The organism is Lapillicoccus sp. (assembly GCF_039935575.1).
Classification (GTDB): domain Bacteria; phylum Actinomycetota; class Actinomycetes; order Actinomycetales; family Dermatophilaceae; genus Lapillicoccus.
On record NZ_JBDTKA010000084.1, the window covers coordinates 1 to 55,922 of the forward strand.

The 55,922-nt window shown below is 69.1% G+C and carries 56 protein-coding genes; 33 read left to right on the plus strand and 23 right to left on the minus strand.

The window, feature by feature from the left end; all coding sequences use genetic code 11:
* From ABI385_RS10625 to ABI385_RS10640, 4 genes are all read right to left on the minus strand, one after another.
* On the minus strand, positions 1-226 hold a 226-nt coding region (locus tag ABI385_RS10625), incomplete at its 3' end, for a sigma factor (protein ID WP_407068260.1).
* A gap of 73 nt (positions 227-299) precedes the next feature.
* A complete protein-coding gene (locus ABI385_RS10630) occupies positions 300-2,393 on the minus strand; it encodes a protein kinase family protein (protein WP_348103726.1) in 2,094 nt (697 codons plus the stop codon).
* Between the two features lie 37 nt (positions 2,394-2,430).
* The gene (locus tag ABI385_RS10635; protein ID WP_348103727.1) at positions 2,431-4,590 is read right to left on the minus strand and encodes a DUF6049 family protein; all 2,160 of its coding nucleotides are present in this window, start codon (positions 4,588-4,590) and stop codon (positions 2,431-2,433) included.
* Between the two features lie 77 nt (positions 4,591-4,667).
* Entirely contained in the window at positions 4,668-5,183 is a 516-nt protein-coding gene (locus ABI385_RS10640) for an NUDIX hydrolase (RefSeq protein WP_348103728.1), read from the minus strand.
* An 82-nt stretch (positions 5,184-5,265) separates the two neighbouring features.
* On the opposite strand from ABI385_RS10640, the gene ABI385_RS10645 reads away from it, so the two are divergent.
* The 3 genes from ABI385_RS10645 to ABI385_RS10655 all read left to right on the plus strand — a co-directional run bounded on the left by ABI385_RS10645 (position 5,266) and on the right by ABI385_RS10655 (position 8,735).
* Positions 5,266-6,762, plus strand: coding sequence for a CCA tRNA nucleotidyltransferase (locus tag ABI385_RS10645; protein WP_348103729.1), 1,497 nt, complete (start codon positions 5,266-5,268; stop codon positions 6,760-6,762).
* Positions 6,763-6,878: 116 nt separating this feature from the next.
* Positions 6,879-7,655 (plus strand): protein phosphatase 2C domain-containing protein, encoded by a 777-nt coding sequence (locus ABI385_RS10650; protein WP_348103730.1) that lies wholly within the window; start codon positions 6,879-6,881, stop codon positions 7,653-7,655.
* A 159-nt stretch (positions 7,656-7,814) separates the two neighbouring features.
* Positions 7,815-8,735 carry a type IV toxin-antitoxin system AbiEi family antitoxin domain-containing protein gene (locus ABI385_RS10655; RefSeq protein WP_348103731.1) on the plus strand — a complete coding sequence of 307 codons (921 nt, stop codon included), beginning with the start codon at positions 7,815-7,817 and terminating at the stop codon, positions 8,733-8,735.
* A gap of 90 nt (positions 8,736-8,825) precedes the next feature.
* On the opposite strand, the gene ABI385_RS10660 is transcribed toward ABI385_RS10655, so the two are convergent.
* Entirely contained in the window at positions 8,826-9,236 is a 411-nt protein-coding gene (locus ABI385_RS10660) for a PPOX class F420-dependent oxidoreductase (protein WP_348103732.1), read from the minus strand.
* 182 nt (positions 9,237-9,418) lie between these two features.
* On the opposite strand from ABI385_RS10660, the gene ABI385_RS10665 reads away from it, so the two are divergent.
* Both ABI385_RS10665 and ABI385_RS10670 read left to right on the plus strand, forming a co-directional pair.
* Positions 9,419-10,033 carry a sigma-70 family RNA polymerase sigma factor gene (locus tag ABI385_RS10665; protein ID WP_348103733.1) on the plus strand — a complete coding sequence of 205 codons (615 nt, stop codon included), beginning with the start codon at positions 9,419-9,421 and terminating at the stop codon, positions 10,031-10,033.
* Entirely contained in the window at positions 10,033-10,530 is a 498-nt protein-coding gene (locus tag ABI385_RS10670) for a carboxypeptidase regulatory-like domain-containing protein (protein ID WP_348103734.1), read from the plus strand. Before ABI385_RS10665 ends, ABI385_RS10670 begins: the two co-directional genes overlap by 1 nt.
* Here ABI385_RS10670 and ABI385_RS10675 read toward each other — a convergent pair.
* On the minus strand, positions 10,527-13,202 hold the full coding sequence (locus ABI385_RS10675) for a CHAT domain-containing protein (RefSeq protein ID WP_348103735.1): 2,676 nt from the start codon (positions 13,200-13,202) through the stop codon (positions 10,527-10,529). The two genes, ABI385_RS10670 and ABI385_RS10675, sit on opposite strands and share 4 nt — an antisense overlap.
* Positions 13,203-13,294: 92 nt before the next feature.
* On the opposite strand from ABI385_RS10675, the gene ABI385_RS10680 reads away from it, so the two are divergent.
* Positions 13,295-14,629, plus strand: a complete 1,335-nt coding sequence (locus ABI385_RS10680) for a S8/S53 family peptidase (protein WP_348103736.1) — start codon at positions 13,295-13,297, stop codon at positions 14,627-14,629.
* Between the two features lie 92 nt (positions 14,630-14,721).
* Here the strand turns inward: ABI385_RS10680 and ABI385_RS10685 are convergent, their stop codons facing one another.
* On the minus strand, positions 14,722-15,813 hold the full coding sequence (locus ABI385_RS10685; RefSeq protein ID WP_348103737.1) for an inositol-3-phosphate synthase: 1,092 nt from the start codon (positions 15,811-15,813) through the stop codon (positions 14,722-14,724).
* A gap of 63 nt (positions 15,814-15,876) precedes the next feature.
* The gene (locus tag ABI385_RS10690) at positions 15,877-16,452 is read right to left on the minus strand and encodes a PadR family transcriptional regulator (RefSeq protein WP_348103738.1); all 576 of its coding nucleotides are present in this window, start codon (positions 16,450-16,452) and stop codon (positions 15,877-15,879) included.
* Positions 16,453-16,628: 176 nt separating this feature from the next.
* Between ABI385_RS10690 and ABI385_RS10695 the strand changes: the two genes are divergently transcribed.
* From ABI385_RS10695 to trpS, 8 genes are all read left to right on the plus strand, one after another.
* Positions 16,629-18,809 carry a transglycosylase domain-containing protein gene (locus tag ABI385_RS10695; protein WP_348103739.1) on the plus strand — a complete coding sequence of 727 codons (2,181 nt, stop codon included), beginning with the start codon at positions 16,629-16,631 and terminating at the stop codon, positions 18,807-18,809.
* A gap of 10 nt (positions 18,810-18,819) precedes the next feature.
* Entirely contained in the window at positions 18,820-20,226 is a 1,407-nt protein-coding gene (locus ABI385_RS10700; RefSeq protein WP_348103740.1) for a hypothetical protein, read from the plus strand.
* A gap of 233 nt (positions 20,227-20,459) precedes the next feature.
* Positions 20,460-20,747 (plus strand): 30S ribosomal protein S6, encoded by a 288-nt coding sequence (gene rpsF, locus ABI385_RS10705; RefSeq protein ID WP_348103741.1) that lies wholly within the window; start codon positions 20,460-20,462, stop codon positions 20,745-20,747.
* 69 nt (positions 20,748-20,816) lie between these two features.
* Positions 20,817-21,461, plus strand: coding sequence for a single-stranded DNA-binding protein (locus tag ABI385_RS10710; RefSeq protein ID WP_348103742.1), 645 nt, complete (start codon positions 20,817-20,819; stop codon positions 21,459-21,461).
* Between the two features lie 167 nt (positions 21,462-21,628).
* A complete protein-coding gene (gene rpsR / locus ABI385_RS10715) occupies positions 21,629-21,865 on the plus strand; it encodes a 30S ribosomal protein S18 (protein WP_295699100.1) in 237 nt (78 codons plus the stop codon).
* 32 nt (positions 21,866-21,897) lie between these two features.
* Positions 21,898-22,344, plus strand: a complete 447-nt coding sequence (gene rplI, locus ABI385_RS10720) for a 50S ribosomal protein L9 (RefSeq protein ID WP_348103743.1) — start codon at positions 21,898-21,900, stop codon at positions 22,342-22,344.
* Positions 22,345-22,597: 253 nt separating this feature from the next.
* Positions 22,598-23,686, plus strand: a complete 1,089-nt coding sequence (locus ABI385_RS10725) for a sulfite oxidase (protein ID WP_348103744.1) — start codon at positions 22,598-22,600, stop codon at positions 23,684-23,686.
* Positions 23,687-23,909: 223 nt separating this feature from the next.
* Positions 23,910-25,037 carry a tryptophan--tRNA ligase gene (trpS, locus tag ABI385_RS10730; protein ID WP_348103745.1) on the plus strand — a complete coding sequence of 376 codons (1,128 nt, stop codon included), beginning with the start codon at positions 23,910-23,912 and terminating at the stop codon, positions 25,035-25,037.
* A 37-nt stretch (positions 25,038-25,074) separates the two neighbouring features.
* Here the strand turns inward: trpS and ABI385_RS10735 are convergent, their stop codons facing one another.
* Both ABI385_RS10735 and ABI385_RS10740 read right to left on the minus strand, forming a co-directional pair.
* Positions 25,075-25,749, minus strand: a complete 675-nt coding sequence (locus tag ABI385_RS10735) for a DedA family protein (RefSeq protein ID WP_348103746.1) — start codon at positions 25,747-25,749, stop codon at positions 25,075-25,077.
* Positions 25,746-26,075, minus strand: coding sequence for a hypothetical protein (locus tag ABI385_RS10740; protein ID WP_348103747.1), 330 nt, complete (start codon positions 26,073-26,075; stop codon positions 25,746-25,748). Before ABI385_RS10740 ends, ABI385_RS10735 begins: the two co-directional genes overlap by 4 nt.
* 107 nt (positions 26,076-26,182) lie before the next feature.
* On the opposite strand from ABI385_RS10740, the gene ABI385_RS10745 reads away from it, so the two are divergent.
* A complete protein-coding gene (locus ABI385_RS10745; RefSeq protein WP_348103748.1) occupies positions 26,183-26,698 on the plus strand; it encodes a hypothetical protein in 516 nt (171 codons plus the stop codon).
* Positions 26,695-27,840 (plus strand): acyltransferase, encoded by a 1,146-nt coding sequence (locus ABI385_RS10750; protein WP_348103749.1) that lies wholly within the window; start codon positions 26,695-26,697, stop codon positions 27,838-27,840. Before ABI385_RS10745 ends, ABI385_RS10750 begins: the two co-directional genes overlap by 4 nt.
* On the opposite strand, the gene ABI385_RS10755 is transcribed toward ABI385_RS10750, so the two are convergent.
* The 3 genes from ABI385_RS10755 to ABI385_RS10765 form a co-directional block, all read right to left on the minus strand.
* Positions 27,742-28,635, minus strand: a complete 894-nt coding sequence (locus ABI385_RS10755; RefSeq protein WP_348103750.1) for a glycosyltransferase — start codon at positions 28,633-28,635, stop codon at positions 27,742-27,744. The two genes, ABI385_RS10750 and ABI385_RS10755, sit on opposite strands and share 99 nt — an antisense overlap.
* A 28-nt stretch (positions 28,636-28,663) precedes the next feature.
* Positions 28,664-29,998, minus strand: coding sequence for an MATE family efflux transporter (locus ABI385_RS10760; protein ID WP_348103751.1), 1,335 nt, complete (start codon positions 29,996-29,998; stop codon positions 28,664-28,666).
* 86 nt (positions 29,999-30,084) lie between these two features.
* A complete protein-coding gene (locus ABI385_RS10765; RefSeq protein WP_348103752.1) occupies positions 30,085-32,457 on the minus strand; it encodes a CHAT domain-containing protein in 2,373 nt (790 codons plus the stop codon).
* Between the two features lie 250 nt (positions 32,458-32,707).
* Between ABI385_RS10765 and ABI385_RS10770 the strand changes: the two genes are divergently transcribed.
* Entirely contained in the window at positions 32,708-35,317 is a 2,610-nt protein-coding gene (locus ABI385_RS10770; protein WP_348103753.1) for a CHAT domain-containing protein, read from the plus strand.
* Between the two features lie 62 nt (positions 35,318-35,379).
* A complete protein-coding gene (locus ABI385_RS10775) occupies positions 35,380-36,879 on the plus strand; it encodes an alpha/beta hydrolase (RefSeq protein ID WP_348103754.1) in 1,500 nt (499 codons plus the stop codon).
* Between the two features lie 12 nt (positions 36,880-36,891).
* Here ABI385_RS10775 and ABI385_RS10780 read toward each other — a convergent pair whose 3' ends face one another.
* Positions 36,892-37,605, minus strand: a complete 714-nt coding sequence (locus ABI385_RS10780) for a DNA alkylation repair protein (protein ID WP_348103755.1) — start codon at positions 37,603-37,605, stop codon at positions 36,892-36,894.
* A 29-nt stretch (positions 37,606-37,634) separates the two neighbouring features.
* Complete coding sequence (locus ABI385_RS10785) at positions 37,635-37,901, minus strand: DUF2277 domain-containing protein (RefSeq protein WP_348103756.1); 267 nt, start codon at positions 37,899-37,901, stop codon at positions 37,635-37,637.
* A 446-nt stretch (positions 37,902-38,347) separates the two neighbouring features.
* Between ABI385_RS10785 and dnaB the strand changes: the two genes are divergently transcribed.
* A complete protein-coding gene (gene dnaB, locus ABI385_RS10790) occupies positions 38,348-39,715 on the plus strand; it encodes a replicative DNA helicase (RefSeq protein WP_348103757.1) in 1,368 nt (455 codons plus the stop codon).
* A 470-nt stretch (positions 39,716-40,185) separates the two neighbouring features.
* Here the strand turns inward: dnaB and ABI385_RS10795 are convergent, their stop codons facing one another.
* The gene (locus ABI385_RS10795) at positions 40,186-40,653 is read right to left on the minus strand and encodes a cupin domain-containing protein (RefSeq protein WP_348103758.1); all 468 of its coding nucleotides are present in this window, start codon (positions 40,651-40,653) and stop codon (positions 40,186-40,188) included.
* 382 nt (positions 40,654-41,035) lie between these two features.
* Between ABI385_RS10795 and ABI385_RS18525 the strand changes: the two genes are divergently transcribed.
* A complete protein-coding gene (locus ABI385_RS18525; protein WP_407068261.1) occupies positions 41,036-41,812 on the plus strand; it encodes a DUF4097 family beta strand repeat-containing protein in 777 nt (258 codons plus the stop codon).
* 216 nt (positions 41,813-42,028) lie between these two features.
* Here the strand turns inward: ABI385_RS18525 and ABI385_RS10800 are convergent, their stop codons facing one another.
* Together ABI385_RS10800 and ABI385_RS10805 are read right to left on the minus strand one after the other, a co-directional pair.
* Positions 42,029-42,820: a phosphatase PAP2 family protein gene (locus ABI385_RS10800; RefSeq protein ID WP_348103759.1), complete on the minus strand. Its 792-nt coding sequence runs from the start codon at positions 42,818-42,820 to the stop codon at positions 42,029-42,031.
* Positions 42,821-43,000: 180 nt separating this feature from the next.
* Positions 43,001-43,666: a nitroreductase/quinone reductase family protein gene (locus tag ABI385_RS10805; protein WP_348103760.1), complete on the minus strand. Its 666-nt coding sequence runs from the start codon at positions 43,664-43,666 to the stop codon at positions 43,001-43,003.
* Between the two features lie 65 nt (positions 43,667-43,731).
* On the opposite strand from ABI385_RS10805, the gene ABI385_RS10810 reads away from it, so the two are divergent.
* Together ABI385_RS10810 and ABI385_RS10815 are read left to right on the plus strand one after the other, a co-directional pair.
* Positions 43,732-44,355, plus strand: coding sequence for a TetR family transcriptional regulator C-terminal domain-containing protein (locus tag ABI385_RS10810; protein WP_348103761.1), 624 nt, complete (start codon positions 43,732-43,734; stop codon positions 44,353-44,355).
* 265 nt (positions 44,356-44,620) lie between these two features.
* A complete protein-coding gene (locus ABI385_RS10815; protein ID WP_348103762.1) occupies positions 44,621-44,977 on the plus strand; it encodes a hypothetical protein in 357 nt (118 codons plus the stop codon).
* A gap of 326 nt (positions 44,978-45,303) precedes the next feature.
* On the opposite strand, the gene ABI385_RS10820 is transcribed toward ABI385_RS10815, so the two are convergent.
* The 4 genes from ABI385_RS10820 to ABI385_RS10835 all read right to left on the minus strand — a co-directional run bounded on the left by ABI385_RS10820 (position 45,304) and on the right by ABI385_RS10835 (position 47,308).
* On the minus strand, positions 45,304-45,873 hold the full coding sequence (locus ABI385_RS10820) for a TIGR03086 family metal-binding protein (RefSeq protein ID WP_348103763.1): 570 nt from the start codon (positions 45,871-45,873) through the stop codon (positions 45,304-45,306).
* Positions 45,870-46,091 carry a hypothetical protein gene (locus ABI385_RS10825; RefSeq protein WP_348103764.1) on the minus strand — a complete coding sequence of 74 codons (222 nt, stop codon included), beginning with the start codon at positions 46,089-46,091 and terminating at the stop codon, positions 45,870-45,872. The genes ABI385_RS10820 and ABI385_RS10825 overlap by 4 nt, the downstream gene beginning before the upstream one ends.
* A gap of 22 nt (positions 46,092-46,113) precedes the next feature.
* On the minus strand, positions 46,114-46,473 hold the full coding sequence (locus ABI385_RS10830; protein ID WP_348103765.1) for a VOC family protein: 360 nt from the start codon (positions 46,471-46,473) through the stop codon (positions 46,114-46,116).
* Between the two features lie 103 nt (positions 46,474-46,576).
* Positions 46,577-47,308: a DUF899 family protein gene (locus ABI385_RS10835; RefSeq protein ID WP_348103766.1), complete on the minus strand. Its 732-nt coding sequence runs from the start codon at positions 47,306-47,308 to the stop codon at positions 46,577-46,579.
* A gap of 234 nt (positions 47,309-47,542) precedes the next feature.
* On the opposite strand from ABI385_RS10835, the gene ABI385_RS10840 reads away from it, so the two are divergent.
* A complete protein-coding gene (locus tag ABI385_RS10840) occupies positions 47,543-47,896 on the plus strand; it encodes a YciI family protein (protein WP_348103767.1) in 354 nt (117 codons plus the stop codon).
* Positions 47,893-49,197, plus strand: a complete 1,305-nt coding sequence (locus tag ABI385_RS10845) for a DUF6596 domain-containing protein (RefSeq protein WP_348103768.1) — start codon at positions 47,893-47,895, stop codon at positions 49,195-49,197. The genes ABI385_RS10840 and ABI385_RS10845 overlap by 4 nt, the downstream gene beginning before the upstream one ends.
* Positions 49,198-49,410: 213 nt before the next feature.
* On the opposite strand, the gene ABI385_RS10850 is transcribed toward ABI385_RS10845, so the two are convergent.
* Positions 49,411-50,079, minus strand: coding sequence for a GNAT family protein (locus tag ABI385_RS10850; protein WP_348103769.1), 669 nt, complete (start codon positions 50,077-50,079; stop codon positions 49,411-49,413).
* 244 nt (positions 50,080-50,323) lie between these two features.
* On the opposite strand from ABI385_RS10850, the gene ABI385_RS10855 reads away from it, so the two are divergent.
* The 9 genes from ABI385_RS10855 to ABI385_RS10895 form a co-directional block, all read left to right on the plus strand.
* Complete coding sequence (locus tag ABI385_RS10855) at positions 50,324-51,037, plus strand: class I SAM-dependent methyltransferase (RefSeq protein ID WP_348103770.1); 714 nt, start codon at positions 50,324-50,326, stop codon at positions 51,035-51,037.
* A gap of 741 nt (positions 51,038-51,778) precedes the next feature.
* Positions 51,779-52,015, plus strand: coding sequence for a hypothetical protein (locus ABI385_RS10860; protein WP_348103771.1), 237 nt, complete (start codon positions 51,779-51,781; stop codon positions 52,013-52,015).
* Between the two features lie 117 nt (positions 52,016-52,132).
* Entirely contained in the window at positions 52,133-52,360 is a 228-nt protein-coding gene (locus ABI385_RS10865) for a FitA-like ribbon-helix-helix domain-containing protein (RefSeq protein WP_348103772.1), read from the plus strand.
* Positions 52,357-52,749, plus strand: a complete 393-nt coding sequence (locus tag ABI385_RS10870; protein WP_348103773.1) for a type II toxin-antitoxin system VapC family toxin — start codon at positions 52,357-52,359, stop codon at positions 52,747-52,749. The genes ABI385_RS10865 and ABI385_RS10870 overlap by 4 nt, the downstream gene beginning before the upstream one ends.
* Before the next feature lie 487 nt (positions 52,750-53,236).
* Positions 53,237-53,662, plus strand: coding sequence for a hypothetical protein (locus ABI385_RS10875; protein WP_348103774.1), 426 nt, complete (start codon positions 53,237-53,239; stop codon positions 53,660-53,662).
* Positions 53,659-54,495 carry an aquaporin gene (locus ABI385_RS10880; protein WP_348103775.1) on the plus strand — a complete coding sequence of 279 codons (837 nt, stop codon included), beginning with the start codon at positions 53,659-53,661 and terminating at the stop codon, positions 54,493-54,495. The genes ABI385_RS10875 and ABI385_RS10880 overlap by 4 nt, the downstream gene beginning before the upstream one ends.
* 179 nt (positions 54,496-54,674) lie before the next feature.
* Positions 54,675-55,187: a hypothetical protein gene (locus ABI385_RS10885; RefSeq protein WP_348103776.1), complete on the plus strand. Its 513-nt coding sequence runs from the start codon at positions 54,675-54,677 to the stop codon at positions 55,185-55,187.
* A 150-nt stretch (positions 55,188-55,337) separates the two neighbouring features.
* Positions 55,338-55,571, plus strand: coding sequence for a hypothetical protein (locus ABI385_RS10890; RefSeq protein WP_348103777.1), 234 nt, complete (start codon positions 55,338-55,340; stop codon positions 55,569-55,571).
* 28 nt (positions 55,572-55,599) lie between these two features.
* Positions 55,600-55,922, plus strand: a 323-nt coding sequence (locus ABI385_RS10895) for a hypothetical protein (RefSeq protein ID WP_348103778.1), incomplete at its 3' end; no start/stop codon positions are given.

The window sequence follows — 55,922 nt, forward strand, 5'->3', positions numbered from 1 at the left end:
GTGCTGTGAGGGTGTCGCTGGGGGTGGCCTCGGGCAGCGGTCCGCTGGGCTCGCGGCGACGCAGACGGTCCAGGCAGGCGTTGACGATGATCCGGTGCAGCCAGGTGGTCACCGCTGCGTCACCGCGGTACTGGCCGGCCCGCCGGAAGGCCGCCAGCAACCCGTCCTGGATTGCGTCGGACGCCATCTCCCGGTCCCCGCAGGTACGCATGGCGACGGCCCACATCCGGTCCTTGTGACGCCGGAAGATCTCCCCGAACGCCTGGGAGTCACGGGACGCTGGGCCAAGGGACTCAGCATCACGAGACGCTTACCTCGGACACCTGGGCTCGGAAGCGCCCCTGCTCAGCCGGCCCGAGGGTGGTGAACCAGACGATGACGAGGTTGCCTTTCGCCGACCCACCACCCGGGACGGTGACCGTGCCGGGTCCGTTCTGCGCGGGCAGCGACCCGATCTGGGTGGCCCCGTCCAGCGCCGGCCGGGTGGCGACGTAGATGGAGACGTCGGCCGGTCCCGGGACGGTCACGCTGACCCGGTGCACGTCCGTCGGCTGACCGAGGTCGAGGACCAGTCCCAGGCCGGCCTTCTTGTAGCCGCCGAAGTTCGCCGTGGCATACCACTTCGACGAGCTCCAGGCGGTGGCCGGATTCCCGTCGTAGGCGGCCGCTGAGGTGGTGCTCTGTGGGACCCCCCCGGCGTCCAGGTCGAGCTGGCTCGAACCGACGATGACGATCGGCTGACCGCCAGGGGCCGGGGTGGTCGGTGCGGGGGCGGGGGCACCGGTCGCGGTGGCGCTCGCGCTGGGGGTGGCGGTCACCGTCCTGGTGACGAGGGGGGCGGCTGCGGTGCCGGCACCGATCCCGGAGAGCTTCGGCAGACCCCAGACGCCGAGGACGGCTGCGACCAGGACGAACACGGCCACCGCGGCGATCACCCACCGCGACGAGTCGCGGTCGAGGGGTTCCGTCGCGGTGCCCGGCAGGAGCGCCAGGGGCAGGCCGAGACCGAGGGGTTCGTCGGTGGTCTCGAGGGTGTCCGAGAGGCGCACGTCCTCGCCGTAGGAGAGCGGGTCCTCGAGATCCTCCGCCTCGCGGCGCTCGGCTCGGGCCGCCGACCGCTCGGCGGTGCGGTCGGCGGCGGTCCGCGCCAGATCCCCCATCCGGTCCCCGACCACCCCGAACGCCGTGCCGACACGACGGGCTGCCGCTGCGGTGCCGGCGGCCACGCCCGCGGCCCCGGCGGCGATCGCGGTACCGACGGCGGCTGCGCGCGCGGAACCCGCCGGCCCGCCATTTTCGAGACCGTCGAGCTCGTCAGCCCCCTGACCGTCGGCTCCAGAAGCCAGCTCGGCCGTCGACCCGACGAGCGGGTCGACCGCCGGGTCGGCGTTCGATGCGGAGGGCCGACGGCCGCCGAGGCCCATCCCCAGCACACTCGGCCGGGCCGCCCTGGACGTGGTGCGCCCCGCGGCGCCGGCGGTGGCGCCGGCCCCGACGCCGGCCGCAGCGGCAGCCGCCGCTCCACGAACGGAGGTGGTGGGAGCCGGGTGCGCCAGACCGCCCGTGACGGGGTCGCGCGGGAAGGCGTCGGTGCGCGTACCCGGCCCCTGCTTCGGGGTCATCACCCCGAGCACCGGAACCGGCGACCACGGGCCGATCTGCTCCGCCAGCTCACCCGGCGTAGCGGGACCGTGATCCTCGTTGAGCGTGGTGCGGGCGAGCAGGTCGAGGTCGGCGGGTACGCCGGCGGCGATCTCGGATGGTGCGGCCACCCCGCCTGACACCCGAGGGGCCGCCTCGAGCCCTGAGTCACCCTCGGCGAGCGGCCATCGGCCGGTCATCACGGCGTACGCGAGGCCGACCAGGGCGACCGTGTCACCCCGTGAGGCCGCCTCGGAGCTGGTGTCGTCGGCTTGGAGCAGGGCTGCCTCGGTGGCCAGCCCGCGGACCTTGATCGTGCCGTCCGCGAGCCGCAGTACCGACCGGGGGGTGAGAGCGCCGTGGTGGAGTCCGCGGGCGCGGGCGCTCTCGAGCGCACCGGCCGCCTCGCCGACGACGCGACGCGCCTCCTCGCTGGGCAGGCCACCGTCGCCGAGCACGGCCGTCATCGACCGAGCCCCTGGCATCGGCTCCTCGACGACGAAGGTCAGGTTGCCGTCGCGACCCACGTCGAGGACCCGTACGAGCCGGTGGTCCTCGACCCCGGCTGCGCGCCGGGCCGCATCGAGGGTGGCCGACCCGACCGGTCCTTCGGCCTGGAAGCAGACGAGCACGACGTCGCGCTCGAGGGTCTGGTCGGCGGCGCTCCAGCGCTCGTAGCGGGCATGCTGGGAGACCCGGCGTTGCACCAGGTAGCGCCCGCCGAGGACGGAGCCGGGACCGACGCCCTGCACTGACCCTCCCTGCTCACCGATGACACCTGCTGACCGGTCATCTTACGGGCCGGTCGCTCGAGACAGGTGGTGGCGCGGCGGCACTGGGCGCTCCTTCCGACCCCATCTGGGACAGAGGGCGTATCGCGGGCGGTGCGCGCCGCGGTCCCCGCAGGGTCCGCACGATCCCCAGCAGCAGGACCAGCCCGACGACGATCCCAGCGATCACGTAGAAGCCGGTCCCGGGCGGGTTCGCTCGTACCAGGATGGCTGAGCTCGTCCCGATAACGGTGCCGTCCCGCGTGGTCAGGGAGGTGTTCACCGGGACCAGGCCGGCCGACACCGCCCGGGCTCGCACCTGCACGACGGCGCGGCTGCCGGGGCCGATGGTCAGGGGCTCCGGCTGGGCCACAATCACCAGCCTGGGGTTCGTGGGACCGAGCAGCAGGCGTACCCCGTCGACGGCGACGGGAAGGTCGTTGACGACGGTGACCTGCAACGTGCCCTCGTCGGCCAGGAAGTTGATGGTCTGGTCGGCGACGTGGATGCCGCTCGTGGCGGCGGCAGTCGCCTGCGTGACCTGGGTCTCGAGCGCGGCGAGCTGGGCGGGTCCGGTACGCCATCGGGTGGAGGTCAGCTGGTCGAGCATGGCGGTCCACTGCTCGCCTAGCGCGGCCCCTCCCGTCCCGAGGATCGTGGCGATCTCGTTGGCCGTGTGGCGCTCCGTGTCGATCCGGGCCAGCTTCGCGGCGTCGACGCGGGGCTCGCCGGCGCTGGTCCAGGTCCCGGCGCTCGCGTTGGCGACGGGGGTCTGGGTCGCGGCAGTCTGCCGCAGCTGGTCGGTGCCGACGACCCGGACCCAGGGCGTGGCGGCCAGCGTCGTCAGCATGCCGCGCAGGGATGCGGGGTCGGGATCGACTCCACGGGGCAGCGCGAGCAGGAAGCTGCGCGCCACGCCGGGGCTCTCGCCGAGGATGGTGCCGGTCTCGGCGACGAGCTCTTGCGTCGCGAGCGCACCGTCCGCGGGGTTCGCCGTGCGGGCCGCGAGCCGGCTCAGCTCGTCGTCCCAGGCGAGCAGCGGCAGTCCGCCGGGGGAGCGGCGCGGCGCCTGCCCGGCGTACCCGTTCGAGACGGGGAGAGCGGAGGAGGAGACGACGTCACTGTCGAGCCCCACTCCCTGGTATGCCGCGCGCAGCCCGTCCTCCCGCCCGGCGGCGAGCGAGCCGTCGGTGGGCCAGGCGACACCCGTCGTCACCGGGACGCCGAGGGCAGAACCCAGCGCGGTGCTCGCGGCCACCTGGGCGTGCACCGTGGGGTCGTTCGGGCTGGACCTGATCGTCGCCGCGAGGTCGGTGTCGGCATACGGGAGAGCCCAGATGCTGTGCCGGGCGACGCCGGTGCTGAGCCGGGTCACCACGGGGGACACGACCGGGACCAGTGGGTCGTCGGCGGCCAGGCTCGTCGCGCCGCGTGAGGTGCCGAGCACGGCGGGGTCGACGGCCCAGGTGACGGGCACGGGGCCGGTGGGTCCGTCGGCGTCGGTGCCGTCGAGCAGGTTCTGGACCCGGCCACCCGGCGCGAGCTCGGACCGCCAGGCGGCGGTGCGCTTCGCGGCGTCCGTGTCATACAGCGCGGCGTTCGGCGAGAGGGTGACGGGGACGACGACAGCGACGGAGATCGGGACGTACTCCACACGACGTTGCCACCCCACGAAGGTCCGCAGCACCTCCGAGGTGTTCGAGGCGGTGTCGCGCACCTGGAGGGCGAGGGGAATCGAGCCCCACGCCCGGGTCAGGGAGAGCGTGCCGGCGGGAACGCTGACGGTGAACGGGACGCTCTGCCCGACCGCAACCGGCGCGCCCAGCTGCGTCCGGCCGACCTCGGTCCCGGCGAGGAAGGCGGTGCTCGTCGCCCAAGCCGTCACGTCAGGGCGCGACACGATCGGCGTGCCACTGACCACAAGCCGGACCAGGGGGGCGGTGAGCGCCGAGGTGCGGGCCGTGACGGTGCCGGTCACCGTGAGGGCGTCCCCGGGACGGATGACCGCCGGGCTCAGCGACGTCAGGGTGAGTACGGACGTCCCGGGGTCGGCGGAGGCCAGCTTCAGCGGCACTGCGTTGGCCGGTGCTGCGTTGGCCGGTGCGGTCGACGCGGCATACCCGGGCACTGCCGTGAGCGCCGTGAGCACCACGAGCGCCAACGCGGCGTAGAGCGCCAACGCGGCGTACAGGGCTCGTCGGTGACGCGGCCTGCGTCGGCGCGGCGCTGAAGACACTGAACCGGCGGGCGCAGGCCTCACGCGGTCCCTGCCAGCCGCTCCCAGGCAACCTGCGCGATCCGCCGCTCGTTGGGAAAGGTGAGGTGCTGGTGCACCTGGTCCAACGGGAACCAGGCCACGTCGATCGCCTCGTGGTCCGGGTCGTTCTCGATCGTCAGCCGCCCGCCGGTCGCCTCGAGCAGGTAGTGATGGACGAACTTGTGGACCCGCTTGTCGGCCGTGGCGAACCAGTAGTCGATGGTCCCCAGCTCGGCGAGGACCCGGCCGGTGATGCCGGTCTCCTCGGCGACCTCGCGTTCCGCGGTCTGGGTCAGCGTCTCGCCGGCCTCGATGTGGCCCTTGGGCAGGCACCACTCGACCCGGCCGGCCCGGTTGCGTCGGGCGATCACCGCGATCCGGGCGGCACCTTCGAAGACGTCGATGACGACGCCACCCGCCGAGCGCTCCTCGACCGAGGGCAGACGACGGCCACGGGAGGCGGGGTAGGCGTGCACCTGCCCCGTCCGTCCGTTCTGACCCGTCGCCGCGCTCATCCGACCACTGTAACCAGCGCTGTTGTCCCCTCCTGCCTCCTGCGTGACGCCTGCAGGTCCGCCGGACCTAGGCTGGTCTGCCGTGTCCACAGGTTCCCCGCCCTCGCCCTCCGAGGACGCGTCCCGGCTGCTGGCCCGGCAGCGCGGCGCCGTAGCTCGCCTGGCCCCGGTGATCCCCCTCGTCACTGCTCTGGGTGACCGGTTCGCAGCAGCGGGTCACGAGCTGGCGCTCGTGGGCGGACCGGTGCGCGATGCGTTCCTCGGACGGACCTCGCCAGACCTCGACTTCACGACCGACGCGACGCCTGACCAGACGCTGGAGCTCATCCGCGGGTGGGCGGACGCGCACTGGGAGATCGGGCGCGCCTTCGGGACGATCGGCATGCGCAAGGGAGACCACCTGCTCGAGGTGACGACCTACCGCAGCGACGTCTACGACCACGCGAGCCGCAAGCCGGAGGTGTCGTTCGGGACGTCCTTGTCCGAGGATCTCGTCCGGCGCGACTTCACCGTCAACGCGATGGCGCTGCGGCTGCCGTCGCTGGAGCTTGTCGACGAGCACGGTGGGCTGGCGGACCTCGGCGCCGGCGTGCTGCGGACTCCGGCTCGCCCGGAGGACTCCTTCGCCGACGACCCCCTTCGTATGCTTCGTGCCGCCCGGTTCGCCTCGCAGCTGGGGTTCGATGTTGCGCCGCCGGTGCGGACCGCGATGGCCGAGCGCGCTCATACCCTCTCGATCGTCTCGGCCGAACGGGTCCGCGACGAGCTGACCAAGCTGCTGATGTCGGGCTCCCCGAGGGCTGGACTGACGCTGCTGGTGGACGCCGGACTGGCCGAGGTGTTCCTTCCAGAGCTGCCCGCGCTGCAGCTGGAGATCGACGAGCACCACCACCACAAGGACGTCTACCAGCACTCGCTGACCGTGCTGGAACAGGCGATCACCCTCGAAGGGCCGCGCACCGTGCCGGGAGTCGCGCAACCCGAGACCGTGACCGGGCCCGACCTGGTGCTGCGTCTGGCGGCGCTGCTGCACGACATCGGCAAACCGGCGACGCGGCGGTTCGAGGCCGGTGGCGGGGTCAGCTTCCACCACCACGAGGTCGTCGGCGCCAAACTCGTGACCAAGCGGCTCAAGGCGCTGCGGTACGACAAGGCGGTCGTCACGGCGGTGGCCCGGCTGGTCGAGCTGCACCTGCGGTTCCACGGTTACGGCACAGGGGAGTGGACCGACTCGGCCGTGCGCCGGTACGTCACCGACGCCGGCCCACTCCTGCCGCGGCTGCACCTGCTCACCCGCTCGGACTCGACCACTCGCAACGCCCGAAAGGCGGCGCAGCTGGCCCGGACCTACGACGCGCTCGAGGTGCGGATCGAGCGGCTCAAAGCCCAGGAGGAGCTCGCCGCGGTGCGGCCCGAGCTCGACGGGCGACAGATCGGGAAGATCCTCGGCGTGCCGCCCGGACGGGTGATCGGCGAGGCATACCGGTTCCTGCTCGGCCTGCGTCTCGACGAGGGCGTTCTGGGTGAGGACGTCGCTCGCGAGCGCCTGGTTGCCTGGTGGGCCGAGCGCAACGACTGAGCGGCCGTGCCGGACCGCGGGCAGGTGGGCGGGCGGGTGGGCGCTGACGTTCCGGCCCGGAGGGCCCACGGCATACTGGCTCCTCGTCCAGGAGGCCCACGATGGGAAGGACTCCGATGAGCAGCAGGATCTCTGTCGTCGCCGCGTCCGCCACGGACGCGGGTCGGGTGCGCGCGCACAACGAGGACGCCGTCCTGGTCACGGACTGCGTGTTCGTGGTCGCCGACGGCATGGGCGGCCACGCGGCCGGGGAGGTCGCCAGCAGCATCGCCGTCGACGCGCTACGCGAGCTCGACGCGCCCGCGGGCGGCCCCGGTCAGGTCGTCGACCGCGTCGAGGCGGCGAACCAGGCCATCCTCGACTCGGTCGCCCGGCACCCGGAGCAAGCGGGAATGGCCACGACCCTGGCCGGCCTCGCGATGGTGACGGTCGATGGGTCGCCCCGGTGGGCCGCGGTCAACGTCGGCGACTCCCGCGTCTACCAGTTGGTCGACGGACGGCTGTCCCAGGTCAGCCAGGACCATTCGGAGGTCGCGGAGCTGGAGAGGTCCGGGTACCTCACCGCTGCGGAGGCCCGCGTCCACCCCGCGCGCAACATCGTCACCCGCTGTCTCGGCCGGGACCCGGTCGACCCGGTGGACTCGTGGGTGCTCCTCCCGCAGCAGGGTGAGCGGTTCCTGCTCTGCACGGACGGGCTGACAAACGAGCTGGAGGACGACGAGATCGCCCACCTGCTGCAGGACGGCGACGACCCGAAGGTGATCGCCGACGCGCTCGTGGGCGCCGCGGTCGAGGCGGGGGGCCGCGACAACGTCACGGTGGTGGTCGTGGTCACCTCGGACGCCTCACCGACCGACGCCGGTGAAGACGACGAGGAGACCACGTCGCGGTAGTTTCGCCCGCCCGCCTCGCGCCCCTTCACCGACCGCCGGACATGAGTTGGTCCGCGAACGGACGCATCTGCGTCCCGAATGGCGACTAACTCCTGTTTGACGGCCGACCCTGTGGACGAGCGTCGGGGCGGTGACCGGGCGTGCACGAGAGTTTTGCTCGTGGACGCCGACCTCGAGACTGCCTTAGCGCGTCGTGGGGGGGTCGCCCGCTGCGGTGACCTGCGCCGTGCCTGTTCCAGGTCGGCCATCTCGCAAGCGGTCGCGACGGGGGAGATCGTGCGCGAGCGGCGAGGCTCCTATGCGTTCCCGACGGCACAGGACGGGCGCCGAGCTGCGATCCGGCTCACCGCGGTCGCGTCACACGTCAGTGCGGCCGCGCATTGGGGCTGGGCGATGAAGCACCGCCCCGACCGCCCATGGGTTACGGTGCCGGTCAATCGCAAGGTCACCCGAACCGACCAGAACGCCCACCGCATCTCCTGGCGTGACCTCGACGCGCACGATGTCGTGGACGGCATCGTGACGGGACCACTTCGCACGGTCCTCGACTGCTGCGTCGCGCTGCCGTTCGACGAAGCCCTCGCCGTCGCGGACTCGGCCCTGCGGAGCGGGATGGTCACCCGACGGGAGCTTGTCGACGCTGCTGACACTCACCCGGCCCGCGGACGGCGGCGAGTTCGACAGGTAGCCCGGCACGCGTCGGCGGAAGCCGCAAACCCCTTCGAGTCGGTGCTGCGCGCCATCTGCCTGGACGTGTGGGGGCTCTGCGTGCTCCCCCAGGTCGAGATCGAGGGGCCTGGCTTCTTCGCGCGCGTGGACCTGGCCGACCCGACGCTACGGATTGTCGTGGAGGCGGACAGCTTCGAGTTCCACGGGGGGCGCAAGCAGCTCAAGGACGACTGCCAGCGCTACGACGAGCTTGTGGCGTTGGCCTGGGTCGTCCTGCGGTTCGCCTGGGAGCAGGTCATGTTCGAGCCGGACTGGGTGCGGCGCATCCTCCAGGCCGTCGTCGACCAACGGTGTGTGACGCGGTCGCAGCGCCGCACCAAGGCGTCCGCCAAACGGGAGTTGGTCGCCTGAACCATCCCCCGGAGCGCACGGCAGCGACCAAGTCACGTCCGATGGACAGCTCGACAGGCCTAGTCCGGCCTAGTCCAGGCCCAGTCCGCGCTATTCGGCCTCCTTGAAGGCCCCCCAGCCGTGCCAGCGGTCGACGTCGATCCTCGCCGTCACCCTGGGCCGGGTCCGGTTCGGGTACGCCTGACCGGTGTAGTGGGTGGAGATCCGGTCGATGTCGACCAGGTCGGGGTCGTCCACCCACTCGACCACGCGCCCCTGGATGCTGACGTGGGTGATCCAGCTCTCGGGGTCCATGGCGCTGAGACTGACGCGGGGGTCGTTCTTCAGGTAGCTGATCCGGCGACGCCCGGCGTCCATGTTGACGACGACCTGGCCGTCCTCGAACAGGTACCACGTCGGCACCGACACCGGCTGCCCGTCCGGGCGGACGCTGCTGATCGTGGCGTAGTTGGGCTTGGCAAGGAACTCCGCAACCTGCGCAGGAGGAGGCGTGGTCGGCATACCCGACAACCTATGACCGACCGACCTCCTGCCCGCCACGTCCAACGGCCGGAAACCGCTGGTCAACATCCACGCAGTGGCGACACACTGGTGGTGTATCACCAGGGCGACTGGCGGCTCTGACGTCCGTGACCCCCACGTGTCTGGCACCCACCGCGCCGCCCCCAGCGAGAAGCCGAGCAATGACCCAGCCCCATCCGGACACCCAGTTCGCCACCGGACCCGTCGGAGAGCTGCTTCGCCGCGCCTCGGCCGGTGACCAGGTGGCCTGGAACTCGCTGGTGGACAGGTTCTCCAACCTGTTGTGGTCGGTGGGTCGGTCCTACCGTCTGAGTGACGACGACGCCGCCGACGTTGTGCAGAACACCTGGCTGCGGTTGCTCGAGCATCTCGACGGCATCCGCAACCCCGAAGCGCTGCCGGGGTGGCTCGCGACCACGGCACGGCGTGAGGCGCTGCGGATCCTGCAGCGCCGCGGACGGGATGTCCTCGTCCGCGCCGAGGACCTGGCGGAGAACCTGCCGGACCCCCAGGTCGAGGAGCTCGACGTGGCGCTGCTCGAGGACGAGCGTGACGTCGCGCTCTGGCAGTGCTTCCGACAGCTCTCGGCACGCTGTCAGCAGCTGTTGCGCGTCCTCATGGCTACCGACCGTCCGGCCTACGTCGAGGTGTCGGCTGCGTTCGACATGCCGGTCGGCTCCATCGGCCCGACCCGGATGCGGTGCCTGACCCGGTTGCGGGAGCTGGCCGGCCAGTCGTCGTACGTCTTCGGTGGACCCAGGCAGGGGTGGGCGTGATGAGCCGGAAGACGACGCGAGCCCCTGGCCCGATCAGCGACGACGACGCCGAGCTCCTCGAGCGGCTCGGCCGGATCGCCGGGACCGTCGACCCGGTGCCCGACGACGTCGTCCAGGCCGCCAAGGAGATGTTCGGCTTGCGCGACCCCATGGCTGTGCTCATGGAGACGGTGGACCAGGACGAGGCGTTGGCGGCCGTCCGCGGCAAGGTTGGCCCACAGATGCACTTCTTCGAGTACGGCACAGTCGCTGTCGACCTCGAGGTGAGTACGCATGAGGGGTTCGCCTCGGTGCTGGGGGTGGTCACCACGCCACCGAGTTCGGGCGACGGCTCCGGCGTCGTGTCGCTGCAGACATCCGGCGCGTCGTTCGACACCGCGGTCGGGTCCGACGGTCGGTTCAGCTTCGTGCGGATCCCAGCGGGGATGCTCCGACTGCGGATCGAGCTGCCGGGCGAGCCCCGAATGACGACTCGGTGGGTCGACGCCGGTGCCTAGACTCCCCATACCGTGAACGAGGCTGCGGTGGCGGCGACGACTGGTTCGGTCGCCGCCTGACGGGCGGCGAGTAGTCCTTCGGCTAGCGAACCACCTTGCGCGACAACGGTATGCGCGACACTCACCACCGGGACCGTAGCGTAGTCGTTCACGGGCACCACGCTCGCCATCACCGAACGTGACCCGACCGCGAGCAGGCTGGACACCAGGCCGAGCGCCTCGTAGGCGCCCACCGCCCCACTGCTGCCCAGATCGCAGGCCGAGAGCACCACCGACTCGGGCGCCCGCTCCAGCCGGTCGAAGTCGTGCACCGTCAACGGACCGTCGCACAGCAGGAGCGACGAGAACAGGGGGGCGTCGACGCGGAACGACCCGTGGGCAACGACATGTGCCAGCCGCGCACCGTCCATGAGGGCCAGGGCAGCGTCGACGGTTGCTTCGTCTCCGACCAGGCAACGGGCCCCTGGGTGCACCGCCTCGAGCGCGCGTACCTCGTCCTCCCCGGCCCGCAGCCCTGGTCCGCACACCAGGGCGACGTCCGCCGACCCTGTCATCTGGTCCGACTGCCGGGAGCTCCAGGACTGCCGCGACCGCTCGAGCGTGCGCAGCCACAGGCTCGCCGAGGGCGCGGCTGTCACGACCGTGTCGCCGAAGGCCGGCATCAGTCCGAACGGCGCCGTGAGCAGCTCCGCCGGCGGGACGACGACGACCCGCGGCGCCCGCCATCGCTCGACGTGGTCGCCGAGCAGAGCCCGCTGGAGCCGCAGACCCGTCGTCTGGAGGTCGACTGGTCGACCGAACGCCGACCGACGCAAGGTGAACCGCGCGAACTCGGCCTCCCTCACGGCGCTCGCGAGTGGACCGATCTCGTGCCGGGCCACCCGTCCCCCAGCGACGACGACCGCGTACAGGACACCGCGGACGTTGACGCCCGAGACGAGAGCCGTGCCGTGTGGTTGCGCCTCCACCGCCTCGAGGAGGGCCCGGACCCCCCGTCGCGGCGACCCCGCCTGCAGTACCCCATGGTGGGCCGCCACCTGCCGGTACCGCGTGCGGACGGCTGACTCCAGACGAGTACGTTCTCGCGCCAGCACCGGCTGCTCCTCGCCGAAAGCCGACAACCGACGGGTGACGTCTCGCAGCGCCGCGATATTACGGTCGAGCTCGGGATCGTCCGGCCGGGTGGCGGCGGCCCCGACCAGCGCCGTCGCCCGCCAGCGTTCGCTCCATCCCAGAAGGCCTCGGGTGTCGCCCGACTGCACCGCGTCCGCAACGGCGAGGTCGGCGAGCTCCAAGCCGTGGCGACTGGCGAGGGCGCGCAGCTCGATGTCGCCGAGGAGCGACCGGTACTCGTCGACGCTGTCCAGGCCGCGGGCGCACGCGTGCCGCAGGGCGCGGCGGTCGCTGCGTTGGTCGGCGAGCAGTGCGGTGGCGAGCCAGCCGACCGCCCGGGTCAGCGGCGGGCCGGCGAGCCGCCGCTCGGAGACGGCCGCCAAGCTCGCCTCGGCCACCTCGCCCCGACCGAGCTGCCGGGCCAACCGAGCGCGCAGGAGCAACGCCTCCGGCAGATCGCGGGAGTCCTCCTGCTCGAGGTCGACCAGGAGCCGGTCGCAGGTCCGCGCGAGGGCTCGACGCCCGCGCCGGTCCAGCAGGGGGTCGCGTTCGCGGGCCTGGAGGGACAACAGGGTGGCGCGGTGCACGAAGGTCCGTCGCCCCTGGGCGGCGAAGAGACGCGCCGCTTCGTCAGCTCGCGCCCGTGTCGTCGCAAGATCGTTGCCGGGCACCGCCGTCCTGGCCAGGAGAAGGAGCAGCTCGGCGCGTTTGACCACGGTCAGGTCTGCGCTGGCGAGCGCGGCGTCGAGGACCCCTCGCGCTTCGTCGACGAGCCCGGCGCTCAGGAGGGCGGTCGCCTGGTCGATGGTCAGGTCCGGCTCGACCACGTCCAGCGCGCTGTACCGGTCGGCCACCAGCGCATACAGCTCGAGTGCCTCCGGGAGGTGGCCGCGCTCGTATGCTGCCTCGGCTTGGTTGTGGACGGCGTGGGTCAGCTCGAGGTCGCGACCGAGGCCCCTGAAGATCGTCGCCGCCCGGTGGGCATCCTGCGCCGCCTCGTCGGTCGACCCCAGGGCGAGATGGATGACGGCGCGGTTGTTCAACCCGCGCGCCTCCCACATCAAGTCCCCCGCGGCTCGGCTGCCCCGGATCGCCTGGCCGATGACCTCGAGCGCTTCGGTGTACCGGCCCACGACGTGGAGCACGTGTGCCCGACGCAGCAGCAGGCGAGGCCGGTCGGTATGCGGTGTGAGGGGGAGGGCTTCGTCCAGACGTCGAAGGCTGGCGGCGGTGCGTCCGGCGTAGACCAGCGTCACGGCGTACGTGGCCAGGACGTCGGCTGTTCGCTCGGGGCCGACCTGCCGCGCCAGCCGCAGCCCCACGACGATCTCGCGGCGCGCCTCGGTCAGGCGGCCCCGGTCGCGTTCGACGATCGCGATGGTCTGGTGCGCCACCGACCGGTCCCGCACGGATACCACCCGGCCGCTGCGTCCAGCAAGGAGGGACCGAGCCGTTGTCAGCGCGCGGGCCGGCTGGGATAGTGCGAGCGGCAGGAGTACCTCGACCAGGTCGGGCGCATCGTCGGTATCAGGCGGCGCTCCCCGCGGGTCAGTGTTCACGGGTGTTCACGGGTGCTCATACCTGTTCACACCCTCACGGGCCGGACGACGTGTCGGCGCGCGACATCACACGCATACCGAGGAGGGTGTGGATGGCCACACACGATGATGACAGCGAGGCCGGTTCTGAGTCGGTGCCTTCCACGCGCTGGTGGGGCGAGGGCCAGGAGGGGGTCGCGGCCGGCCGCAGGGGGGACCAGGTTCGAGCGCTGGTCGACGCCTTTGCCGCCCAAGGCATTCCGATCGGTGTCTTCCCGAGCGACGACCGCCCGCAGGACATGGAGTACATGTACCGCAAGCAGGTGGTCCTCACACGGGACGTCGACGCCGAACGGGTCCACCTTGCGCTCGGTCTCGAGCCGACGTGGGACAAGCGCGTCGGGCGCGATCTCTCCAGAGACCGACTACCGGCGTCCGTCTCCGGGTTGACTCTGGTCTCTCTGCCGCTCCAGGACGAGCAGGGCGCCGGGCAGGACACGCCGTACTGGTTCGACCGCCTGGACCGGGCGTTGGGCGTCGGCGTCGCCGTTCCGGACCACGTGGTCCACATCACCCCAGGCGGAGCCTGCCCCGCGACAGAGCCCCTGCCTTCCGCTGGTATGCCACAGCCGGGCATCAACCCTGACCCAGTCACGGACGGCCGACAGGTCAAGGTCGTCGTCGTCGACACCGGCGTTCTTCCCGATGTGGTGGCGGAACACGCCTGGCTGACGGGGGTGACCGGACAGGCGGAGCCTTTGTCCGTGGGCCACTACCGGGGTCACGGCACGTTCGTCGCGGGGGTGGTGCGCACGATGGCGCCAGCCACGACCGTCGACGTCAAGGCCATCCTGGTCATCGGAGGAGGGATCCTCGAGAGTGACCTGGCGGTGGCGCTGCAGCATGCGCTGAGCGGCACCCCCGACATCATCAGCATGTCGGCAGGGACCACGACCCGCGGAGGCATGGCGCTGCTCGCGTTGGAGAACTTCTGGCTCCAGCACCTGAGCAAGCTCAAGGGGACGGTGCTCGTGGCAGCAGCCGGGAACGACGGCAACCGGGGACCGTTCTGGCCCGCGGCCTTTCCCTGGTCCGTGTCGGTCGGCGCGCTCGATGTCGACGGCGCGCGGGCGGGCTACAGCAACCACGGCAGCTGGGTCGACGTGTACGCACGCGGCTCGGATCTCGTGAACGCCTACCCCCGCGGGCCCTACCAGTACCAGGAGCCCCCGCTGGCTCCGAGTGAGACGAGCTTCGTCGTGGGGATGGCGAGCTGGAGCGGCACGTCGTTCTCTACGCCCCTGGTCTCGGGGCTCATCGCGGCCCGGATGACCTGGAGTGGCGAGAGCGCCCGCGAGGCCGCGAGCGCGCTGCTGCGGTCAGGCAGGGAGAACGCCCGGCTCGGGGTCGGCGCGGTCCTCGAGCCCGGTGACGCCTCGCCGGCCTAGCCGAGGGGCCTGGACCGGCCCGCAGCTTCTCTCACGTGTGAGAGTTGTTGCGGGCCGTTGGCGAAATCGCGCGGGTGCGCTCACGCTGGCGGTCAGCGCTCTTCGGTGCCCGCGATGTACGCCTCGAGCTTGGCCCGGCCGATGTCGTCGGGGCGCTGGACCGGCGGGGACTTCATCAGGTAGGACGACGCGGAGATCAGCGCGCCACCGATGCCGCGGTCCTTGGCGATCTTGGCGGCGCGGATCGCGTCGATGATGATGCCTGCGGAGTTGGGCGAGTCCCAGACCTCGAGCTTGTACTCCAGGTTGAGCGGCACGTTACCGAATGCGCGACCCTCGAGCCGAACGTAGGCCCATTTGCGGTCGTCCAGCCACTGCACGTAGTCCGACGGCCCGATATGCACGTTGCGGTCATCGATCTTGTCGGCGAGCTCGCCCCGGAGGTTCGAGGTGACGGCCTGGGTCTTGCTGACCTTCTTGGACTCGAGACGGTCGCGCTCGAGCATGTTCTTGAAGTCCATGTTGCCGCCGACGTTGAGCTGGTAGGTGCGGTCGAGCGCGACGCCACGGTCCTCGAAAAGCTTGGCCATCACCCGGTGCGTGATCGTCGCGCCGACCTGGCTCTTGATGTCGTCGCCGATGACCGGAACGCCGGCCGCCTCGAACTTCGCCGCCCATTCCGGGTCGCTCGCGATGAACACCGGCAGCGCGTTGACGAAGGCGACCTTCGCGTCGATGGCGCACTGAGCGTAGAACTTGTCCGCCTCTTCGGACCCCACCGGCAGGTAGGACACCAGCACGTCGACCTGGCGCTCACGCAGCACCTCGACGATGTCGACCGGCTCGGCCGCCGACTCCTCGATGGTCAGGCGGTAGTACTTGCCGAGCCCGTCGAGGGTGGGACCGCGCTGGACCTCGACGCCCGAGGTGGGGACGTCCGCGATCTTGATGGTGTTGTTCTCCGAGGAGTTGATGGCCTCGGCGAGGTCCTTGCCGACCTTCTTGTCGTCGACGTCGAACGCGGCGACGAACTCCACGTCGTTCACGTGGTATTCGCCGAACTTCACGTGCATGAGGCCGGGGACGGTGCCGGTGGGGTCGGCGTCCTTATAGAACTCGACTCCCTGCACCAGCGAGTTGGCGCAGTTGCCGACGCCGACGATGGCGACGCGGATGGATCCCATGGGTGGCTCCTTGTGAGTAGTAGTGCGGGGGAAAAGTGACAGTCGTGCTGGGGGTACGTGTGTTCAGCGAGAGGACGTGGGGGAACCCGGGTCGGCGGTGTTGCCGCGCTCGACCGCGATGAGCTCCTCGAGCCAGCGGACCTCGCGCTCGGCGGACTCCTCGCCGTGCCGCTGCAGGGCCGAGGTGTAGGCGTCGGCCCGCTCCCGGTTACGGGCCGAGGCCTCGCGGACCTGGGCGAGCCGTTGCTCGAGGCGAGAGCGCCGCCCCTCGAGGATGCGTAGGCGTACCTCGTGGGTGGTGCGGGCGAAGAAGGCGAGGTGGACGTCGAACTCGTCGTCCTCCCAGGCGTTCGGCCCGGCCTGCGCGACCAGGTCCTGGAAGCGTTCCTTGCCGGTCGCGGTCAGCTCGTAGACGATGCGGGCCCGCTTGCTGCCGGAGCCGCCACTGGCCCGGGGAACCTCGGCGACCCACTGCTTGTCGAGCAGGTCACGCAGCGCGGGGTAAAGCGAGCCGTAGGACAAGGCCCGGAACCCACCCAGGGCGGTGTTGAGCCGTTTGCGCAGCTCGTACCCGTGCATCGGACTCTCGTGGAGCAGGCCGAGGACGGCGAACTCGAGCAGCTCGGCGCGACGTGCCATCTCCCGCCTCCGTCCGTGTGCCAGTGAGGTCGGCCGGAGCGACATACTCGGCCTTTGTCTGGCCAGAAGGTAGCACGGATATATCGCCTCGATACATCGCCTGGCTGAGTTTTTGGCGGTAATCCAGGCGCACACGATTGGGACAGGTGACGGGCTGACCCGCATACTGGCTGATCGTGAGTGACCAGACCGCAGGCCAGCGCCCCTCTCAGGGCCCTCACCCGGCCGCGCCGAAGACGCGGTCGAAGCTCCGCACCACGCTCAAGTGGGTGCTGTTCTCGCTGCTCAGCCTCGTCGCGCTGGGGTGCGTCGCCATCGCCATCGCCTACGCCACGATCTCGGTCCCGCAGCCCAACGAGCTCGCCAGCGCCCAGGCCTCGATCGTCTACTACGACGACGGGACAACCGAGATGGCACGCCTCAGCGACGCCCAGGGCAACCGCGAGTCCGTCAAGCTCAGCCAGGTGCCCGACACCGTGCAGAAGGCGGTCCTGGCCGCCGAGGACCGCGGGTTCTACTCCAACCCCGGGTTCTCACCGACGGGCATCGCCCGGTCGGTCTGGCAGGCGCTGAGCGGCTCTGATGTGCAGGGCGGCGGCTCCACGATCACCCAGCAGTACGTCAAGAACTACTTCCTGACCTCGGACCGCTCGGTGCTGCGCAAGTTCAAGGAGATCATCATCTCCGTCAAGATCGACCAGCAGACGTCCAAGGACCAGGTCCTCGAGAACTACCTCAACACCATCTACTACGGCCGTGGCGCCTACGGCATCCAGACCGCGTCCAAGGCCTACTTCGGCAAGGACGTCAGCCAGCTGACGCTCGCCGACAGCGCGGTCCTGGCCTCGGTGATCAACGCTCCCTCGCTCTTCGACCCGGCGCTGGGCACGAAGCAGCAGGCCAACCTTGCCGACCGGGTGACGTACGTCCTCGACGGTATGCAGACCGAGGGCTGGATCACGCCGGCGCAGCGTGCTGCCGTGACGGGTCCGTCCCAGACCATCGCCCCCGTCAAGAACCAGACCCTCGCCGGGCCCACGGGCTACCTGGTGGATGCCGTGCGCAAGGAGCTGGCGAGCACCCTGAAGCTCAGCGACGACGACATCGACCGCGGTGGCCTGCGGATCACCACCACGATCAACAAGGCCGCCCAGGACGCTGCGGTGGCCGCGGTGCAGAAGTACCTGCCGGCCGCGTCGACCAACGTCCAGGCCGGCCTCACGGCGATCAAGCCGGGGGACGGCGCGATCATCGCGATGTACGGCGGGGCCGACTTCCAGGTGAAGCAGTTCAACTCGTCCACCGACGCGACGATGCAGGCGGGGTCGACCTTCAAGCCGTTCGCCCTGATCGGCGCGCTGCAGCAAGGGATCAGCACCAGGACCCTCGTGAACGGCAACAGTCCCTACCTGGTGCCGAACTCCACGACGAAGATCCCCAACGAGTTCGACCGCAGCTACGGCACCGTCGACCTCCGGACCGGTCTCGCCAAGTCGATCAACACCGTCTACCTGCGGCTCAACGAGAAGATCGGTCCCGCGAACACCAAGAACGCGGCGATCGCGGCCGGCATACCGGCGACCACCGCCGGGCTCGACGACAACCTCGTCAACGTCCTCGGCACCGCGTCGCCGCACGTCGAGGACGTCGCGAACGCCTACGCGACGATCGCCGCCAACGGCGTGCGCGCCACCCCCTACCTGATCGCCTCCGCGACCTCCGACACCGTCGACATCAGCTACAAGGCGCCGAAGCAGACGGCCCAGGCGTTCTCCGCCGACATCGCCGCCGACACGCTCGACGCCATGCAGGCGGTGACCCGCTCTGGCGGCACGGGAGCTCGCGCAGCCGCACTCGGCCGCCCCGTCGCTGGCAAGACGGGCACCACCGATGGTCACCTGTCGGTCTGGTGGACCGGGGTCGTCCCGCAGCTGTCCGTCTCGGTCGGCATGTACCGCGACGAGAACGGCGTCCCCGCACCCCTGGACAACATCCCCGGCCTCAGCGTCTCCGAGGTCGGCGGCAGCAGCCTTCCCCTGTCGATGTGGCTCGACTTCATGAAGACCGCCACGCAGGGTATGGCGAAGCAGGACTTCCCCAAGCGGGTCGGGATCGGCGACGACACGGTTCGCATCCCGGCGCCGACGGCGACGGTGACCGCACCACCGGCCACCACCACGGCGACGACGCCTCCGCCCGCGACGACGACGGTCACCGTGCCGCCGCCCGCGACCACCACTCAGCCGCCGCCGACCCGCACCCAGCAGCCGTCCCGCACGTCCACCCCGAGCCAGACGACGACCTCGGCGCCGCCCACTCCGGCGCCGCAGGGTCGCACGACCACCGCCTCGCCGTAGGCTCTGCGTCGTGCCCGCGCCACGCCCCGACCTCGTCACGGCGCCCTCGCGCCAGGACCCGGTGGCCCGCTCGGCGTCGGAGGTGCTCGGCGGACCCACGGGCCGGTATGCCGTCCGCCTCGGCCGCGGATGGCGCTGGTACGCGGCGGTGCTGGCTGCCGTCTGCGTGGTGCCGGCCGGGCTGAACATCCTCCTGCAGTCGCACTGCATCGACTCGGGATGGAGCACCCCGGACCAGTTCTGGCATGCCTGCTTCTCCGACGTGCCCGCGACCTATCGCGACGCCGGTCTCGGCGAGGGAGTGCTGTCGTTCGTCACGGGCGGGTTCGGCGCGCCGCACCCCACCCAGCCGCCGCTGACCGGGTTCGTCATGACCCTGTTGGGGTCGCTCGTCCCGTCGGGGTCGATCGAGGACCGGATGCGGTTCTACTTCGCCCTGTGGGCGGTTCTCGGCGCCGTCCTGCTCGCCCTCACCACGTGGTGGACGGCGGCAAGCGTGCGCCGCTTCCCTCTGCGGGCCGCCCTGGTCGCGCTGTCGCCGGTGGTCGCGCTCACCCTCACCATCTCTGCGGACATCCTCGGGGTCGCCCTGACGGCGGCGGCTCTGTATGCGTGGAGCCGCGAGAAGCCGGTGCTCACCGGGGTGCTGCTCGGGTTGGCGATCTCGGCGCGCACCTATCCCGTGCTCGTGGTCGTCGCCCTGCTCCTGGTCAGCCTCCGGGCCGGCCGGTTGGTCCCGTGGGCACGCTGCGCGGGGTCCGCGGCGGCGGTCTTCGGCGTGATCCTTTTGGTGCTGGGCCTGTCGAACTCGGACGCGGCGTTCGCGGCATACCGGGGCTGGCTCAGCGCCGGCGCCGGGTTCGGGTCCCCCTGGCTGTTGCCGCTGCTCGCCGGCTCGCCGCTGTCCAGCGGCCTGGTCACCGGGCTCGCCATCGTGGGCTGGGTCGCGGCGCTCGCCACCGGTGCCGTTCTCGCGCTGTCCTCACCGCGCCGCCCCGGGGTGGCCGAGGTGAGCCTGGTGATGGTGGCCATCGTGCTGCTCACCGGCAAGTCGATGACCGTCCAGTCGGCGATCTGGCTGGTCCCGTTCGTGGCTCTCGTCGGGCTGGCGTGGGCGGACGCGCTGATCTGGTCCGCGGCCGAGGCGCTGCACTTCGAGGCCGTCTGGCTCTATCTCGCGGGGACGTCCCAACCGAGCCGGGGCCTGCCGGCGTCGTGGTACGCGGTGTTCCTGTTCATCCGGATCTTCGGGCTGCTGTGGCTGGTCGGGCGAACCTGGCAGCTCGCGCGCGGCCGTCCTGCGGTGCTGGACCCCGACGGCGCGGTCGTCGAGAGCGTGTGGGGCGAGGACGAGAGCGACGAGCTGGCCGGATCGCTGCGCGGCGCCTCCGACCAGCTGATCGTCCGTTTCAGCTGACCGCCCGGGCTCTGCGGGCGGGGTGGTCCCGGGGATGTCGGTTCCACCCGCGGATTTCGGTTCCACCCCGGGGTGCCGGTACCCTGGGCAGGTTCGCCGTGACCCAAGGCAGCCTGTGGATGAGTCCCGACCCGTGTCGGTGACCCGTGGCAGGGTGTGGTCACGGCGGCACGCTGCAACCCTCCTGTCACGGAGAGACCGTGACCGCCAGACCAGAGGAGGTGGGTCACCGCATGCGTCAGTACGAACTCATGGTCATCCTCGACCCCGAGCTCGATGAGCGCACCGTCGCTCCGTCCCTCGACAAGTTCCTGTCCGTCGTCACCAAAGACGGCGGCACCGTGGACAACGTCGACATCTGGGGACGCCGTCGGCTCGCCTACGAGATCAAGAAGAAGGCCGAAGGCATCTACGCCGTCGTCACCATGTCGGCGGAGCCGGCCACCGCTCAGGAGCTCGACCGCCAGCTCGGCCTCAACGAGGCCGTCCTGCGGACCAAGCTGCTGCGTCCCGGCGCCTGAGCAACGCCGGCCATCCTCTAGCCCACCCACCACGCCTGAAGCGACCCTGAACCGAGAAGGACACGATTTATGGCTGGCGACACCGTCATCACCGTCATCGGCAACATCACCGGCGACCCCGAGCTGCGGTTCACCCCGTCGGGCGCCGCGGTCGCGAACTTCACCGTCGCGTCGACGCCTCGCGCGTTCGACCGTCAGAGCAACGAGTGGAAGGACGGGGAGACCCTGTTCATGCGCTGCTCGGTCTGGCGTGACGCCGCGGAGAACGTCGCGGAGTCACTCCAGCGGGGCACCCGTGTCATCGTCTCCGGCCGTCTGAAGTCTCGTTCCTACGAGACCAAGGAGGGCGAGAAGCGCACCGTCATCGAGATGGAGGTCGACGAGGTCGGTCCGTCGCTGCGGTATGCCTCGGCCAAGGTCACCAAGACCCAGCGGGGCAGTGGCGGTGGCGGTTTCGGCGGCCAAGGCGCTCAGGGTGGTGGCGGCAGTCAAGGTGGCGGCCAGGCCGAGGACCCCTGGGCCACCGGTGGTGGCTCGGGCAGCTCGGGCAGCTCGGGTGGCGGTGGCGGCAGCTGGAACGGTGGCGGCAACGCCCAGCCGAGCCAGCCCGCTCAGCAGGGTGGCAACCAAGGGGGCGGGCAGAGTGGCAACCAGGGCGGCGGCCAGGGTGGCTGGGGCAACAACGCTCCCGGCTACGACGAGCCGCCGTTCTAGTCAGGTCTCAACTCAGTCTCAGCACGGGTCTCCGCTCAGTCTCATCTCAGGTCTCACTGGCATACCGCCGGTCTCCGCCGGTCTGACACCTCGTCCGACCGGCACCCGCAATAACCCCATCCCGGGGCATTCCCCCGGGCTCTCACCAGAAGAAGGAGAGCACCACGATGGCCAAGCCCGTTGTGCGCAAGCCCAAGAAGAAGGCGAATCCCCTCAAGATCGCCAAGGTCGAGAACATCGACTACAAGGACACCGCGCTGCTGCGCAAGTTCATCTCCGACCGCGGCAAGATTCGTGCGCGTCGGGTGACTGGTGTCTCGGTCCAGGAGCAGCGCCTCATCGCCACGGCCGTGAAGAACGCCCGTGAGATGGCGCTGCTGCCCTACTCGAGCTCCGCTCGCTGAGCCCGCGACCAGTCATCAGCTAGGAGTCCGACATGAAGCTCATCCTCACCCACGAGGTCACCGGCCTCGGCGCCGCCGGTGACGTCATCGACGTCAAGGACGGCTACGCCCGCAACTTCCTGCTGCCCCGCGGGTTCGCCACGCCGTGGACCAAGGGCGGCCAGAAGCAGGTCGACGCCATCATCACCGCGCGGGCGACCCGCGAGGTCAAGTCTCTCGACGAGGCCAGGCAGCTCAAGGGCCGCCTCGAGTCGACACCCGTCACCGTCCCGGCCAAGGCCGGCCACGCGGGTCGGCTGTTCGGCGCGGTGAGCACGGCCGATATCGCCCAGGCCGTCAAGTCCTCGGGTGGACCGGAGCTCGACCGCCGCAAGATCGAGGTCAAGGGTCACATCAAGACGACCGGCTCCTACGAAGCGCTCGTCCGGCTGCACCCCGAGGTGCAGGCGACCGTGGCCCTCGAGGTCGTCGCGGGCTGACCTCAGCCAGCAGTGCAGGCGCCTCATCCGGCACTCCGGGTGGGGCGCCTTCGCGTCTGACCTCGACGCGCCCACCTCCCGACGCCCACCTGCCGACCGAACTCACGTCTCTCCTGGTTTTGGGGTCGCACAAGGCGTCGGAACCCGTAAAGGTAAGTGTTCGGTCGGCGAAGGTGTGAGTTCGGTCAACCGAGAGATGACCGATAACCTCACTGCGGTGGGCCGGCGGCTCCGGCTCGCGGGAAGGAATGCCATGAACCAGTGGGGCAAGCGCGACGACATGCTCGTGCACGAGACGGAGCCGTTCAACGCCGAGCCCTCCCCGGTTGCTCTCGCCCGGGCCGTGATCACTGACGTCGACACGTTCTACAGCCGCAACCACGGCCCCGTCCCCGACGTCGACCCCGACGCGTGGCGCCTCACGGTGGTCGGACTCGTCGACCAGCCCCTGACGCTCTCACTCGCCGAGCTGCGCGAGCGTTTCGAGCAGCACTCGCTCCTCGCCACGCTGCAGTGCGCGGGCAACCGGCGGTCCGGGTTCCTCAAGGTCCGTGACATCCCGGGCGAGGACCCGTGGGAGTCCGGCGCCACCTCGACGGCGCGCTGGACCGGTGTTCGCCTCGCCGACGTCCTCCTCGCGGCGGGCATCCGCCCCGAGGCGGCCCATGTCGCGTTCGCCGCACCGGACCGCTCGGAGCTGGCCGACCCGCCCCAGACCTACGGGGGTTCGATCCCCGCCGCCAAGGCTCTTTCCGGCGAGACCCTGCTCGCCTGGGCGATGAACGACGAGCCACTCACGCCGCTGCACGGAGCTCCTGTACGGGTCGTCGTTCCGGGGTGGATCGGCGCCCGCAGCGTCAAGTGGGTCGAGCGCATCACCGTGCAGGCCGAACCCTCGGACAACTACTTCCAGGCGACCGCATACCGGGTCCTGCCGCCCGACGCCGACCCGAGGCAGGCCGGCCCCGGCGACGGGATCTCGCTCGGCGCGGTCGCTCTCAACTCGGCGATCCTCGAACCCGCCGACGGTGCGCAGGTGACGGCCGGGAAGCTCGACGTCACGGGGTATGCGTTCGCCGGCGACGACCGCGGGGTCGCCCGGGTCGACGTGTCGGTCGACGGTGGCGAGACCTGGTCGCAGGCCGACCTGGTCGCGCAGCCGAGCCCGTGGGCATGGTGCCAGTGGCGTGCCAACGTCCAGGTCGAGGCGGGGCAGGTCGAGATCGTCGCGCGGGCCTGGGACACGACGGCTGCACTGCAGCAGGAGTCGGCTAGGGAGCTCTGGAACCCCAAGGGCTACGTCAACAACTCGTGGCCCCGGATCCACGTCCACTCGACCTAGTCGCGTACGCCTCGGGTGGCTGTTCGACGCCGTTCGCAGCGGATTCGTGCCCCTATCGCCCTAGACTGGTGGGCGTGCACATCTCTCGACGGACGTGGTGGCTGCCCTGACCGGGCGGTTCACCCTGATTTCCCATGAAGCCGCCCCGCAGCAGGGCGGCTTCCGTGTGTCCACACGGTGACTTTTCCCGTTGCGGGACAACACCATCCGAGGAGTACCCCGCATGACCACCATTGACAGCCCGCCGGCCCAGAGCCATCCCGACTCCGAGCCGACCGCCGACGCATCCACGCAGCCGGCCCGGCGCAAGCGGATGCTGACCGGCGACCGGCCGACCGGCAAGCTGCACCTCGGCCATTTCGTCGGGAGCATCGAGAACCGGATCCGGCTCCAGCAGGAGTACGAGTCCTTCTTCATCATCGCCGACCTGCATATGCTGACCACCAGCAACACCCGCGCGGCCATCGACCAGGTCAGCGCCAACGCCCGCGACATGGTGCTCGACCAGCTCTCTGCCGGCATCGACCCCGAGCACGCCACGTTCTACCTCCAGTCGGCGATCCCCGAGGTCAGCGAGCTGAATACGCTGTTCCAGAACCTCGTCACCGTCCCGCGTCTCGAGCGCGTGCCAAGTCTGAAAGACATGGCCCGGGCCGCCGGCAAGGACGAGATGCCCTACGGCCTGCTCGGGTACCCGGTCCTACAGGCCGCCGACATCCTCTGCGTCAAGGGCGATGTGGTCCCGGTCGGCAAGGACAACCACGCTCACGTCGAGGTGACCCGCGAGATCGCGCGCCGCTTCAACCACCTGTACGGCGACGTCTTCCCCGTGCCTACCCTGATCGAGAGCGAGATCACGACGCTAGTCGGCACCGACGGCCAGGCGAAGATGAGCAAGTCGCTCGGCAACTCGATCCTCCTCTCGGACGACGCGGCGACCGTGCGCAAGAAGGTCACCAGCATGTACACCGACCCCAACCGCGTCCGGGCCGACATCCCCGGGACGATCGAGGGCAACCCCGTCTTTGTCTACCACCACGCGTTCAACGCGGACCGAGACGAGGTCGCCGACCTCGAGGAGCGCTACCGCGCCGGCCGGGTCGGTGACGTCGAGGTCAAGACGAAGCTCGCCGCGGCGATCAATGCGTTCCTCGAGCCGATGCGCGAGCGGCGAGCGGTCTACGAAGCGCAGTCGGGGCTGGTCGACGAGATCATCGTCGACGGCACCGAGCGCACCCGTCGCGAGGTCCAGACGGTCGTCGCCGAGGCCAAGCGCGCCATGGGCCTGACCGGGACCTACAACCAGCTGCGCCGCAAGGCCGAGCAGGCCCGCAAGCGGCGCGGCGCCTGACGCATACCGGCGTCGTTGGCTCCGGTATGCCGGTGGCTCAGCTCGGTTCCGGGGTCTCCACGACGTCGTCGGACGGTGCCGGCGCGTCGTAGTCCTGTTCCTCCCGCTTGTCCTTGCGGCCCTCGTAGATGCGCCACGCGATGAGCGCAAGGACCACGACCACCGCGACGCCGATCGCCAGCCCGCGGCCGACGGTCTGCTCGACAGCCTTGTAGGACCGACCGGCGACATGGCCGAGAGTGACGAACAGAGAGCCCCAGATGATCCCGCCCGCCGCGTTCCAGACCAAAAAGGTGCGGTAACGCATCCCTGACGCGCCGGCGAGCGCCGGCATCATCGCCCGGAAGAACGCGGTGAAGCGCCCGAGGAAGACCGCGCTGCCGCCGCGCCGCTGCAGGAAGTCTTCGGCGGTGGCGAGCTTGTGCCGATGTTTGCCGAGGAGCTTGCCGCTGAGGATGCGCGGCCCGAAGATCCGCTTGCCCACCTCGTACCCGACGGAGTCCCCGAGGATCGCTGCGACGACGACGACCACGATCGACAGGGGCAGGGAGGTGGTGCCGAGGTAGGACGCGACACCGGCCAGCACCGCAGCCGTCTCGCCGGGGATGACGAAGCCGACGAAGATGGCGTCCTCAGCGAACACGATGAGGCCGACCAGGACGTAGATCCAGACCGGCGACAGGTTGAGCAGCCCGTCGAGGAAGTTGCTCACGCGTCCTGCGGCTCGCTCTCTGCATCCTGGTCGTCGGGGGTTTGCGTGTCGAACACCTCGTCCTCGATCTCCTCGGTCCCCGTCTGCTGCGGGGGAGCGGGTTCCTGCGCCATCTCAGCCTCCGCTTCCTGCGTGTCGGCATCGACTGGGACATCGCCCGGATAGTCGTCGTCGTGGGGGTCGATCGCGTTTGGCATCGTCTGCATCAGCCGGTCCTCGGCGGCGTGCGCCTCGTGGATCGCCTTGTCCACGGCGTCGAGGTCGGGTAGGTCGTGCTCGGCCACGGGGAGCTCCTTCACGTCGTCGGCAGGGGGTTTCGGGTCCACTCTGCCACTGTCCGAGCAGCCCGACGCGGGGTGACCGACAGTCGAGTACGTCTGGCGGCGATAGCGTTGCGTCACACGCGAACGCGCCCTCGAGAGGGGACCTCGTCATGCCCACCTGGTTGTGGATCGTCATCCTGCTCGTCGTCATCATCGGCATCGGCATCGGCCTGCGAATGCGCAGTGCGGACGCCCCCACCGACCGCGTCAGCACGCCCGCGACAAGCGCACCGCTCGTGCTGGAACCTCTTGCGTCCGACGTTTCGGTGGCCAGGGCCACCACTTCGTCGGACGCAGCCTCGCTGGAACCTGTTGCGTCCGACGTTTCGGTGGCCAGGGCCACCACTTCGTCGGACGCAGCGCCTGGGCCCGCCGCCGTCCCCGCCGTCCCCGCCGTCCCCGATGTCCCCGCCGTCCCCGACGGCGAGTATGGCCCGGGTTCCGCGGCCCCGGCCGCCGACGGAAGCGCCCCTTCCGGTTTTCCCGTCAAGGCGAACGCTGACTCGATGCTCTTCAGCACCGACGACTCGCCGGGTTATCGCCGGTCGACCGCGGACGTCTACTTCCGTGACGCGGGCACCGCCGAGGCGGCCGGGTTCAAGCGCTGGGACGACCACCGCTCGTGACCCACCGGGTCGAGCTCGACGTCCGGGACAACAGCCTGAACCTGATCCGGCTGGTCCTGGCGCTGCTCGTCCTCGTCGCGCACGGCTACTACCTCTCCGGTCAGGGCGCCGGCCCGAGCATCCAGGGCGAGAATCTCGGCGGCTGGGCAGTGTTCGGATTTTTCACCATCAGCGGCTACCTCATCACCGCGAGCCGGTTCGCGAACCCGCTCGGCCGGTTCCTCGTGCTGCGGGTCGCCCGGATCTATCCCGGGTTCGTCGTATGCCTCGTGCTCACCGCCGGGGTGTTCGCGCCGGTGGGGTGGTGGGTCGAGGGCCGCGACAGGTCCCGGTTTCTCACCACCGACACGACTCCAGTGGCCTACGTCCTCGACAACCTCGGGCTGCGCATCACCGCCTACGACGTCGCGGGCACCCCGGCGTCCGTGCCCTACCCGGGTGCCTGGAACGGCTCACTGTGGACGCTGTTCTTCGAGTTCTGCTGCTACCTGCTGGTCGGGCTGCTCGTCTGCCTTCCCGTCGTCCGGCGGCATCGTTGGTTGCTCGGCGTGGCGTTCGTCGCCAGCGTGGTCGTGTGGGCCAACGCCGGGACCTGGCACCTCACCGACCACGCCGACCTCGCACTGTTCGCCCGCCTCGCCCCCCCGTTCCTCGGCGGAGCCGTGGTCCAGGTTGCGGTCCGCCGCATCCCGCTACGCACCTCGACCGCTCTCCCGGCGGCGGCGCTGGCCGTCCTGGTCGTCGCGCTGGTCGGCGGTTGGGGCGCGCAGGCTGCTTCGCCGCTGATCGCCTACTCGCTGCTCTGGCTCGCCACCGTGCTGCCCTCCCCGAGACTCGTACGCCGGCACGACATCTCCTACGGTGCGTACGTCTACGCGTTCCCGGTCCAGCAGCTGCTCGCGTACGCCGGTGCACCTCGACTCGGGCTCGTCCTCTACGACGCGCTCGCGATGGTCGGCACCGGCCTCCTCGCCGTTCTCAGCTGGCGGTGGGTGGAGCGCCCCGTCCTGCTCTGCGTACGCCATCGTCTCGGGCCGCGACAGTCAGCCCCAGGTGACAGCGTGGTGCCCGAGGTCACGGGCGGCAGACCAGCGTCGGTCGGCGAGGGCCCGCGGCACGAGGGTGACCGCGTGCGCTCGTGAGGTGAGCCTGAGCCGGGCGGCACGTTCGGCCCGCCGCCAGCCACGCGCCCGCATCTGGTCGGCGGCCAACCCGTAGTAGGTGCGTTCGTCGGCGAACCGCGTGCCGTCCATCAGCGTCGTCGCGGACGCGCTCGACGAGTGTCGTCGGTAGACGAAGCAGACCGCCGGGTCGAACACCAGAGACGCGTCCCGGCATACCAGGTCGAGCTCGAGCGCGAAGTCCTGGATGATCGGCAGTCCTTCACGAAAACTGACGTCGCGCAACGCTTCTCGACGGAACGCCAGCGACGGCCAGTAGAGCCAGTTGCCGAGCAGGAGCGATGTCGCCAGGGCTTCGCCGGCCAGGAGCACGGGCTGCTGCCGTGTCCGCGGTTGGAGGAGGCGCTGCTTGACCGTGTCCACCAGAGCCGGCCGGGTCGCTCCGGTCTCATCGATGACACGGACCCCTGGCTGGATCATCGCCGCTCCGGGCCAGGCTCGGTGCGCGTCGAGGATCACGTCGACATAGCCGGGCAGCAGCAGGTCGTCGCAGCCGAGGAAGACGACCAGGTCCTGGGTCGCTAGCGACAGGCACTGCCGGTAGTTGGCGGTGATGCCGAGGTTGGTCTCGTTGCGGACGGACCGGACCCGCTCGTCGTCGATCGTCCCGAGCCAGTCCGTGACACTCGGGTCCGGGTAGGCGTCGTCGACGACCGTGAGCCGCCAGTCCCCGTTGTCCTGGGCCAGCACGCTCTCGACCGTCTCGCGCATCAGCGCGGGGTCGCCCCAGTAGGGGACCAGGATGTCGAGCGGCACGGCCGACAGGGTATGCCGACAGGTGCGGTCAGCGGGTCGCGCCCGTCACCAGCCACGCGTCGCTGCGGAACCGCCACCAGAGCCCGACCGCCCGCAACGCCATGAAGCCGCCGCCGAACCACACCCACAGCCCGGCGAGCGAGCTCCCGAAACCCCCGGGCAGTGGCGCACCGTCTCGGCTGAGCACCAGGACGACGGGGACCCAGACGACCGCCGCGACGGTCATCGCCAGCGCCAGCCAGGTCGTGTCGCCGGCGCCCATCAGTACCCCGTCGAGGACGAACACGTACCCCGCCAGCCACTGGAACAGGGCGACCACCACAAACCCCCAGGCCGCCGCGTGGACCACGTCCTGATCCGGGGTGAAGATCTGCCCGATCACCGGGGCCAACGGCAACAACACCGCGGCACAGCCGAGGCCGCCGAGCACGCCCCACCGCGTCGCGGTCGTGGCCGCCTGCCTGGCCTGCGCGATGTTCCCTGCCCCGAGCGCCTTGCCCGTCATCGCCTGTGCGGCGATGGCCAGCGCGTCGAGAGCGAAGGCGAGCAGGTTCCACACGGTCGACACGATCTGGTGCCCGGCGAGGGTCACGTCGCCGTAGCGCGCGGCCACGCCGGTCATCACGAGGATGGCACCCCGTAGCGCCAACGTCCGCACCAGCAAAGGGAACCCGCCAACCGCAGCCGCGAGGACGCCTGCCGGCTGGGGACGCAGATGTGCACCGAGGGGCAACGACGTCCGCAGGACTACCGTCACCAACGCCGCCGCCATCAGGGTCTGCGCGATGACCGTCCCGATTGCCGAGCCCGCGATCCCGAGTCCGACTCCGTAGACCAGCACGAAGTTCAGCACCAGGTTGAGCCCGAACCCGCCCACGGAGACGACGAGCGGCGTACGCGTGTCCTGCAGCCCTCGCAGCAGACCAGTGGCGCCGAGCACCACGAGCATGCCTGGTATGCCGGGGGTCGAGGCTCGCAGGTAGGTCACCGCTTGGTCCTGGACGTCGGCCGACGCGCCGAACGCCCCGCAGAGCGTTGGTGCCGTGACCGCCACCGCCACCGCCACAAGGGCGCCGAGGCCGAGTGCGAGCCACAGCCCGTCCAGGCCGGCGTCCAGGGCGCCGCGCAGGTCTCCCGCGCCCAGCCGTCTCGCGACGACACTGGTCGTCCCATAGGCGAGAAAGACGAACACCCCTGCGGCCGTGAGCAACACCGAGGACGCAACCCCGAGCCCGGCGAGCTGGGCCGTGCCGAGGTGCCCGACGATCGCCGAGTCGGCGAGCAGGAACAGTGGCTCGGCGACGAGCGCGAGGAACGCGGGCACGGCGAGGCGCAGGATCTCCCGCCTCATCGGTGCTGCCACGCCCGCGAGCCTAGGTCGAAGCCAGTCAAGTGGGGCGGGTCATCCCTGGAGCGAGACGAGCTCCGGTGAGGCCGGAGTGCTCCGGCTCAGCCGAGCAGCGTGAGCGTCCCCCACTGGCTGCGCGTCTTTGCGTCGTTGCCGGAGCGGGCCGGGTTGTTGCTGACCATGTCGAGGAGCTCACCCATGCCTGACCCGCTGGGGACGGCGTCACTGACGTTGAGGTTCATCCCGATCTCCGCGCCCGCAGTGACCGGCGAGAAGCCCAGGGTCGTCCAGGGGATTGCGGCCTCGATGCGGTATCCGTGGTCGGTGGCCACGGCGACGCCCTTCAGCCCGGCGATGTTCTTCCTGCCACCCGCGAACACACTTCCCTTGGGCAAGTTCATCCCACCGATGAGCGTGGGGTTGGCATTGGGGCCGAGCATGACGTGGGCGTCGCCGTGCTCGAGGCTGGCGTTGCGGTTGGTGGGAAGGGGGGTCCCGAACTCGAAACTGACCCCGTCACCCTTGAACAGCTGCGTGGTGTCACCGGCGTGGGTCTGGGTGAGCTGGCTGTCGGTGACGTCGACGAACACGTAGAGGTCGTCGTCCGTCCAGCCCAACGCCCAGATGCCTTTGACGGTTGCAGCCGCACCGGCAACAAGCCGGTCACTCGTGGACGCCGGTGCGCTCGTGGGCCAGTCGTTCGGGTCGCCGTCGAGGGACGGAGGCGTTGTCAGGTGGACGGCAGACATCGCCGGTCCGGTCAACGTGGAATGGGTGGTCGTGTCGGCGTCGTGCACATTGCGGATCCCGTCATTCGCGACTCCCCGGCCGTTGTTGGTGGTGTCGGGAAGCGTCGAGCCGTACCAGCCGAGCGCCACCACCCCGCCGACGAAGACCAGCACGGTCACTGCGATGATCGCCCCCCAGTGTCTCTTCCGCCTCGGTGGTGGGCCCGAGAACCGTTGTGGCGCATAAGGTCCGTATGATCCGGGCGGGACGGCTGGGGGTGGGACATGAGCCGGACCCACCTGCTCGACCCGGTATGCAGGTAGCACCGGCTGTCTCGTGGGCTGGGGTGCGGGCGCGGGCGTGGAAGCCGTCCGTGTCACGGTTGGTGACGGAGGCGGCGCGACTGCATACGTGGGCTGGGTCGTCCCACGGTTTGGCATCAGGGCCGGCTCGGGCAGGGGCTGCACGCCGCTGCTCGGACCGGCTTCAGTCGGCGCAGTCGGAGCTGTCGGAGCTGTCGGAGCTGTCGGCGTGGTCGGCGTGGTCGGCGCACTGGCAACGGGTTTGGCGGGAGTCAGCGGCGGCGTGACAGGTTTGACGGCCTTGACCACTGGGGTGCTCGTCGTGGGTTGGGCGACGATGTTCGCGAACACCTGGCCGTCCGGGGCGCGCAGGAACAGCACCGGCGTGGCCCACTCGGTGGAATAGTCGGCGAGCAGCGCCTTGCGCGCACTCGTCGCCGCCTGGTCGACCGGCAGGCCGTCGGCGATCGCACCGTAGAACTCGGCGGTGAACGCCACCGCGGCTCCGTCGCTGATCGGGAACTGCATTGCCACGACCGCCGTGCAGTCCTGCTGCACCAGGCCTTGCGCCATGCCGCTGAACGGGTCCACGGCGTCGACGCGGGCGGACTGACAGGCGTTGAGCAGCACCAGACGCAGCGGGTCGTGGTCGCGCAGGTAGGGGCCCAGCACACCGGGCGGCACCTTGACGCCACGCCCATAACGGTCGCAGAAGTAGACGACGCCGTCCTGGATCCGTTCGTCGTAGTCGCCGTGGCCGATGAAGTGCAGGATGTGCACGTCGTGGGTCCGCAACCAGCTCGCGAGTGCGGCGACCGTGGGAGCGGGCAGCCGGTCGATCTGCACCGTGCCCTGTTCGACCTTGGCCGCGAGCGCGTCGTGGACCCGGTTCCACTCGGCCTCGACGTCGAGCTCGGGAAGGTCGGTGGGGGACGAGATGACGACGAGGATCTTCAACGCGCCGTCCACCGGCAGTGGCCGGGGCGGCTGCGGGACCTCGAGATAGCGCACGACGGGGGTGCGTTCGGACTGGGCGATGTAGGAGTTGCTGCGCCGGTCGTAGAGCAGCTCCCACGGCAGGCCGGCGATCGAGGGTGCCTCCGTCAGCCGCAGCCGAAGCCGCAGTCCGTGGCCGTGCTCACGCGCGAGGTCCTGTGACTTGGACCAGGCGAGCATCAGGTCCTCGGAGAACACCGCCTCGAACAGCGGCCCGCCGAGGGCCATCGAGGCCTCGACGCGCGGGTCCGAGCTGGCCCGCCGGGTGCCGCTGCGGCCGGGGTCGATCTTCAGCAGCAGGTTCTCGAGCTGGATAGGGTCGAACGGCAGCTGGAACCTCGCGGTGGGCCAGGTCCCCGCAGGGCAGCCGACGACGCGCGCCCGGAATGACCCCGCCTCTTGTGCTTCGATGAGGAGGTCGAAGTTCTCGTAAGTTCTGGCGGCCATAGCGGCCCTTTCGCAACGTCCGGTGGTTCCCGATTGGAGCCGCGAGATCGCGTGATGATACCGCCGAACACCGGGCACTTTCAGGTCATTTTCGGACATCCCTGACACTCGACCGTCGTCGGCCCGGCTGACGGTGGTGCCGGCAGACCCTTTCGCCAGGCCGTCGCCATGCTCCAAGATGGAGCCGCCAGCGGGCTGGTGACACCGACGAGATGGGGGCGCGTCTCGTCCCCGGTATCACCGTTTGCCGTTGGCTCTCCCTGAGGACGTGGGGCGGATGCCGGGTGTGGACGGGTGGTGCGCGCTGGCCGACGAGGTCGTCGCGCTCTCCGACCCTGCCCTGACCCGGGCCGCGACCGCTGCGACCGCCACGTTGGGCATGTCGTCTGACGAGTCGCGAGAGCTCGGTGAGCGGATCAACGCGCGTGAGGACCCGGCGGGGCAGATGCTGTTCTCTGTCATCGCGTTCGCCAGGCGAGCGCGTGACCTTCCCTCGGTGGCACAACAGCTCACCGCGCTGCAGTTCACGCCGGCGCAGATGGACGCGGCGCTCACGTTGGCGGCTGCTCTGCAGTCCGGGCCGGCCGAGGGACTGCAGGCTCGACTCGAGGACGCCGACCGGCAGACTCTGGCCGCTCTGCCGTCCGACGCTGCCGGGTCTTTGGTCCTGGGGATGATCCGCGCGGCGCTCGACCAACCCACCGAGCAAGCCAGGGTCGCGGTGCTGGGCGCGGCCACCTCGGTCGCGCAGGCGTTGGTCCGCGGCCGGTTTCCGGTCGCCGACATCGTGGAGCTTGTAGGGGCGGCTCCCCGGTCGAATGATGAGCTGCAGGCTGTGGCGGCGGTACTCGCGCTCGCGCTGCGGGTGCGGGTCGTCGCCGGGGTCGCCGACGCTCTGCACGGCCACGCAGCTGCGCCAGTCGCCGTCGACCTGCTTCGTCGCACCGCCGACCTGCTCGCCGCCCGCGAGGGCGTTTCGCCTGAGGCCCCCGTGACCCCTCCCATGCCTTCTCCTGCGCCGCCGCCCCCCCGGCCGATGCGTCCGTCGTCCTGGTGGACCACCTGGCGAGGGGGACACCTCGCAGTCGGGCCGACGGAACGAGAGTCATCGGCGAATGCGCCTGGGTCCCCGACCCCAACCAGCGCGACGAAGCCGACCGACGCGACGAAGCCGACCGACGCGAAGAAGCCGACCGACGCGAAGAAGCCGACCGACGTGACCCGACAGGCATACCCGCGTATCGATGTCGAGTCTCGCCGTGCTGACCGCCCCGAGGTCGTCGTGCTGGGGGAGTCGTTCGACGTGGTGGTCGGTCTCGGCCGGCGGCGGGACTTCCGCCTCACTGCGACGGGAGCGATGCAGCTGCCCACGGGGGCGGAGACGACCCTCGAGCTGGTACTGGTCTTCGACCCGAGCTCGTTGGTCCCTCGGGGGCCGACGCGCCTGAGCGTCGTCGCGTCCGACGCCGACCCTTACCCGAGCGCGACCGTCGGCTTCGACGCCCTGGACCGCGAGGACGAGCGGCTGCCCGCCGAGCGGAGGATCGGGGTGCACTACCTGCGCGACGGTCAGCTGGTGGGCATCGCCTGGCGCTCGTTCGTCGTGGTCGGCGACCCCCGGGACGTTGCCACTGCTCCCGTCCCTGAGACCCGGGAGAGCGAGCTGCTCGACCTCACACCGTTGCTCGGCGAGGATCTGCCGGACTTGATCCTGTCGGTCTGCGCGGGTGACGGGCCGTCGACCGGGGAGTTCGTCTGGACCGCGCTGCCTGCCGCCTCCGGCGTGACGGTGCCGGACCTGCCGCGGACGGCGTCCCTGGGCACCGACCTGCAGAGCTTCGTCGCCGACCTCAGACGAGACGTGATGTTCTCCAAGGGCGTCGGCAGCGACTACTCCAAGCTCGCTGGGGCGGCGCGGCAGATCGGCGACGCGGTCCCCGCGTCCATCCGCTCGGTCATCCACCAGGTCGTCGACGACCCGACGCAGACCAGCGCACCGGCCATCCTGCTGCTCACCGAGGAGGTCGCCCTGCCGTGGGAGCTGGCGTCGTTCCGCGAGCCGCTGACGACCGCCTGGGGTGGGGTATCGGCCTTCTTCGGCGCCCACGCCGCGATCGGTCGCTGGCCGCTCACCGAGCACAAGCCCCGCCCGACGCCGCGCACCCGGGTCACCGTGCGCAGTGCGGCCGTCCTCACGGCCGACTACACCGGCATCCAAGGCTGGGGCCGGTTGGAGCACGCCATGCAGGAGGCGGCCGAGATCGGCGCACTGTTCGCCCCACCCGCGGTCACGGTCCGTCCGGCTCTCTGGGACGTCATCGACGTGCTGCGCGGCACGCCGCCCGCCGACGTGCTGCACGTAGCGCTGCACGGGAGCTTCGACGCCCAGGGCGACCAGGAGGGGCTCGTCCTGCTCGGGACCGACGCCCAGGGTCAGCTGACCAAGCAGTGGCAGTTCTTCACCCCGGCCGAGGTCGAGAACGGCACCCTCGCGGCGGGTCCCTTCGTGTTCCTCAACGCCTGTCAGGTCGGTTCTGGCAAGGAGGTGCTCGGCGACTACGGCGGGTTCGCCTCGACGTTGCTGAGGATCGGTGCGTCTGCTGTGGTGGCGCCGCTGTGGAACGTCGACGACGCCATCGCCGCCCAGATCGCCCGCGAGTTCTACGCCGCAACGTGGACCCCGCCGGACACCGCCGACGCCACGGACCAGCGAGAACCGGTGTCGGCCGCGGAGGCCGTGCGCGCGGTGCGCGCCCGTTACACCGAGGCCGGTGCACGCAACCAGGTCGAGGGGGTCAGCGCGACGTTGGTTGCCTTCCAGGTGTTCGGGCACCCGCGGCTCCACCTCGTCCGCCCCTGAACCTGGACCCTCCCGCAGCGGCTCACAACCGTCCCGCACCACCACACAGACAGGAACAGCCCATGGCAGAGGACCTGCGCCCGGAGGGCCTCTCGGTCTACCTCGGCGACGTCGTCATCACGACGCCCGGACTTGCCGGCCGCGTCGAGGTGTACGCCGCCGGCACCGACGGGATGCGCGGCGCCGAGGACTCCAGCGAGCAGTTCCGCCAGGCGCTGGACGATTCCGGGGTCACCGAGCAGCTGACCGTCGAGATCTCTCAGCACAGCGAGCTGGACGCGAGTGGCGGGACGCGCGGAGCCGGCGGCGGAGCAGATATCACCCTGGAGGTCCCCGCGCCGGGGGAGGGCAACGGTCAGCTCATCCTGTATGCCGCAGAAGACGGTTCGCTGTCCTGGCACCTGCCGGACGACGTGCCTCCCGACCAGGTCGCGACCCGAGGTGGCGAGCGACGTACCTATCACCTGCCCCGCGAGGTCATCCTCGCCGAGCCCTCTGCCGACGGGGCCGGCCAGCGCGGGATCCTCGGGGCGGTCGGGACCAAGCTGTTCAAGGTCCTCGTCTTCCCGCTCATCGACCCGGTGCTGCAGAAGGTCGGGGACTTCTTCGCCCGCCGCTGGGAGGACAAGCACCGCCGCAACCAGGTGCGCTGGTTCGGGGTGGACGACTTCCAGCGCGCCGACGTCGCCGCGTTCGCCGCTCCGGACTGGGTCAAGGTCGAGGGCGGCCCCTCCCTGCTGTTCATCCACGGCACCACGGCTCAGTCGAACACGGCGTTCGACCAGCTGCCGAAGGAAACCCTTGCCGAACTGTCGAAGCGTTATGGCGGAAGGATTTTCGCGCTCGACCACTTCACGATCTCGGTCACCCCTGACGCAAACGTGGACTTCCTCAGGTCCCAGCTCGTGGCACTGGCCGACCAGAGTGGGCCTGGTCCGCTGATCCTGGACATCGTCAGCCACTCGCGGGGCGGGCTGGTCGGGCGCGTCCTCGCGGAGAAGGCGGCCGCCCTCGGTCTGGACAAGCAGATCTCGGTCCGCACGCTGGTCATGGTCGGGACTCCCAACGCCGGTACGGCGCTCGCCGACAAGGAGCACCTCTCGCAGCTGCTCGACCGGATCACCGACCTGGCCCAGTTCATCCCGGACGCCGGCGTCACCGACGTCGTCGGCCTGGTCCTGGCGATCCTCAAGCAGCTGTCCGTCGGCGCATACGGGGGGCTTGAAGGAGTGATGTCGATGAACCCGCAGGGCGACTACCTCACACAGTTCAACGTCACGCCCGGGTCGAGCGCGACCTACCGGGCGATCGCGTCGAACTACGAGCCGCCGTCGGGCGCGGCCCTGGCCAGGATCGCGCGGAACAGGGGCACCGACTTCGTCTTCGGCTCCACGGGCAACGACCTGGTCGTCCCGACGAACGGGGTGTTCGAGGTCGAGGGCGCGACCGGGTTCCCGATCGCGGACCCCCTGGTGTTCACGACCAGTCAGGGGGTCGACCACGGCTCGTACTTCGGCCGGCCCGAGGTGTCGGTCAAGCTGCTGGAGTGGCTGCCCGGCTGAGCGAATACCTGGTCAGGCGGGTGCGAGGTGCCGCATCGCCTCCCTCCGGGACACACCAGAGAGCTGGGCGCCGTGGGCGCCGACGAAGGAGCGCACCCAGTCCGGTGCGACCCCCGCATGGTCACGCAGTGCCCAGCCGATCGCCTTGCGGATGAAGAAGTCTCGGCTGTGCTCCCCGACGAGGTTCGCCTCGATGGCATCGACGAGCAGCGCCCGGTCGAGCCGTTCGCGCAACCCGGTCTGGCAGATGATGGCGGTACGCCGCACCCACAGGTTGGGGTCCACGGCCCACTCGCGCAGCCGGTTCGGCTCGGTCTCGGGCTGGGCCACCAGCTGCTCGCGGACCAGGTGCGTGGCGATGTCGTCGACGACGTCCCACCAGCCCCCGGTCACGACGAGGTACCTCCATAGCTCCATGGCGTCGCCGTCGCGCCAGGCGCGGTAGCGCGGGTGCCGGGCGAGGGTCAACGCGGCATACCACTCCTCGCGGTATGCGGCCTCGTCCCACAACGTCCGGATGGTGGTCTCCCACTCCTGACGACTTCGCAAGGCGAGCGTGTCGTCGGCGAGCACCGGCCGCAGGACGGCGCGCAGCTCGGGGGTCGTGAGGCCGCGGTAGGGCAGCTGGGACTTCATGTACTGCTGTTGACCGATCGCCCGGTGGGGGTCGGCGTGGGCCGCGAGGGTGGTCCGGACCGCGTCGACGAGGTCCGGGTGTGTGCTCACCGGGTCCTCAGCTCTGCGCAAGCTCGGGCTCAGGCGTAGCGAACCGCAGCCCGGGCCCGGGCCCTGGCGGCCTCGACGTCCCGGTCCTTGGGCGGCGCGCTGGTCGTGAGGTGGTCCAGCAGGTGCTGGGTGACGTGCGCGATCTCCTCGACCGCCTCGTCGAACGCCTGCTGGTTGGCGCCCGACGGCCGCGTGGATCCGGAGACCTTGCGGACGTACTGAAGCGCCGCTGCGCGGACCTCGTCGGTCGTCGCGGCGGGGGCGAAGTTGTGGAGCTGTCGGATGTTCCTGCACATGCACACGAGGGTATGCCGGGTGGTGGCAGCAAGGCGTCGAGACCAATTCGAGATTGTCGGGACTTTCTTCTGTCCACAGGGCTCGGACGATCGTCGGCGCACGTCGCCAGGCACGAACGGGCGGGCTGACGAGTGGAGGATTCATGACTCGTCCCCAGGTTGTCCCCATCCTGGCGCGGCGTGGTGCACAGGGTTGTGCACACCTCGTCCACAGACGGCGGTTGTCTCGGGTCCGGCCCCACCCCTAACGTGACCAGACACAGCCCCAGGACGGTCCGGACCATCCGGGCGTGCTCACGACAGAGGCCTCGCGGTGCCGTCCCGACGGACGTTCGACACCTCGGGAGCAGCACTGTCGGCGGTCGATGCTGTCATGAGTTGGAACACCAGTTCGAGAGATGGCAGGCGCGCAGGGTGAGCGATGGGCGGCAGCAGGTGAGTGCAGCGTGACGATCCAGGAGCTGTTCCCGGGGGCGACCCGCCAGCCGGGTGACGACCGCCTGCCGCCGCAGGACCTGCATGCCGAGCAGTCCGTTCTGGGCGGCATGTTGCTGTCCAAGGATGCGATCGCCGACTGCGTCGAGGTGCTGCGGTCGGTCGACTTCTACCGCCCGGCCCACGAGGGGATCTTCGAGGCAATCCTGTCTCTCTACGGCCGGGGCGAGCCGGCCGATGCCGTTACCGTCTCCGACGAGCTGACCAAGCGCGGTGACCTGACCCGCGTCGGTGGCCAGGCATACCTCCACCAGCTCATCTCGTCGGTGCCGACGGCCGCCAACGCCGGCTACTACGCGCAGATCGTGGTCGAGCGCGCCGTGCTGCGGCGGCTGGTCGAGGCGGGCACCAAGATCGTCCAGATGGGCTACGCCCAAGGCGGGGGTGACGTCGAGGACATCGTCAACGCGGCGCAGGCCGAGGTTTATGCGGTCGCCGACAAGCGCGGTGGCGAGGACTACCACGTGCTCGGCGACATCCTCGAGATGACGGTCGACGAGATCGAGGTCGCGTCCGGCAAGTCCGGTGAGATGACCGGCGTACCAACGGGTTTCACCGATCTCGACCAGCTGACCAACGGTTTACATCCCGGCCAGATGATCGTCGTGGCGGCGAGGCCTGCGATCGGCAAATCGACCCTGGGTCTCGACATCGTCCGGAGCGCTTCGATCAAGCACAACCTCGCATCGGTGATCTTCTCGCTGGAGATGAGCAAGACCGAGATCACCATGCGACTGCTCTCGGCCGAGGCGGGGATCCAGCTGCAGCACATGCGCAAAGGGACGATGCGCGAGGAGGACTGGACGCGGCTAGCGTCGACGATGGGAAGGGTGTCCGACGCACCGCTGTTCATCGACGACTCGCCGAACATGAACCTCATGGAGATCCGAGCCAAGTGCCGCCGGCTCAAGCAGCGTCACAACCTCAAGCTCGTGGTCATCGACTACCTGCAGCTGATGTCCTCCGGCAAGCGGGTCGAGTCCCGGCAGCAGGAGGTGTCGGAGTTCTCCCGCGCGCTCAAGCTGCTGGCCAAGGAGCTCGAGGTTCCAGTGGTCGCGATCTCGCAGCTCAACCGAGGTCCGGAGCAGCGCACCGACAAGAAGCCGCAGATGTCCGATCTTCGCGAGTCGGGAAGCATCGAACAGGATGCCGACATGGTCATCTTGTTACACCGCGAAGAGGCTTACGAACGGGAAAGCCCCCGGGCAGGCGAGGCCGACCTGATCGTGGCCAAACATCGCAACGGGCCAACCGACACGATCGTGCTCGCGTTCCAGGGTCACTACAGCCGGTTCACCAACATGGCTCCGAGTTTCTAGTTCTTTGTTGTCGAGAAGCATCCAAAACTGAAATCTGGGCAGTTATAGTTAGAAATTAGCTAACGTTATGCATCCCGGGCGAGCCTCGCATTCACGTTATAAATGCGAATGGCGACGAGGAAGATAGCCGGGCTGGGTGATCCCCCGTGCAGGACGGTAGCGTCGGTTCAGCTCGGTGAGTGGCCGCCCTGCTCCTAAGCACTCTTGCGAGCGACGTCAGCCGAGACGCGTTGTACGGCCGCCGCTAGTGCACGTGGGCAACTGCACGAGAGGGGCGCCCCGGATTCATCCCTTGCCCGACCACCCGGGCAAGCGGACAGACGAACGTCCCCACATGACGAGAGTCGCGCGTGGGATGACGCCTGTCCCGAGGCGTGTGACGCGCTAGTCGGTGGCCCGGCCCTGTGCTGCTTGGAGGGCTGTCACGTGCGCGGCGGCCTCGGGTTGGGCGTTTCCGCTCCGTGACGTGGCTACGGACTTACCCCGTACAACTGGGACAGTTCCGCGACCAGCTCGGGGTGCGGGGTTTGACCGTAGCGATCAGCGATCTTCATGATCTCGGCTGGGCCCGCGTCACCAGAGAGGGATCCCATGGCCTCGAAGAAGCCTTCGAAACCTGCTGGGCTGATGAACTCCAAAACGATGGCATCGAGGTCAGTGGCGTTCCACATGGCGTGGACGACGCCGCGCGGCTTGAAGAGGAAGCCGCCCTCGTCGACCTCGATATCTTGTTCACCAACCCGACCGCCGATGCGCCCTCGGAAGACGAAGGTGAACTCGTCCTCATGTACGTGCGAGTGTGGAAAGACCAGCAGCCCGGGCGGAATAGTGGCCGACTGAGCGGAGAACCGGTCGCCGGTGTCCGCGGCCTTGATGAGGTGTCGGAAGGGAGTCCCAGGAATCTGGTCTCCGGAATCCCAACTAACAGAACGTGTCACGGTACGCCTCCCCTCCCCAGGGTTTGATCAGAATCGCCGTGTTCGGTGTCGCTGTCAACGCACCGATCCGGAGGCTGAGCGATTGGATAGGGCGCGCTCCTTCGCGTGGCCGCGGCAGCCTCCCCCCGTGGAGCGAAGTCGGACCGCCTTCCGCCCGGAGCTGCTTCAGGTCGCAGGTGAATCTCCGCGGCGCCAACACCCGGCGCGCGCGCCCGTAGGTTCTCGCAGTCAGCGGCCCTGGGCCCTGACTGGAGCGCGACCCCTGGGGAGTGGTCGGTGTCTCACGAACGTGTCCGAACCTTCAGTGCCGGGCGGGCCGCGGGGTACTCGCCCGGGACCTGCGGTGTTGACTGGGCTGATGGTCCTGGTCGGCGGCGGCACCATGATCTACGCGTCGGTAACGCATCAAGTCGAAGCACGCGAGACCATCACGCACCAGGTCGCGGCAGTAATCGTCGAGTCAGGCAGAGGTGACATCACCATCCACGCAAGCGGCGCTCGAGGGACCGTGCAGGTGATCCGCCGAGGCCGTCTCAGAGTGGGCAGCGACCTGGCGCCCCTCGAGTTCTCGGACGGCAACACGCTCATCATCGATGACCAAACCGACGACAGCGAGACCTCCGGCATCAGCTATGAAGTCCGTGTGCCCGCCGGCGTCAGGATCGGGGCCACCACCTTCTCCGGCACCATCGACGCGGACGGCGACTTCAGTTCCGTCGTCCTGCAAACGGCGACCGGAACCGTCGAAACCGAACTGTCGGCCACGACTGTCTTCGCGTACGCCACCACCGGCGGCAGGATCGACCTGCGACTCCAGATGGCACCCACGCAACTGACCAGCGAGTCCGACTCCGGCGACATCGACGTGCGACTGCCAGCCGACCAGGCGTACACCGTCGAGACCCGCTCCGGATCGGGGGGTCACGCACGTCACCGTCCAACAGGACAGCACCTCGACTCACCAGGTCAAAGCAACCAGCGGGACCGGCAACATCACCATCCAGCCAGGATGACCACCGGCGGCCGCCCAGTCGGGCGTTCGCTGGTCGGCGACGCAGGACAACCGCCGTCGAGACCGCTACCGCAAAGAACAAGGTGCGGCGCCACAAGAATGAAGAGCCCCACATGTCAATCAACACCCCGAGCGCCTTACCCGTGAAGCGTAGCGCTCAGCCGCGGCCCGGCCCACATCCGGACCTCAGCGTCTCGTGCGCCGGCGAGGTCCGCCGGCTGTGGCCGGCTTTCATCCAGCCACTCCCTGTGGGGCCACGCTGGGTGAACTGAGCTCGAAGGGGGTGTGACGTCGACCGTCGTCCAAGATGCCTCGGTGCGGTCGCCGGTGGGTGTCGGCTTCGTCGTGGGGTTCGACGGGCCCTCAGCTGTCCTGGCTCGATGAGCGGCGATCGACGAGGCGAGCCCACAGCCTCGCGACGGCGATGGAGGTGAGGAGGAGTACGGCGCTGCCGACGACGTCCAGGACGTAGTGGGCTCCGATCGTGAGCACGTCGAGGACCATGGCCAGTGGGAACAACCAGGCGAGGAGCGCGGCTCGGGGGTGTGAGCCTCGAAGGGCGGACCACACGGCGTAGGCGCACAACGCCGACCAGCCCACGTGCAGGCTCGGCATCGCCGAGTACAGGTTGGCACCGCTGGCCAGGTCTCGCGAGGGTTGACCAGGCAGTATGTCGTGCACGGCGACGATGTCCACCACCCCCGGCAACGCGAACCGCGGCGGCGACATCGGCAGCGCCCAGTACACCAGCAGGGCCAGAGCGGCCATCGCGATGAGGGCACGCCGGACCTTGAGGTAGACCACCGCGTCTCGCAGGAAGAGCCAGACCAGTACGACGGCCGGGACGGCGTAGTACAGGCGGTAGAACAGCACAGCCGGCGGGATCAGCCTTTCGTGCCCGACCAGCCGAGCATTCCACCGGAGCTCGATGTCCAGGTGCAGCGCACGCTCCACGGACTGCAGCGCGCGAGCATTGGCGGTCGCCCCCGCCACGTCGGTGCCCGCCAAGGCCTGCAGGCGAGTGAACGCGAGCAGGACCAGGGCCACAAGAACCACCTCGGTGGTCGCCCATCTCCACCCCCGTCGCTCGGCGTCCAAGAGTTCATGCCGCACCTGCCCGATCCCGGCGCGGACCCGCCCGATTCGGTCCTCCATCAGCATCTCCTCACCGGTCGGTCCAACCATCCCGCAGAGTTCCAGGTGCGCTGATGAGGAAGTCCCCATCCCCGGAAAGCGTCGGCTCGTGAGGTGGATGCGAGCGACCTGATCGCCTCCCGGGGCACCTCGTGGACCACCTGCTGGGCAGCCATCCACCTCTTCTATCTGAACGTCGGCTCAACCGGCGACCGCTGCCGCTCGCGGCAGTGCTGGGCCCGACTCGGTGTCCGGCGTCACTGCTCGTGTCGGATCGGTCGCAGCAGGAGTAGCGAGACCACGCCTCGACACTGCGAGGTCGATCCGGACGGTGAGCAGGTCAGCGCCCAATAGTCGGACGTTCATGGCGTTGAACGCCCTCAACGGATGCCAGCGGGCGATGCGCCGCTGACGCGCCAGCGGATCGTCGTCAGGCAGAACGGTCGCGACACCGGCCACCCATCGGTAGCACAGGCCTTGGCGGATCCGGACACGCACCCGCGGGTCGTGACAGATGTTGCGCACGTAGTTCGCGCTCGATCCGTGCTCGGCGATGATCCACAGCGTGTCACCCGCCCGGCCGTCACCGACCGGTGTGCGCCGAGGCCGCCCGGACACCCGACCACGAGTCTCGAGGATCACCAGCCCCAACGGGTTGAGGCCGACCGCGAACAGGGATCGCACCGCCGGGTTGATCACCCAGCGCTGCGCCCCGCGGACGAGGAGGATTTTCAGTCGCCGGCTGCGGGCGGTCAACACCCCCAGCCCGAGAAAGATCACGGTCTGCGCACCGGGCGCCAGAAGGCCACCGCCGGGGAAGACGACGTACGGCGCCCAGGCGACAGCAAGCGCAGTCGCAGTGCCCATCAGGTAACCCGGAGGGAGAGTCATACGTTTGTATGAGGACGTCATACGGATGTATGTTCCTCGGTATGGACGCGTTGTCAACCCCGACCGGTCAGTTCGACAGCATCCTCGAAGCGTTGCTCGAGATCGTGGCTGAACGCGGCCTGGAGAAAGCCACGATCCGCGAAGTCGCCGCTGCGGCGGGGGTAGCCATCGGAACGGTGCAGTACTACTTCCCGACCAAGGACACCATGGTCTCGGCGGCCTTCGCTGAGGTCGTGGAGCGCATCACGGCCCGCGTGGGAGCCATCCCCCTCGGCGGCGACCTGCAGGCGAACCTCACCACGGTCCTGCACGAGCTCCTCCCGCTCGACGACCGCAGGCGCCAGGAGGCGCGTATTCAACTCGCCTTCGCGGCCAAGGCGGCCACCACCCCGGCGATCGCGGCCCTGCAGCGCACCGTGCTCGACGAGGTCCGCCGGTCGATCGCAATCGCGATCGGCGCCGCATGGACACTGCCCGCCGACTCCTACCGATCTTCACGTGCCGCCGCAGCGTTGCTGGCAGCCGTCGACGGGCTCGCCCAGCACGCGATCAGTGCCGACGTCAACCCCACACAAGGACACCTCGTCGAAACCCTCGACCTGATCCTCACCGCAATCCTGCACACCCCGAGAGACTCAACAGCCGGTGTGCGATCAGTCCCGTGACAACCACTGCTGTGAACGGCTGCGTCTTCTCGCCACGAGCGTGCTCCAACTGCAGTGGGTGGTTGGGTCGTCCGCTTCTGGAAGTTTCTGCCGCGAACACTTCTCGTGCCAACTAATGCGCGCCGATTTCAAGTGGCCGTGTCGGGCACGGTGTCCCGCCGCATGACCTTGGTGCAGCTAGGGCGGCCGCGTTCCTCGAGCCGTCAGGTGATCGGCGTGCGGCGGGGGCTTGATCTTCGGACGTCGCCGAGGTGGGATGAAAGCTATGAGTACCTTGGGACTTCCGGAGCGGGAGCACTTCCCCATCGCCTGCTCACTGGATGGCGACGACGGACCCACTCGGATGCGCCGCTGGCAAGCGCTCGCCGATCTTGCCAAACCCCGCGCCTCCCGCGACGGCGGAACGCTCGAGGTCCGGTTTGCGCCGGTGTCGGGAGCACGGGCCGAGCTGGTCTCTCTCGCAGCGGCTGGGCAGGAGTGTTGCGGCTTCGTCACCTGGACGGTCAACGACCACCCTGATGGGCCAGTCCTCCTGGTGACAGCCGAGCCGGGAAGGCCTGACGACGTCGCAACCATCGCGGCCATGTTCCACGTGGGTGACGCCGCACGTACTCCCCACTGAGCACACACCTCACCGAACGGCCAACGGCCGGGTACGCAGCTGACGCTCAGGCTGCGTCGAAGGCCACTTCGAACCGCGTCACAAGCGGCGAAAGGAGACCGCAGCCGCCAGACACAAACGTCCTGTCTTTCCGCAGGTCGATCGTGTCGAGAGTCGCGCATGCCTAACCTTTTGTCCTCTCTCGACAATGGGTGACGCCGGGGGTCTAGGTTCTTCGCCGCGAGGGATGATTAGGTGGCTTTTGACACAGGTGTGACAACGTTCCCTAACCGTTTCATTGTCGTCCTGTGCCCCGCTGGCCGCTACGGGTGTCGACAACGGGTGCGTCATTCCCTGTCGCGCAGCGGGTCGCGACCGATGAAGGCGAGTAGACGGGTCTGTGCGTCGGAGTCGTCAGGTACCTGCACCCGTGGCCCGTATTGCCCCGAGGACCGCATCAGCTCCTCAATAGGCGTCATCTCGTCGAGCAGGTCGGCGCAGGTCTGCGGATCGAGCCGCTCGTCCTGCCCCGTGGCACGAGCCAGGTCCCAGGTGTGCATGAAGACGTCCGAGGTGTAGAACCGGTCGACCGCGTCCGGCAGCGGCATCTCGCCGACCATCGGGTGCCGGAAGGGGGTGGCCGCCTCCCGCCCGTCGAGCAGCCGCTGCACTGCGTCGGCGTGGGTCTGCCAGGCGGTGACCAGGTCATCCTGCGGTGCCGGGCCCTGCTCGAGCACCAGGCCGGTGGCGCTTCGCAGGAAGTCCGGAAACCACTCGAGCAGGTGAGTGACCACGTCCCGGGCGAGCCAGCCGGCCACCGGCGCCGGCGCGTCCCAGTGGGACGCGCCTCGCACCCGAGCGCTGAATCCGGCGGTCACCGCTCGATGACGCTCGGCCGGGCCTGTGGGCAGGGTCATGCCTGCGCTGCCTTGACGGTCTCGGGGATCTCCCCCGCGGCGAGTAGGGTGGGCAGCTTTGCGCGGCCGCGGTCTACGTCAGCCCATCGAACGGACGGCTCCAGGTCGGTGTGCGCCCGAGACAGCCGGGCCGGGGTGGCCGCGCAGCCCCGGGTGACGCGTGTGAGTGGGGCCGCCCGATCGGGGTCGATGGCCGCGGTCGTCGTGGTGTCGTTCATGGTGTTGGGTCCCTTTCCGGGGTCAGCGTGGGATTTGCTGGAGGGCCCACGTGTTGGCGTCCGGGTCGCTGAAGTACGCGTATTTGACTCCGCCCATGTCGTTGACGGGAGAGATGTCGACGCCTCGGCTGGCGAGGCGTTCGCGGGCGTGGGCGATGTCGTCGACGACGAGGTGCAGGTTGAGGACGGGTGGAGCGTCAGGGTCGCTGACGCCGATGACGATTGAGCACGCCGAGCCTGGGGGGGTCAACTGGACGACGCGCATACCGTTGCCGGGCTGCACGTCGTGGTCGAGGTGGAACCCCAACCGGTCGACGTAGAACGCTGTGCTCCGGTCGACGTCGGCGGTGGGAAGGGGAACGAGTTCCAGTCGCATGTCCATCGTCGATTGCTCCTGTGAGGTGTTTGAGTCTGCGGGGTCTGCGGGGTCTGCGGGGACGGATCATGGCGGACTCGGTCACCGTGAAAGTCGGGGATGGCGACCACTAGCGGCGGGCAGCGGCGTCAGTCACGGCCCATTGCGCGGTGGGTCGCCCGTCGACTCGCCACGGGTGGACGGCGGGGTCGAGGCGAGGCCACCCGGCTGGGGCGTCCTGCCACGTCTCCTGTCGCCCGAATACGGTCATGTCCATCACGGCGTAACTCCAGAGGGTCGACTCCGTGCCCCGGTCAGTGGTCCAGTACGTCTCAAAGACGTTGCCGGCGTCGTCGTGGACATAGCAGGCGTAGAACCCAAAGTCACGCCCCGCGGTCAGCGCTGGCGACTTTCGCGCCGAGTACCAGGGTGTCTTGTACTCCAGGAAGTCCGCGTAGGGCCGACTCTCCTGGTAGGACCCTTGGCAGAAGACGGCCAACGTGATGCTTCGGGAGTGCAGGTACTCAGGCCGCTGCGTCTGGGAGGCGACGAAGGTGCAGCCTTCGCACTGCTGAGGCCAGGGACGTCCGTCGTGCCACATGTGGAAGTAGGCGACGAGGACCCGACGTCCCTGGAACACCTCCAGGATGCTGGTTGGCCCGTCGACGCCGTCGACGGTGGCGTCGCGGGGGACGGTGACCATGGGCAGCCGTCGGCGGGCGGCAGCGATCGCGTCGGCTTCGCGGGTGTGGGCCTTCTCGCGAACCAGGAGATCGTCGAGGTCGGCCTGCCAGCGGGGGCGAGAGACGACCGCGGGCAGCCCCTCGACCTGGAGGACGTCGGTGGGCAGATGGTGCGGCAAGGCAGCCTCCTCGAGGTGGTGCGGCACAAGCGTGGCGAGCAGGTCGTCGCCTCACCCCTCGCAGGGGGGTGGCTCATAGTGACTCGTTGATCGAGATGGTCCAAGATCGACAACACAAACAGAGCAGATCCGATCCGTCGTGTCGATCTGCCCGTCGTCTGCGCATCGTGATTCCCGAGGGGTCGATGAGACCGGGCAGCAGCCGAGACGTTGAAGAAGGGGAGGAGCAGGCGGATGGCGCAGTACGTGATCTTGATCTACGACGACGAGGCAGCGGTGGCCGAGTCCGGGACCGAAGTGGTGGACGCGATCATGCGCGACCACGACCGTTTCGTTCGCACTCACCAGGACCAGGTCATCACCAGCTACCGGCTTCGTCCCGGCTACGCGGCAACGAGCGTGCGACGCACCGACGGCGGAGAGCTCGTCGTGACCGACGGGGTGTTCACCGAGACCAAGGAAGTCCTGGGCGGGCTGTACCTCGTCGACGCACCCGACCTGGACGGCGCGATCTCCCTCGCCGCCGACGTGCCGGCGCCCTGGGGCGGGGTAGAGGTCCGACCGATCTGGACTGATGAGCTGCGATGAGCTTTGACCGTGAGACCAGCTCCCGGTCAAGTTCCCGGTCAGGTTCCGGCGGAACTGTCGCGGACGCTGTCTCCGAGGCCTACCGGGTGGAGTGGGCACGGGTCCTGTCGACGGTCATCCGGGTGACCCGGGATTTCGACCTCGCCGAGGACTGCGTGCAGGACGCGTTCGCCCAGGCCCTGGTTAGCTGGACCCGGGATGGGATCCCCGACCGGCCCGGCGGCTGGTTGACCACGGTCGCCGTCCGCCAAGCGCTCCAGGCGCGCCGTCGGGCGGGAACCCTGTCACGGAAGCTGCCCCTCCTGCTGCTCGACGTCGCCGACGAGTCCCCCTCGACCGGCGACGGGTTTGAGCGCACCGACGTGGACCGGTGGCCCGATGACCGGCTCCGTCTGGTGTTCACCTGCTGCCACCCCGCGTTGGCTCCGGAGGCGCGGACCGCGCTGACCCTGCGCATGGTCTGTGGCATGACCACCGTGGAGGTCGCCGGAGTGTTCCTGGTCCGGGAGAGCACCATGCAGGCACGGATCACCCGCACCAAGAAGCGGATCGCCGCGGCTGGCATCGCCTACCGCACACCCACCCAGGACGAGCTTCCGCAACGCCTGCCCTCGGTTCTTGACACCGTCCACCTGCTGTACGCCGCCGGTCACGTGGCTCACTCGGGCCACTCGCTCATCCGCGCCGACCTGATGGACCGCAGCCTGTCCGTCGCCCGGATGCTGCACGAGCTGATGCCACGGGACCGGGAGGCCACCGCCCTGCTGGCGCTACTCCTGCTGACCGACTCGCGCCGAGGCGCCCGCCTCACCCCGACCGGCGAGCTCATCCTGCTGGAAGACCAAGACCGGGACCAGTGGAACCATGCCTTGATTGCGGAGGCGCTGACACTGCTAACTGAGTCAGCCGGGCACGGCCCAGTGGACCGTTTCGCGATCATGGCCGCGATCGCCACCGTCCACGCCACATCACCAGCCGGGCCGGACACCGACTGGCCCCGTCTCGTCGCTCTCTACGACCTGCTGTACCAGCGGTGGCCGTCACCCGTCGTCGCCCTCAACCGGGCGGTCGCGATCGGGCAGAGCCAAGGTCCCGAAGCCGCCCTCTCAGCGCTTGACCCACTGACGTCCGACCCCAGCCTCGCTGCGTACCACTACCTACCCGCCGCGCGCGCCCACTTCCTGCGACGCCTCGGACACCAAACCGAGGCAGCAGCCGCATACCAGGAAGCCCAGGCCCTCACCGCCAACCCCGTAGAGGCCGCCTACCTCGAGCGACGCCTCGCTCGGTTGAAGGCGTGAGGAGAGTGGGGGGGATCCGCAAAGTGGTCATGGCCGCAGGGACCTGTCTTCTTCCAATCGCCTTGCCGTCGCCCAGAGGCCAACGCGCTACTGACCGGCACCCCTAACGTCAATGGCCGCAGCCCTTGAGATTGGCTGACTCCGGGGCGGCAGTTGGACTGCAAACACCCGCTCGTTGTTTGCGCGAAATGCCGCATGCGGCCCGGTAACCCCTCAGGTATCGTGTCGGTCGTCTAGTCCCAGCTGATGCAGGAAGGGGCCTAGTCCTCGCACCCGGATGGCGAAGGGCGGGCGTACAAACGTGTCGGGCGTCAACAGCAGGTCCTGCTCCCAGCGGTAGCCATCTGACTTGGGGTCATCGAGACGACGCCGGCCGTTGTCCACGTAGCCCACCTTTCTGCTCACAGCTGCCGAGCTGGCGTTCCCCTCGATGTAGCCAGATCGCATCACCTCAGCACCGAGGTGGTCAAAGCAAAAGGCGCAAACGACCTGGCGCATCAATGTTCCGATACCTCTACCCTGAAATGGCATGCCGAGCCACGACCCAGTCTCTAGCGCGTGCGTCCTCCTGAAATCCGTCCGCGCGAAGACGTCCTGCACTCCGACGACCTGCTCCTCCCACCGAGCGACGAGGTTCAGGTGCCAGCGCTGCGGGGTGAAGGACGCGAAGGAGTCCCAATAGAAGCGTGCGGAACTGGTAGGAAGCTCATCCGGTGCCGCCTCGCTCCACGGATAGAGGAAAGGGAGGAAATCGGGACCGTGGATTCCGCCTACAGCGACCTCCGTCACCGCCGGAATGTCATCGGTCCTCAACCCACTCAAGCGCAGCGGGCCGCCCGAGATCTCCAGTGCGAAGGCGGGAAAGATTTCATCTAACGTCATGCGCGCCATTCTCCCAGTACCGGCTCCGCCTGCCGCCTAGCTAGGCCAGCGCTGCTCCCACTCGCACGTCCGCTCATGCCGCTCTGAGGACGGTGACGCTCGCCCGGTATTGCTGCTGCCGCGTGGACGTCGGCACCCCGAGCAGGAACCTATTGTGTCCTCTGGTGACGTGACCTCTACCCAGTGCGGCGTCTGGCCTTTATAGCGCCGCCGAACCTGGATAGCGCATGCGAGGGTGGCCACCGTGACTGACTATGACGCTTTCGCCCGAGACTTCGACGCGCACGCTCAAGACAGCGCCTACAACGCGCACTACGACCGGCCAGCGATGCTGGACCTTCTCGGACCGGTCGAAGGGCTACGGGTCCTAGACGCCGGCTGCGGCTCCGGTCTCTACCTGACGCAGCTGCGGGCGACCGGCGCGACGGTGTCGGGGTTCGACGCCAGCGCTGACCTCATCGAGATCGCCCGGCAACGTCTGGGCTCTCGGGTCGACCTTCGCGTCCACGACCTGAACGCCCCCCTGGGCTGGATCCCGGACGGGTCATTCGACCGGGTCGTCATGGCCCTGGTTCTGCATCACTTACCAGATCCCCGGCCGGCGCTACGCGAGTTGCACCGTGTCCTTACCCCGGACGGTATGTTGGTCGTCTCGACCGTCCATCCCACCGCGGACTGGCTTCGTCTCGGCGGCAGCTACTTCACCGACGAGATGGTCACCGAGACATGGAACACTGGCTGGCTCGTTCACTTCCGCCGCGCGCCCCTTGAGGCAGTCCTGGCTGACTTCACCACCAGCGGGTTCGTCATCGAACGCCTTATCGAGCCACAACCGGCCGCCTCGATGGCACCGACCTACCCAGACATACACGAACGCCTGACGTCGGAGCCCGGTTTCGTCGCCCTTCGACTCGCCAAACAGCCGACGTCGTCCACTGGCGCTCCGACACCGGAATAAGAGGAAGTGAACGCTGTGCTGTCGTTGCTCACAGACGGTTCGACCGGCGGCAACCCGATCCCGTTCTGGGTCTCGGTGGTCGATTCGTTCTCCTAGCCGCCGGTGTCTTCATAGGCCGGATGTGGCGGGAGCGCAACAGACGGGATGATGACGACTGGTAGCCGACCCGGCCTGGCATAACCCGTCGACGACAGTCCGAGCCCACGAGTCGGCCAGTGATCAAGGTCCGCTCTTGCCGCAAAGCGCTCGGTTGTGCCGAGAGTCGCGCGTTCGATGACGGGACTCGCCGGGGGTCTGACCTGTTGACGAGCGCGTCCGCTCCTTCGAGCCCGGTAAGCCAGCCTCGCGCCGAGCCAGAGCAGACGAATACTTTTGGTCCCTGAGCGAGAGCAGTGACGTCTCCCTATGGTCGGGAAACCTGGACGATGCGGATCCCAGCAGGCGCGTACTCGTCCTACCAGGCGGCGGTTACACGGTCCAGCTTCCTGGTCTGTTCCTGCCGATGCGAGCTCTCGCTCTCGCTGGGTGGCAGGTGTGGGCTGCCTAGTGGCACGTGACAGGGTTTGCAGATCGCCACAAGGCCGAGGAGGTGGTCACGCACGCAGCCGATCAGCTCGTCACCGAGGTCGATGCGCAGCCTCAGCTGGTTCTGGCCAAGTCGCTTGGCACCATGGCGGCCGGGTGGGTGGCCGATCGCAGTATCCCCGCGATCTGGACCACACCGCTGTTGATCGACACGCAGTGTGTCGACGACATTTCTCGCGCCTCGGCGCCGGACTGCTGCTCGCTGGCTCGAACGATCACGCTTGGGACGACACCGCGGCGAACCGTACCGGCAAGGCCATCACCGTCATCTCGGGAGCCGACCACGGCTGGCAGACAGCCAATTGGCGCGAAGAACTAGAGGTTCTTGAGCACCTCACTGCGGAGGTCGAGCAGTTCGCAGCGCGCCTGTCGTGTTCCCAGACCGCGGCGTGAACACTCGACCACCATCCGCTCATGCGGCGTCAAGGACGGTGACGCGCGACGTCAACGTCCCCGTTCGAGCCTCCACCTGACCGCACCCCCTGCTTGCAAGGTGCTAGCATTTCACGTATGACGACTCTGTACATTCGCGATGTCTCAGGGGAGGTTGCCGAGACGCTCAAGGAGCGCGCGGCGGCGGAGGGCAAGTCGCTGTCGGCGTACGTCGGCGCAGAGCTGGCCAAGATCGCGACCAGGCCGACGAACGCGGAGATCGTCGCCAAGCTCAAGGCTCGTGACCGAACGACTGGCCCCACCTCGGACGACATCGTCGCAGCGGTGCAGGCCGGTCGTCGGTGATCGTCGTCGATGCCTCGGCGATGGTCGAGGCCCTGATCGGGCGCGAGGCCAACCTCGAGCTGCTCGACGCCCTGACCGGGGACGTGGACGCCCCGCACCTGCTGGACGTCGAGGTGCTCTCGGTGCTGCGAGGGCTCTTGCTCGGCGGGAAGCTCGAGCCGGCCGCGGCCGAGGATGCCCGTCGCGACCACTTCGCCCTTACCATCTCCCGGCACGAGATAGCTCCTCTTACGGATCGCATCTGGAGCCTGCGGCACCGGTACACCAGCTATGACGCCTGCTACCTGGCGTTAGCCGAAGCACTCGAAGCACCCCTCTACACCTGCGACGACAAACTCGCTGGCAGCGGCCACCAAGTGGAAGTGCGAGTCCTTCCCCGAACTCACTGACATGCCGCAGATGGTGCGTGGTCCCGTCGAGAGACGCGTTGACGTGGACGAGTGAGCCCGGCGATCACAGCCGTACCGCGTGGCGACTGTGCCGCGGAACTGCCAGTCTGACGTGGTTCGTGGGTCTCAAGCTTCTAATCCGCGTAAGCCGCGACGGTAGCGCGACCCCTGTGCTTAGGTCCGACCCGAGCTTTCTCGGAACCCCTCCAGTGGGGTGTACACGTGCGCTGATCAGCGTGAGGTGTTTAGCGTCGAGGGCTGAACTCCTCCAGAAGGGCCATCCCTTTTGAAGCACGACATGGCGTCGCAGGATCCCGTCGATGTCCATGCCAGCGCTGACCTCCCGCTAAGGCCAGGGAAGATGGTTCGGCCGGCATCTATACTTCACCGGAGGTCTGTCGCGGGCGACCTCTGTCCCTTAGCCAGGCGGATGCCGGCCGGGGAGGGTCCAGAAGGTCAGGTTGATGTGTCGGTGACGGAGGGCGTAATGGCGAAGAAGGCGAAGAAAGTTGGGAGAGTTATTTGGGCGGGGGCGCCGGCTGAGCATGACTATCCCGCGGCACAGTCGTTCTTGCGGTTGATCGCCTCCCCGGAACTGGTCGAGGTGTGGACGGCGCTTTTGTCCCAGGCGCCGACGGTGCATCAGCATGCGAAAGACATCCTGAGAGCGGCTCGGCTACCGCTGCTCCCGGCTGACGACCCGGAGGTCAAGAAAGACCTGAAGCGAGTAGCGAGCGGGGCAATCCTGTCTCCAATCCTGCTCATTCGCGGTGACCTGACTGCGGGTCGTGTGCTGCAGATCGCGGACGGTTACCACCGGGTTTGCGCCAGCTATCACCTCAGCGAGGACACCGACATCCCGTGCCGGCTGGTGTCGCTGCCGGCCGTCTCCAAGTCCGCGACGCGGGCGTGACCGACGCTGCTTCCGAGTCGGACCGTGTGCAGGCGGTCGTGGACCAGCGCCACCCGCCACGGATTGCTGCGCTACTGAACCGACAGCCGGTATGGGGACGAGACTTCGATGATCGCCGCTATGAATGGCGACGGCTGTTCAGCGAGGTGTTCGGCACATTCCTGTTGGTGCTCGCTGGGGCCGGAGCGCCGATCGTGCAGGAGGAATCCGGCGGCTCGATCGGTCGGGTCGCGGCGGTTACCGCTCCCGCGCTGACCGTGCTCGCGGTAATCCTGTTCATGGGTGCGGTGTCTGGTGCACACCTCAACCCGGTGGTCAGCGCGGCGTTCGCGATGCGGTCGGACTTCGCCTGGGGCCGGGTGCCCGGTTATGTGGCCGCCCAACTGATTGGGGGGGTGCTGGCTGCTTTACTGCTGCGGGGCGTTTTCGGCGACGCCGCTCATCTGGGTGCGACACTGCCCGGTCCCGGATTCACCAGCGCGCAGGCGTTCATTATCGAGACCGTCCTCACCCTCGGCCTGGTCAGCACCATCCTGGGCACGGCCTCCACTGCGCAGAACCTGGGGCCGCTGTCCGCGGTCGGGGTCGGCGCCTATATTGCCCTCGCCGGGCTGTGGGCCAGCCCCGTGAGCGGTGCCTCGATGAACCCGGCCCGATCGTTCGGCCCGGCACTCATTGGCGGCGGACTGCAACAACTGTGGATCTACCTGCTTGCGCCGACCGTGGGTATGCTCCTGGCCGTGGGCGCCGCCTACATCCTGCGCGGACCCGGCGGCGGACCCGGCGGCACCCGAGCCGCGCAAGGAACCCTCAGCCCAGCAAGCCCCGGGTAACCTGCCGCGAGGGGTGCGCGGTCCCACGCCGCTCCCTCGATTGCGAGTCGCCTCACACGAGTGCGGTCTTGTCGCTTCAGTTCGACGAACTTCGCAGATGTTCGGCTGGTCTGCGGCGCCCTTCCCGGTTGCGTCGGGCGCCACCGACTCTGTTAGGACCGGCCGGTAGGGTCCGCCGTATGGTCGAACCGGATGCCCGGCGTGAGGGCCTGCGCCGCAAGTTCCTCTCGCTCGGCCTTGGAGAGTTGGCTGCAGCTGTGGTGTTCGTGTATATCGCACTATGGGTGGTGGGCCCGAAAGTGCGGGACGAGCGCTCGATGCTGACATTCATGGTGGCGCTTGCTCCGCTACTGCTCATACTGTGCCAGGCAGGCGCGTATTGGCTTTTGGCGCGGAGCTGGGTGAAGGTTGGGTCGATGCCTCGCCCCTTGGCCTTGCTCTATCGGGTCTTCCGGGTTCTCAACGTGGTAGTGATCTTGGCTGCCGGGTTATACATCGTGCTCAATCTGCCGGATGCCCCCGTGATGGCGGTGCTGACCGTTGTGGTCTGGCTCTTCGCGGTCGTCGAGTTCGTCAATTACTACGTCCTGCGGCTCTCCTATCCGATCAACAAGTGGTTTCACCAGGTAGGACGCTGGCGCACTCCGCAGCTGATCCGGGACATCCACGCATCTGAGCACTTATACCGCTGAAATGCCGCCGCCCGCTCGGCGCTGGCATGGGCCGTCGCGAAACGTCCGACTATGCCGCGGTGAGGACGGCTACGCTCGTCCAGAATTGCCGCCGATCGGATGCCCCGGGACCGTAGGCTTGCTCGGGTGCGACAAGCCAAGGTGCCTCGGATGACCGAAGCGTGTGAGTACGAGGGTCAGGCAGAGATCGTCGTTTCCTGCACGCAGCTAAGCACCAAGTACTCGGCAAGCCGAGCCAAGAAAATCGTGACCGAATGGGTCGAGCTGCTCGGGAACGCGACACCGCTGACCAGCCTGCAGTTCACCTCCCGCACCCCGAAGCGACTATTTGCGGCGCTGGCCGGACAGCCCCCAATTGACGCGGTTGGTCGTGAAGTGGGGTGACTACGAGGACCTCAGCCCGCTCGGACCGATGACTGAGCTCCGCGAGCTCGAGTTACGCGGAGCCTCGGCCGTCACCAATGTGGACGCGCTGGCGCCGCTGACCAAACTGAAGGCACTGACGATCGAGGGTTTCCGGACCATCGAAGACCCCTCACCCATCGGTGGCCTGCGCGCGCTGATTGACCTGGAGCTGGGTGGGGCCTGGATGACCCCCAGGAACGGGCACGTCTCTTCGATCCGGTTCCTGCTAGACCTGACAAGAGTGCAGACGGTGCTCCTGCACACTCTCATCGTCGATGACCTCGACTACAGCCCACTCCTGCACCTCCCGAGGCTGAAGTCAGTGCGAGT

What these genes read in the sequence shown, in the direction of transcription:
- ABI385_RS10640 (WP_348103728.1), bottom strand. Translation starts at nt 5,183, where the DNA reads ATGAGCGCGGCGACGGGTCAGAACGGACGGACGGGGCAGGTGCACGCC.
- ABI385_RS10650 (WP_348103730.1), top strand. Translation starts at nt 6,879, where the DNA reads ATGAGCAGCAGGATCTCTGTCGTCGCCGCGTCCGCCACGGACGCGGGT.
- ABI385_RS10660 (WP_348103732.1), bottom strand. Translation starts at nt 9,236, where the DNA reads ATGCCGACCACGCCTCCTCCTGCGCAGGTTGCGGAGTTCCTTGCCAAG.
- ABI385_RS10665 (WP_348103733.1), top strand. Translation starts at nt 9,419, where the DNA reads ATGACCCAGCCCCATCCGGACACCCAGTTCGCCACCGGACCCGTCGGA.
- ABI385_RS10670 (WP_348103734.1), top strand. Translation starts at nt 10,033, where the DNA reads ATGAGCCGGAAGACGACGCGAGCCCCTGGCCCGATCAGCGACGACGAC.
- ABI385_RS10680 (WP_348103736.1), top strand. Translation starts at nt 13,295, where the DNA reads ATGGCCACACACGATGATGACAGCGAGGCCGGTTCTGAGTCGGTGCCT.
- ABI385_RS10685 (WP_348103737.1), bottom strand. Translation starts at nt 15,813, where the DNA reads ATGGGATCCATCCGCGTCGCCATCGTCGGCGTCGGCAACTGCGCCAAC.
- ABI385_RS10690 (WP_348103738.1), bottom strand. Translation starts at nt 16,452, where the DNA reads ATGGCACGTCGCGCCGAGCTGCTCGAGTTCGCCGTCCTCGGCCTGCTC.
- rpsF (WP_348103741.1), top strand. Translation starts at nt 20,460, where the DNA reads ATGCGTCAGTACGAACTCATGGTCATCCTCGACCCCGAGCTCGATGAG.
- ABI385_RS10710 (WP_348103742.1), top strand. Translation starts at nt 20,817, where the DNA reads ATGGCTGGCGACACCGTCATCACCGTCATCGGCAACATCACCGGCGAC.
- rpsR (WP_295699100.1), top strand. Translation starts at nt 21,629, where the DNA reads ATGGCCAAGCCCGTTGTGCGCAAGCCCAAGAAGAAGGCGAATCCCCTC.
- rplI (WP_348103743.1), top strand. Translation starts at nt 21,898, where the DNA reads ATGAAGCTCATCCTCACCCACGAGGTCACCGGCCTCGGCGCCGCCGGT.
- ABI385_RS10725 (WP_348103744.1), top strand. Translation starts at nt 22,598, where the DNA reads ATGAACCAGTGGGGCAAGCGCGACGACATGCTCGTGCACGAGACGGAG.
- trpS (WP_348103745.1), top strand. Translation starts at nt 23,910, where the DNA reads ATGACCACCATTGACAGCCCGCCGGCCCAGAGCCATCCCGACTCCGAG.
- ABI385_RS10745 (WP_348103748.1), top strand. Translation starts at nt 26,183, where the DNA reads ATGCCCACCTGGTTGTGGATCGTCATCCTGCTCGTCGTCATCATCGGC.
- ABI385_RS10765 (WP_348103752.1), bottom strand. Translation starts at nt 32,457, where the DNA reads ATGGCCGCCAGAACTTACGAGAACTTCGACCTCCTCATCGAAGCACAA.
- ABI385_RS10775 (WP_348103754.1), top strand. Translation starts at nt 35,380, where the DNA reads ATGGCAGAGGACCTGCGCCCGGAGGGCCTCTCGGTCTACCTCGGCGAC.
- ABI385_RS10785 (WP_348103756.1), bottom strand. Translation starts at nt 37,901, where the DNA reads ATGTGCAGGAACATCCGACAGCTCCACAACTTCGCCCCCGCCGCGACG.
- ABI385_RS18525 (WP_407068261.1), top strand. Translation starts at nt 41,036, where the DNA reads ATGATCTACGCGTCGGTAACGCATCAAGTCGAAGCACGCGAGACCATC.
- ABI385_RS10800 (WP_348103759.1), bottom strand. Translation starts at nt 42,820, where the DNA reads ATGGAGGACCGAATCGGGCGGGTCCGCGCCGGGATCGGGCAGGTGCGG.
- ABI385_RS10805 (WP_348103760.1), bottom strand. Translation starts at nt 43,666, where the DNA reads ATGGGCACTGCGACTGCGCTTGCTGTCGCCTGGGCGCCGTACGTCGTC.
- ABI385_RS10810 (WP_348103761.1), top strand. Translation starts at nt 43,732, where the DNA reads ATGGACGCGTTGTCAACCCCGACCGGTCAGTTCGACAGCATCCTCGAA.
- ABI385_RS10815 (WP_348103762.1), top strand. Translation starts at nt 44,621, where the DNA reads ATGAGTACCTTGGGACTTCCGGAGCGGGAGCACTTCCCCATCGCCTGC.
- ABI385_RS10820 (WP_348103763.1), bottom strand. Translation starts at nt 45,873, where the DNA reads ATGACCCTGCCCACAGGCCCGGCCGAGCGTCATCGAGCGGTGACCGCC.
- ABI385_RS10825 (WP_348103764.1), bottom strand. Translation starts at nt 46,091, where the DNA reads ATGAACGACACCACGACGACCGCGGCCATCGACCCCGATCGGGCGGCC.
- ABI385_RS10830 (WP_348103765.1), bottom strand. Translation starts at nt 46,473, where the DNA reads ATGGACATGCGACTGGAACTCGTTCCCCTTCCCACCGCCGACGTCGAC.
- ABI385_RS10840 (WP_348103767.1), top strand. Translation starts at nt 47,543, where the DNA reads ATGGCGCAGTACGTGATCTTGATCTACGACGACGAGGCAGCGGTGGCC.
- ABI385_RS10845 (WP_348103768.1), top strand. Translation starts at nt 47,893, where the DNA reads ATGAGCTTTGACCGTGAGACCAGCTCCCGGTCAAGTTCCCGGTCAGGT.
- ABI385_RS10850 (WP_348103769.1), bottom strand. Translation starts at nt 50,079, where the DNA reads ATGACGTTAGATGAAATCTTTCCCGCCTTCGCACTGGAGATCTCGGGC.
- ABI385_RS10865 (WP_348103772.1), top strand. Translation starts at nt 52,133, where the DNA reads ATGACGACTCTGTACATTCGCGATGTCTCAGGGGAGGTTGCCGAGACG.
- ABI385_RS10875 (WP_348103774.1), top strand. Translation starts at nt 53,237, where the DNA reads ATGGCGAAGAAGGCGAAGAAAGTTGGGAGAGTTATTTGGGCGGGGGCG.
- ABI385_RS10885 (WP_348103776.1), top strand. Translation starts at nt 54,675, where the DNA reads ATGGTCGAACCGGATGCCCGGCGTGAGGGCCTGCGCCGCAAGTTCCTC.
- ABI385_RS10890 (WP_348103777.1), top strand. Translation starts at nt 55,338, where the DNA reads ATGACCGAAGCGTGTGAGTACGAGGGTCAGGCAGAGATCGTCGTTTCC.